Consider the following 57,671-nt stretch of genomic DNA (forward strand, 5'->3'; position numbering starts at 1 on the left):
TTGAAACCCGGATAAAGACGGAATGTTTTCGGTGTCGAAATAAGAAGAAAAGGGACCACATTCTGATTCCAGACCTGTTTGTGCAGGGTGGCGGCATCTTCCTCGGTTGCGGCTTCGCAGACATATACGACAGGAATCACGGCATCATTGTCATTTCCGCCCAGAATGTAAACCCCGCGCAGTGAGCATTTTTTTTCAGCTTTCCTGAAGATATGCGAGTATCCCGGATATCTGCTGAATTCTGATTTCGACAAATACGATGGCGAGTCATTATACCCGAGAAGTTCTGTAAATTCATTTATGTCCATAAGTGGCTCTTTGCCAGTTGGGTTATCTCTGTCTTATGATTCTTCACCATCTGGGCGGGATGAATCTTATGTCTGGTCCAAATTTCATTAAGCCTTTTACTCGATGATCAACTTTTTTTCTGTCATTCCTGCTTTCGCAGGAATGACGGAAGCCTTGTTCCAAGCATCTCAAGAAACTTGATCATCGAGTTTTACGAATCCATATCATCAGGCCATCTGTCGGATGACGGTTCTGATCACACCCTGTATCACAATTTCTTCCACAGGAATCAGGTCAGGATATTTCGGATTCTCTGCTTTTAAAAAAAAGCGATTTTTCGTCCTGGCAAGTGTTTTCAAGGTATTTTTTCCGTCAATCAGGGCCACCACCGCGTCGCCTTCACCGGGGGACTGATCTGAATCCGCAATAACCCAGTCTCCTTCATATATGCCTCGGCCGATCATGGATTCCCCTCTCACTTGCAAGGCAAACACGCGATGTTCTGCGGATCTGCCCAGTATTTTCCTGTCAACCATAAGCTCACCGGAATATTGTGCGTTTCTCAGCTCCGGCCAACCTGCCGGAACATTTCCCAAGATCGGTACGGAAATGGCTTCTCTCTTTGCTTTTTTCTTCGGGAAAAGGATCTGAATGCCGCGGGAACGACCATTGTGTCTGCGTACATATCCTTTCTTCTCCAGGGCCGCCACATGATCGGCTGCTGCCTTGGTACTTTTGAATCCGAAATAATCAGCAATCTCCCGGTATGTCGGGGAGATTCCCTTTTTGTCTTGAAATTCTGTAAGGAAATTCAGAATCTCTGATTGCCTGGGAGTAAGATGTGCTTGGCTAAACATATGTGTAGTATATGGCATGAAAATCAGGAACTGTCAATGGTTTTAACTCGATAGTGAAAAAGGCCGGGGCTTCTTTTGCTCACAAAAATGGAACCAATACCCTGTCACTCGATAATCAGGTTTTCTGACCCATTTCGGACAAAAATCCTGTCAGATCGGGTACTTATTCACATTATTTCTCATCGGACTGACACCTCATGTTTATAATCTTTGCCCAGTTATCCCTGAGTCCGTCACCCAGCAGATTAAATGCCAGCACAGAAACCATGACAGCGATTCCCGGATATAGCGAAAGATGGAACGCACTGAGGATATAATCCTTTCCTTCCATGAGCAGCGTTCCCCATTCCGGGTAAGGCGGCTGCACACCGAATCCCAGAAATCCCAGGGCGGATACCGCAAGTATGCCTTTTGCCACTCCGATAGTGCCGAGTCATCTTTTTCTCAGCAAAAAACAAGAAACAAATGATACAGTGTTATCGGCCTCCCGACCGTGATGGAATTCGGGGGACACAGTACTTATTTCCTATAATTCCCTGTCCCCCGAATTCCTGCTTAAACAAACTGTTGCCCGAGTACTTATCTGTCACAGAAGCTGTTCACCAGAATCCCACGGCCTTAAACGCTGGTAAATTTTGAGAAAATCCTGAATTGAGAATTATCTTGACACGATAGTTGTTGTGTAATAATTAAAATTATAACACGATAAAGGAAAATCGGATATCCTGGCGCACGGTCCCGAGTGCTTTCCGGGAACGGTGATCGCCAGAATATTTTTTCTCAGGAAGGAGGTCAGATGAAAATCAGCCGGATCGAAATAAAAGAAACGTATTATCAGTTCAAAGACTTCACACTTAATCTGACCTATCCCAAAGGTCACGAAAAAGAGGGAAAGCCTTTGGACAAAGTCTGTTTCATCGGGCAGAGCGGGACGGGAAAAACGAATTTGCTGAATGTCTGCAAATCGCTTGCAACCTGGGATTCAAGGCATAGAAATTCTGATATGAAGCATATCAGTGCAGTCTCCTATCTGGAAGAGGGGGTGAAATTAATTTCAGGCATTGAAAACGGGAGACTTACTGATGAATATCCTGATAACAGGAAACTTGAACGTACAGAGAACAAAAGGGAATACTGGGAGAAATGTTACGCAGATACGAATATTCTGATTTCATTTCCTGCTGAGATCAGTATGAATCTGAATCAGATTCTGCAAGAGAAAAGAAACGCTGACCCCATGGATTTTCTGAAGACTGAGGTTGAATCTGCAACGCATTTGGCTGATGTAAATTTTGAAGATAAGATTTTCGATTTTGAAAAACAGAATGCCTTGGCAGTATGGGAATTTATTTTAAAGGATATAAAGCATTACAAAGAAGAAGAACTGAGACACAGTCAGAAGCTGGCAAAAGCTTTCACTGTAAATATTGAAGAGGGTGAACGTCTTCTTGAAAAATTTAAGAAATGGAAAAAAGAACAACCGAATCCCATAGAATCGCTTGCCCAAAAATTGAATCCGCTTTTGAACAGATTTAACTTGGAGATAAACAGAGATTTTGACTTTGAATCCGCAGAAGACCTGAAGTTTATCAAAATAAAAACCTTAAACGGAATCCAAGTCCCCTATAAAGGCTGGAGTACCGGCACAAAACAGGTGATCCTGACTGCCACGCCGCTTTTCAAGCTGAATACCGAAAAAACAGTCATTCTCATAGATGAGCCGGAGCGGTCATTATATCCTGATATTCAGACTGAAATTGTAAACTACTATACTGCCCTGGCCCCCCAGGCCCAGTTTTTCTTTGCCACTCATTCGCCGATGATCGCTTCGTCCTTTGAACCCTGGGAGATCGTGGAACTGAAATTCGGAAAAGACGGGTATGTTTGTCAGGAGAAATATTACGAGGGAGAGAATCATACAGATAATTATTTCATTGATCCCCGCTTTCTGAGGTGGGACAGTATTTTAATGAATCTTTTTGACTTAGGTGTTGAGGGGAATGAGACTTTCAGAAACAAAGCATTGACAAAAGCTTTATATCTCAAAGCAAGGCTTCGGAAGCTTAAAGCTCAGGATAAGACAGACACGGAAGAGGGAAAAAAGATGTTGGAAGAATTTGAAAAATTGGCTAAAAAACTGGGTTGGAGACTGGATGAGAAAAATTGACAAAAGCGAGATTCTTGCTGCTGAGTATAAATCATGGACAGACAGATACGATAAAACGAATCAAAATCATCCCAAATATTATTCGTCTCATAAATATCATAAAGATGTGCTGGTCAGCCTGCTTTATTGTCAGAAAGGCTTATGTGCATATACGGAAATTCTGATTGCAAGAAAAGAAAGATATGCCCCTGACAACTTTGACGAAAACGGAAGATATATAAAAAGAGAAAAAGAAATATCCGGATTTGCCGCTCAACTTGATCATTTTGACAGCACGCTGAAATCTGAAAAAGGCTGGCTTTGGAATAATTTTTTCGCTGTTTCGGATAAGATCAATGTTCAGAAAACAAATAAGCCTGTGGATGAGATTCTGAAGCCGGATGCCCCGGAATATGATCCTCATAAATTTTTAGCTTATGATAAAGATCGTCATGTGTTTTATCCGAACCCGGATATTGAAGATGATTGCCTTGTGGAAAGAATTGGCGAGATGATTGATTTGCTGGGACTTAACTACGGAACCATCAAAGACCATCGGATTTCTTATCTTTCTCCTGTTCTGAACAGGCTTTTCTTTCTTGGAATACGGGAACATGTTTATCAGTTTGTCACAGCATATCAGATGTGTGAGCAGCAGATTTTTGCTATGCAAGAGGAAAGTGGGGGCAAATATTAAATAGCGGAATGATCCTGACACTGAGCATGTTATTTGATCTGACTTAATTCGGATTTCCTGGCGCACTCTGTTTGCCTCACTCGACGCAGAAGGTTTTGACATTGTGTTCCCCACACAAAACGTGGGAACGAAAAAAAAGAATCTCTGATATCAAGGAGGATTGGTGAATGAGCATTGATCAGAAAACGATAGGTGAAATTTTCGGACAAGCAAGTAATGCCTCAGACTTTTTTTATGAACTGGGCGGGATTGTCCTTGATGAGTTCTCATATATCAGGATTATTGGGCAGATTGAACGGGCAGAGGGACCTGATACTTATAAGATGTTGAAAGCTTGCCTGCAAAGGGTTTTAAGACCTTACTGTCATATCAACTCCATTCCGAATGATGCTAGTCAGAAAAGGCTAAGAGCTGTTTTAAGTCTGTATTTTGTCTGGGAAGGAGTTTTCTCTTACGGACAAGCCGCAGGGCATGAGCTTTGGCCTCATATCTTTAACGGGCTTTTGCTACCCTGTGATGCAAATGCATCAGCTCAATGTGGGAGACTTTTCCTTCAAACACTTCAGGAAAACGACTTAGAAACATTTGAGCATGTTCAAGGTGGTTTGATCTATGTGACTAAAATTTTGTTGCATGGTCTTATTCCGGAAATTCATTTGAACAGATTCATAAAGGAATTAGTTGTCCCTGAGCAGAGCAATATCAGAGGAAACTATCTGACGGGCAATCATCTTATTGATAAAATACGAAACAGTAATGAACTTGAATGCCAACCTAAGACCATTCAGCGATTTATCAAATATGGCTGGCCTGTCAATGCCCAGATTCTTGATAAATTTTGGGATATGGTTAAAAATTGGGACAGGAATGGTCAGGAACAATGGTGGCGCTGGGGGCTGCCCAAATACATGGTGGATGCTTTCAGTGAGTCAGTAAACAGACCCCAGCTTGTTGCAATAAAAAAGCGAAATAAAAAAGAGGGATTTGGCGGAAGACCGCATTTGTCGTTTGATTTTGAAAGCGAGTTTCCCATGCTTATCATCCCCCCTCAGGAAACGTGCCGAGACTCTCACCTTGAGATTTGCCATTGCCCTCTGGATGCCCCTCAACAAGAATTATCCGAAACAACGAAAATCAGTTCTGTATATATAGATGGGAAATATTACTCTGATAACCGAAATGACTCAGTATATCCCTCAAATTTCTGGCGTGTTCAAGTCCTTGGCAATGACTTTATGTCTGTTCGTTACGATTTCCCTGTCGGGGATGATGGAAACGCTGTGCCATTTTATCTGTTCAATTCTGAAACCTCCAAACTGATTGGCAATTTTCCTGAAAATTGCCCAAAAGAGATCATCATTGTTTACCCGAAACAGTCTGACTTTGATTTGGATGGCGGAACAAGGCTGACAGAAGCTATTCCGCTTTATCATAAATGGAAAGCGTGGCAATATGTCATCTGTGAATTGGAAGAGGAAGAGAGTGTTAGTTTTTTTTATGAGGGGCTGAATGCCTGTTTAACCGGACAGATATACGAAACAATTTCCTTCCGCTGGCAAACTTCAAAACAGAATCGTGTACAGCTTGCAGGTGAGTCTGTGGGTCCGTCCTGGATCCGATGTGCTGATGATCGTCCCATTATTACCGATTATAAAGATGTTCAATTCGTTTTCACACAGCGAGGCTATATGTCCGGTGAATTGATCTGCCTTGATTCTGATGATCAGACTCGGGGACGATTCTTCAAGCTTGAATTTCAAAAAACAGGTCATGGCTTTTCAGCCACTTTTCCTGATATGAACATAAGACCGGGAACCTATAAAGTTCATTTCCGAGGCGCTATCGGTTTGGATGATCTTACTCTTAACTTTGTTTTTTTGCCTATAAATGAACACAGAAGAATTTTTAGTGCTGATCATCCTCTGATTGCTGACAGTTTTCGTATCGGCTTTTCACAGCAGATACTTTTTGAACCCATTGACAACACAGATGTTTCTATGTCTGAGTCAAAAGTGCTTGATATTTCGTTGAAGGAAGATAACGGAGATGCGTTTTGCGCGTTGAAGCTTTTCCCGAATTCTCTGCGACCCATTATTCTCCTGCTTGCCAGGAGCGATATCCGATGGGTGCGCCACAGCGAAGAAGAACACATTGACTGGTGTTTCTGGCGCTCAAGAAATGAGGATATTACGGTTCAACGTATGGATGAATTAGACAGGGAAAATTTGCTGGCACTTGTTGAAATTGATCATATTTCAGAGTTGTTATCAAAAAAGTTGCAGAAAAATAAAAATAAGCTGAGATTGCTGTTTGAAAACACAACAGACAATACGCGAATATCTCTGATGTCTGACGAGGTGCGAAATTACAAGCGTAACAGCAGAATATGGATTGTTCGTTTGGACAAATTCTCTGATCAGTTAAAATCTTCTCTGAGAGGGATTGAATCTGGGAGTCTGAGGTTTGATGATTATGGGGGACAGGAAAGGCCGGTTTTGTTTACCTTGCTGAGAAAACCGGAATTTAAAGATTTCAAAGTCCGATCTGTCAGAACGGATAAAGATTCTGAAACGCTTAACGTCACTTGGACACCCCATCCCAATGAGCCTCGTAAAAATCGGGTATTAAATTTTTACGCTTCAGATGACCCCGCAAAATCTATCCGGAAAAACATAAAAGACGGGGAACAGCCACCCGTTAAAATAAAGCTGAACCCACCGGGTAAGCCAGAAATATGGGTCGCTGAAATTGACGTTCAGAAGTCACGATTTGGCTTCAATCGTTTTGCAGATAAGACATCAAAACCTCAGTCAAAATGGATGCGGATATCTTCGGGGTGGATGGACTGGCTGGAATGGCCTGATATTCAGGCTGATGATATAATGACCCAAACACCTTTTTCTGAAAATCTGGCCCATGAAGATAACATAACTTCCTGGCCATGGTGCTATTTTTTATACCTTTTTTATCACGGTGACAGCCAACATCTGCATCGTGAATTAAGAACGATTTCAGGTGATCATATCATCCGAAAAGCCTTACCATTTTCTTCGGGAAATATCTGGTATGCAAGAGACCCCTCAAGGACCTGCCTTTCCCTTAAAATCAAGCCATCAACAATCGAACATAAAGATTTTTCGTGTTTTCAAAACTGCAAGCCTTTTCAGTGGGGCCAGGTTCCCGAGGGAATTGAAATCGAACTTTGTATGAATACAAGTCATCGTTACTTGGGAGAATCCGGTACGATTTGGTGTTGTTGCCGAGAAAAAGGCAATATGGCTCCGGTTATGAAGTCGGATTCAGAGAAATTCTCTTTGTCAGCGTGGCTTATGAGTGCTGTATCTCCCTCTGAAAAAGGGTCTGTCGTTGCACAATTACCCATTGAAAGGCTATGGGATAATCCTCCCTTGTTGCCAATATTAGGAAAGCTGCCTCGCAAGGATTCTTTTTTTATCCAAGAGGAGAAAAAAGACCAAGTTGTAAAACATAACAAAGACCTTAATACTGATTCGCCTTTAAAAATTGCGCTTGCGGAATCTCTGTCTAAAAAGAAGGATTCATTGTCCGTAAGTCCAGAAGATAATAAACGCGCCTTTTCCTTAGTTGAACGCTGGAAAAGATGGTCTGAAGGCAGTGAGGTCAATTCCCTTTTACGCAGAATGATAAGCGGACGTTCAGAATACAGCCCTGTCCAGATAATTACAGGAGCAGCAGCGTTTATTATCAGGTTAAAGGCTAACGGGTATGAGCATTCGATCTTTAAGAATAAGAGCGATGACCAGCACTTCGGAAAATTGAAAAAACTTCTTGATGATACACTTGATTTTATACATGACTTTCTCCCCCAGGCATTTTTAAGAGACCTTATTTTAAGCGAGCTGATCATAAGCTGGTATTGGAACAAAAGGCTTTACCAGTCTTCCAAAGATAAAAGTTCTGCCAGAGAACTTGAAAGACTGCAAGACAGACAGAAGAGAAAAATCCCTGAACCGATATCCTCGCCAAAATCAGCACAATCAACAGAGAAAATAGAGCATCCTGGAAAAATCGTCGGTTCTCTTCCAGTGAAAACAGGGAAAAACAGAATACACTCTACCCATCTTTATGAACAGAATTTAAAAAATATTTGGAGCGGACCTTTCACTAATAATGATTTCATTGATAACGGATATAATACCGTGACAGATCGCGTTACAGGACTGATGTGGCAAAAGCGCGGATCGCCCAAACCAATAAAATTGGCCCAAGTAAAAACTTACATTGAGAAACTTAATGATGAATGTTTTGCCGGATATTCTGACTGGCGGGTTCCAAGTCTGGAAGAACTCGGAACTCTGCTGACTCATAATAAAGAATCCAGAAACAAGGGGCTGTTTGCGTATTTTATTGATCCGATATTCTGTCAAAAGAAGACATCGTTCTGGGCTTCGGATGTTTTATTTCAGTATATCAGCTTTTATAGTGGCAGTGTTAAATATGGTAATGACAGACTAAAGAATTATGTCAGAGCGGTTCGTTCAGAACCGTCAACCACTTAACTCCTTATCGTAAGGCTTTGTAATAAAATATTAAATGGAAATCATCCAATGACTGACAAACGAATTGATCCGATCAGGGCCAGTGAAAACATCAGAGAGACGTATTTGCGCTATCTGATCACCACATTTGGGTTAAAAAATAAGAAATTAGCCAGACAGTTCCAGAATCTTGCAAAGACTTCCCAAGGGCTGTTCCGGGGGCCTGTTCTGGAAGCAACCCCCAAGTATAAAAAGGGCAAATCGCTTCTGGATATGATTACGGAAAAGAATTCCGTTTTAAGCCAGGAATTTATAAATTATGCTCCTGATCTGAATGCAGATGCGCTTGAGAACTGTCTTCACCTGAAAAGAGAACTCTATTTTCATCAGGAAAACGCGTTAAGAAAAACCATCGGAGAGAACCGCAACATTGTTGTTGCCACGGGAACAGGATCAGGCAAGACCGAATGCTTTTTATTGCCGATCATAGATTATCTTTTAAAGGAACGCGCCGCGAATCGCCTCGGCCCCGGGGTCAGGGCCCTTCTCCTTTATCCCATGAATGCCTTGGCAAACGATCAGGTGGCCCGACTGAGGAAATTGCTTCCGGCGCAAACCGGAATCACTTTCGGACGATATACAGGACAGACAGAACAGACCTATTATCAGGGCATTGAATCTTTTAAGCAGGAAAATGGCGAGATTCCTCAGCCAAATGAACTTTTCTGCCGGGATCAGATTCTCGGAAGAGAGCCGTTGGCAAGACACTGGCCCCACAAAGGTTCACCTGTTATTACAGGCCCGCCTCATATTTTGCTCACCAATTTTGCCATGCTGGAATATTTGCTGATGCGGCCCCAGGATTCTCTTTTATTTGACGGAGAGGCTGGCCATACCTGGCGGTTTCTGGTGCTGGACGAAGCCCATGTTTATACCGGCGCGATGGGGTCTGAAATCGGATACCTGATGAGAAGGCTGAAAGATCGTATCTGCCAGTCTCAGAAAGGAAAGCTGCTTTGCATTGCTACCAGTGCGACCATTGGCGGAAAAAACAAAAAAACAAAACAAACCATTGCAAATTCTTTTAAAAATCTTTTCGGAGAGCCATTTGAAGCCGGAGATGTGATTACCGGAGATATTGTTCCTCCTAAAAAAATTCTGGAAAATTTTCCTGAGTGGGGGCACGGATGTTCCGATTTTTACAACTGTCTGGATGATATCATGCAGGAGCAGTATCATTCGATATCCGCTCTGACCGAATCGGTTCAAAAAAAGCTGGCCGCTGGAAATTCAGGAGAATGGCCGGATAAAAAAACAATCGCCCGATCTGTTGATTCAGTCCGAAATCTGAAAAACATGGAACATGCCAAAGATTTTTTGATTTTTGCTCTGATGGCGGGTGACAAAAGAATGCGTTCTCTGATAAAAACGCTTGAAAATCAGCCGATATCCATTGAAAAGGCAGTGGAGATATTGTGGGGAGTCTCAGGAGCAGAGAGAGATACAGAGGCATTGAAAAAGAATCTCATCCAACTGGTTCATCTGGGATCACGAGCGAGACTGAAACAGGACAGCGCACCGTTATTAGCTGCCCGGTATCATTATTTTGTCCGGAGCCTTGAAGGCTTGTCTGTTTGTCTGCTCAAATCCGAGCAAAAAGACGAACAAAGCCAATGGCCCAGATTATTTATTGGTCGTCATCGGGAAATTCCGGACGCACCTGGTGGAAAAGCCATTGCTTTTGAACTTCAGGCGTGCAGTCGGTGCGGACACCCTTTTCTTCACGGATATTTTCAGAACGTGGATGAGGGACATCGTTTTGTTTCATATGTTCAGAGAACACGGCTGGAAGACATGCAGGAAAGCGTCTGGCTGTCCATTGATTTGAAGCAGGCCGTTGAATCTGCCGAAGATGAAGAACCTTTAAGAGATGAAAAACCTCCGGTTTCAGGAGTTACAAGGCCAGGCCCCACACAGATGGGAGATGAGCAGTATCTTTGTCCGCGTTGCGGATTCATCAGCGATAACAACACGCTTTCCTGTCCGTATTGCAGAAGACATGATTCCAAAAATTCTGAAGAGTGGTTTCCTGTGAGGCAGGTATATGCTAAAAACGGATCCGTTGTAAAAACTTGTCCCGCCTGCGGGGGGCGCAGAAATTTTGCAGGGTCAATTATCCGGGCCTTTTCTCCGGGAGACGACGCAGCCAGTTCTGTTTTGACAGATGCCCTGATGGGCGATATCCCGCGGGTATCGGAGAAGCCTGAATCTGAAAAAGCTGAAAAAACAGAAAACCAGAAAAGCGGCGGAAGATTTGCGAGGTTGGCCACAGTCAAAAAAACAGTGTCCGAAGCATCAGGAAAACGCCGTCTTCTGGCGTTTAGCGATTCAAGACAGGATGCAGCTTATTTTGCCGCATATCTCGACAGAACTGCAAACTATATTCTTCACCGCCAGTTGATTTTGAAGGCAGTAAAGAAACTTCTTAAACAAAATCCGGGCATTGAAGCTTTTGATCCGAATGATCTGATTACGCCTTTAATTGAGGAAGCTCAGGGGGTCGGCTTATTCGGTCTGAAGGATACGGAGCTTACCAAAAAGTCGGAAGTCAGCAAATGGATCAACGCTGAATTAATCGGTGTTCAACGCCGTTACGGTCTGGAAGGTGTGGGCCTGATTACCTGGGAATTAAAACACCGTGATGATTTGCTGCAAATTGTCAAGGAGGAGGAAGAGGGACTTATACAGGATTATCAGCTCAATGCTGAGGAATTTGTATTACTTCTTGAAATTTTTCTTACAGAGTTGCGCCGACGGAATGTTTTACAAAACCTCATAAATGTACTCCCTAAAGACACATATTTTTGGCCTCGAAATCGTCCTTATAGCATTCGCCCCAATTCTGTTCATTCCAAATTGTCCATTGCCTCATGGTATCCCCAGGCAGCCAGAAATATCCGCTCCGATTTTTTGGAGAGGCTTTTTGAGCGGATGGAATTGAATCCGGACAAGCGGAGCATCCATCAGATTTTGGAAGACTTGTGGGAACTTTCCATACAAGAAGAATTTGGAATTTGGGAGGAAGTCTCTTCTGTCAATAGATTGTGGGATGGCAGAGGAAACGACGGGGCTGTTCGGAGAGTCCGTTATGATGCTTGGATCGGACATTTGAGTTCAGGAGAGAATCTTTTCAAATGCGATACCTGCGGCAATCTGAGCCATATCAGCCTGAAAGGGGTTTGTCCTGTTTACAGATGTCCGGGGACACTGGAGCCTGTTGACCCGGATATCGAATTTGCGGAAAACCATTATCGCTATCTGTATGAGGGCAAGCCGGTTCCCATTTCCGTTCTTGAGCATACCGCCCAGATTACGAGCCAGGAAGGCGCGGAGCGGCAGCGAAATTTTTCTGATGATGAACATTCTCTGAACATTCTGTCCTGTTCGACCACCTTTGAACTTGGTGTTGATGTGGGACAACTGCTTGCAGTGTTTCTGCGTAACGTCCCCCCTACAATCGCAAATTATGTTCAGCGTTCAGGAAGAGCCGGAAGACGTCTGAGCGCGGCTGCATTTGTTCTCACCTATTGCAGAAGCCGCCCCCATGATTTGGGATATTTTGACGATGTAAACAAACTCATCTCCGGAAAAGTTCAACCGCCAAAAATAAACATTGATAACAACAGAATTGCCAGACGGCATCTGCATTCAGCAGTTCTGTCGCATTTCTGGCGGATGATTCATCCTGAGCGGTTTGACGGGCCAGAGGGAAAATGGCGGGGAACCGTGCAATGGCTCTTTTTCGGACAGGAGAGCGCAGCCCAGATCGTTTATCGCTGGCTTCAGGAAGAACCCCGGGGACTTTTTGATGAGATTTCAAGAATTTTTCCTTCTGAAATCAGGAAATCTCTTGGATTTGACTCATGGAATTGGAGAGAGAAACTGGTTGAAAAAACCGAAGATGATGATGGAAAAAGCGCATGGGGCGGTCGTCTGGGACTGGCGCAGACTGAATTGCTTTCAGAATACAGCGAATATGAAAACCTGCAAAAGAAAATTCCGAAACTTTATTCCTATGTTGAGGCACAGAAAAATCGTCTTCAAAAGCGGCAAATCCTTGATTTTCTGGCTTCAAGAAATGTTCTCCCAAAATATGGTTTTCCTGTGGATGTTGTTCCGTTGAAATTGCAAAGCAAAGACGAATGGGCACAGAGAGTGGAACTGGATCGTGATCTCAAACTGGCATTAAGTGAATATGCTCCCGGATGTACCCTTGTTGCAAATGGAAAAATCATCAAAAGCTACGCACTGGAAAGGATCTCAGGCAGGGCATGGCCTGAGTATCGTTTTGCCATTTGTGAGCAATGCGGAAAATTATACAGAACAGAAACATCTCACGGAGAATTGGAAACTGTTTGCGAATGCGGTCAGACACTTGAACCCCAGGGCAGCTTCGTGGAGCCGGTCTATGGTTTTAAAACTCAAATCAATGCAGATGGTCAGGAACCCGTGGAAATAAGACCCCAGAGAACTTTCTCCACCCGTGTCTATTTTTCTCATTACAGAGTCGCTCCGAAAGAGGATGAGTTTATCCGGGAAGGAAATCCCGATGAATTATCAGGGATTCAAATTCAAAAAAGGTATTCGCGTTACGGGGTGCTTTCCGTATTCAATTTCGGACGTGCGAATCAGAAATTCTGGCTGTGTTCTTTCTGCGGATACGGTGATGCAGGGGCAGAGAGACCCAAAAAGCACAAAACCCCCTGGGGGATGGATTGTAACGGACGGCTGAGAAAAGTCTGTCTCGGACATGAATTTCAAAGCGATGTTCTTGAACTCAGATTCCGCGGCGCAAGTTCGGCGCAGTATGACCAGGGATTCTGGCTTTCGCTTACTGCCGCGTTGCTGGCAGGCGCATCAAAGGCACTGGATATTGAAAGAAATGATATTGACGGAACCGTGCTTCAGTTTGGCGGCGCGGGCTATCGTTCCCTCGTGCTTTTTGACAATGTTCCGGGTGGCGCGGGGCATGTTCGCAGGGTATATGAAAATCTGCAAGATGTCATGGAAGCGGCCTTTGGCATTGCAGACAGTTGTGTGGGATGTTCCAGAGATCAGTCCTGTCATGCGTGTCTGAGAAATTTTTATAATCAGTATGCCCATGATCTTCTGAAACGCGGACCCGTGGCAGATTTCTTAGCAAAGGCCATCAGCAGCACATACCGGAAAAATGAGAACGGATATTTCCCGTTAGGTATCGCAGACAGCAGCCGATGGATTGAACAGCAGATCAGAAGGGCTGATGAAGTCCGGATGATCATGGATGGCATTCCAGAATACCATCATGAAAAATCTGTGGGAAGAGATTGGTACAAAATTTTTTATGAGCTGGCAATGAAACACGCATTGGTCCATGTGTTTATCCGAGATGACCTGTACCGAATTGCATCATCAGGCACGCTGCAAAAAATCTCCATTCACGCACTGACTTTGCTTGCGGAGTTTCCAAATGTGGATATATGGGTGATTCCCGATGCAGAAGAATGTCGTTCACAGTTGCACCTGAAAACCGACACAGGGGAATACGCTGTCCGATGGCCCGAAAACACCAATCCCTTTGCAGAAGCGGGACATGTTGAATTATCTGTACTTACCTCTTTTGTTGAATGCGTTAAAAAGGATTTTGATTTGCTTGCGGAGAAACATGGTGATCCCTCTCAGACAGCAACTCAGATGGCGGGACTTCTTCAGAAGACCAAAGTGATCCGGGTAAAAAGCGGTCTGAGACAATCGTGGAAAGACCTTTTGTCCGAGCATATTCCGGAATTAATCGAACATGTCGAAATCTATGACCGTTTTCTGAGAAATCGCTATCAGTTCAAAAGTTTGGAAATGTTGATACATACCATTGCGCTTAAAGCTTCTCATACCGGAGTGAAAATAAAAGTGACGACATGTGATGAGGGAAGTGACAATATCCGTGAACAGTTCAGAAAAATTCAAAAAAAGTATGAGGATAAGAACGTAAAGATAAAATACGATCTTCTGGATCCGTCCAGAGAAATCCCTCATTTCAGGAGAGTTCAAATTCAGGGGAAAGAGAATTGTTCTCTCTGGCTGGACAAAGGCGTTGACATTTTCAGATTTGAAGACTTTGACAAACCTTTATTTCATACTCTTGAAACCTATATTGTTGCAGAATATGATCAATAAAGGGAAAAAAAATACAGATGCTTAAAACTTAACATGATATCCCTCTCACAATCTTTGCCCAGTTATCCCTGAGTCCGTCACCCAGCAGATTAAACGCCAGCACAGAAATCATGACAGCCATTCCCGGATATAGCGAAAGATGGAACGCACTGAGGATATAATCCTTTCCTTCCATGAGCAGCGTTCCCCATTCCGGATAAGGCGGCTGCACACCGAATCCCAGAAATCCCAGGGCAGATACCGCAAGTATGCCTTTTGCCACTCCGATAGTGCCGAGTCATCTTTTTCTCAGCAAAAAACAAGAAACAAATGATACAGTGTTATCGGCCTCCCGACCGTGATGGAATTCGGGGGACACAGTACTTATTTCCTATAATTCCCTGTCCCCCGAATTCCTGCTTAAACAAACTGTTGCCCGAGTACTTATCTGTCACAGAAGCTGTTCACCAGAATCCCACGGCCTTAAACGCTGGTAAATTTTGAGAAAATCCTGAATTGAGAATTATCTTGACACGATAGTTGTTGTGTAATAATTAAAATTATAACACGATAAAGGAAAATCGGATATCCTGGCGCACTGTCCCGAGTGCTTTCCGGGAACGGTGATCGCCAGAATATTTTTTCTCAGGAAGGCGCGACGAATATGGGCATACTCCGCTTTCCCGCCGGACAAAGGGAGGAGAAAAAATCAGATGCCGAAATCTGATTCTTTTTACAATAACAAATTGATTTTTTAGCTATTTATTTCTAACACGAATTACCAAAGAGCCCAAAAAATGTTAAAATTTACAAGAAACAGATGCATAAAAAAATCTTCCAGGCTCATATACAATTGCAGGATTAGCACCTGAGCCGGAAACAACATCCCACTCATATGAATTTGCCACTGCATAACGCCTGTCAAAAATATTTTCAACACCGACATTTAGTGTCAGCATTTTGTAATTCCAACCTCCTCTGAAATTAACCACGTCCCAGCCTGACAATGCCTTTTCGCCGGCATCAGTATCAATATTGTCAGCGTTTGCAGAGTGAATCCATTCTAATGTTCCAAAAAGCATCTGAGTGTCATAATGCAATGCAAGTTTTGTTTTAAGCGGCGGAACCTCGGCAAGATCATCATCATTATTATACTCAGGCTCGGAGTCTTTTTTGCCCCGTTGCCAGGCAGCAGCGGTTTCCACGGAAAAATCAGATATAATATCTGCAATCATTTTTACGTCAGCACCGCAGATATGGGCATCAATATTTGTCCAAGTTTGATGGGAATCAGCAGTCTGCTTCCCCTGCTGGTAAATATAGTCCTTAAGATCGCTGTAAAATCCCTTTGCACTGAAACTGAATCTTTGGCCTGTTAACCGGAACCCGAGATCAAATTCTCTGTTCTTTGTGGAATCCAAATCCGGATTTCCATGAAAATAGGGGCTGGGAGATTGAAGATAACGTTCAACAGCCGTCGGGGTGCGGATACTTTGACCAATCCCTCCGAAAAGAAACGAATTATCCGTCAGATAGTATTCAGCAGACAGATATCCGCTGAACAGATCATCATTATTTTTGTTGGTGGATGTTACTGCAATGCTTTGTTTGAGAGCCTCATCAGCTTCTGATTCAAACCGGTCATAACGAAAACCGGCGTTCAGCGACAACTTGTTATAATTCTTATACGCATTCAGGTATAAGCCGAAATCATAGCTGTTCACATCCGGAATAAGCTCGTCATCCATATTTACACCGGTGTCGTCCCTGTACATATCCCCCTTCCAGTTGTGTTTGTAGGCATCTGCCCCATAAGTAAACCGGGCAGATCCGGCAGACTTTTTATTCTCTATTTTTCCTCCGGTGATAGTTGATTTTACTTCATTATGACGATGAAAAGAAGGGGCACCTACAAGTTCCCGATACTTGTCAGAAGGTTCATGTTCGATCCTGTTTTGGTACAGAGAAAAGTTCAGCTCGTCTGAAAAATTTCCAAGACCGGTTATGGAATAACGGACCCGGCTCATATAAGTTTTTTCGGAATCAATATCCACTCCGGCTCTTGGTGTCATGATATCATCGGCTTCTCCATAAGCATATGAAAAAAGAATGGTCTGATTTTCTGTGGGAGTAAATTGCAATTTTCCCCACACATCATGTTTTTCAAATGCCTTCATGTTTTCCCCTTCGGCATTATAAGGGCGGCCAGCAGGAGCAGATTTATAAAGTCTGTTTCCATCTCCGTCTTCGTACTGATCGGATTCCGAATAATTATAGCCGATTAACCCCTGAACTTTTTCGGTGCCGCCGGTAGTGTGAAAAACGCTGCTTAAGAAATCATAGGTGCCCGCTTTTATAAGAATTTCACCCAAAAATTCTTTTTGCGGTTTTCTGGTCATAACATTAATGCTTCCCCCGAGAGCGCCTGCCTTTGTGACATCAAAGGGTCCCTGCCTGACTTCTATTTTATCAACAGTCAGCATATTGATATGCGAAAGGGACGGGTCTTTTCTGCTGCCGCAAGCGCCCTCAAGAACCCCGCCATCCACCAGCACTCTTAAATCGGATTTCCCAAATCCTCTCAGGGAGACCTCATTTCCGTATCCGCCTTTACGAATCATTGTTGCTTCTGTCATTTCGTTTGAAAGAATTTCAGCAAGATCAACCACCTTGTGGGTTCTAAGCGTTTTTGCTTTTATATTTTTTTCATCTGCCTCATTCTCAGCCGCAGCAGTTACCACGATAGTATCAAGGGTTATTGAGTCTGCACAGATCAATGCAGGGCTGGTGAAGATGAAGGAAAAAGTCCAAATAAGCACAAATAATAATCTTATTGCATAAGAAAATTTCATAATTCTATACTCCCCTTATTTATTCCGCGTATAATATATGGATCAATGGCTAAAAAATAAAGCTATTTTAAATAGTATCAAATAGTTAGCATAGGCATAGATAGAACGCGGTCCTTTTGTGTTAATTACCGGACGATAAGTTGGAACAGTCCGTAAAATGTTCTTAATCAGTTTTCCATTTTTGGAATAAACAAGGAGGCGCACGGGGCGGGATAAGTAAGTACCCGATCTGTTTTAAGAGAATAGATTCAAACAGGAGTTTGAATATCAGCAGCAATGCCAATGAAGGCAGGAACACACATAACTTTATTTTGCAAATGTGAACATGCTTTAAAAAAGAACATACAGGGCAGTTCCGGTCTGCCTTGTATTTGACATGCTTATTATGAGCAAAAGCCGGAGAGTGTTTGAAACCGGCAAGCGTTTTGCAGTGTAAGGACTGTTCGTCGTGACGGTGGAAAAAAGGATGAACAAAATGTATCCCTGTCGTGGAAAAAAGAAGCATTGACAAGGCAATGATACTAACTGCTCTGATAAAATATGTCGCTTTTGGGTGACTCATTGATTTTGTCTTATTTGTAAATTCTTAAAAGCGTTCCACCTTTGGGCAGTGTTTTGAAAATGGAGCCAAATTTCATAACTCTTTGAATCAATTTGGCAAATATCGGAACAAGTTCAGTTTCGGAACACCGCCATATTTTTTTTTAATGAGGACCTGATTGGCTGAAGTTGTTCAATTAGCCGGTATCAATTATAATTTCTGATTAAATAATAACAACAGGCTGCCAATTCCCTGAAAACTGCAAATATGTCCCGTAATTCATAATAATCGGCATGAGCGCATGTGACATTTTTTATGCCGAACCTGTGAAATGCCAATCTTGTCCGGGAGATATGATGATATTGGGTAATTATTACGACGGACTTCCAATTATTGGCATTCATATATTTTTTTACGTTTTTTTGAGGTGTTATAAATATTGACTCCGTTGCTGTCGGCAATGATGCGGTTTTCCGGCACTCCTCGTTTGCTCAGATATTTTTTCATTGTCAGAGCTTCGTCAATGCCTTCGACACCGGTTCCGCGGCTGACAATTATATTCCCGACCATCCGGTTTTTGTAAAGTTCATATGCTTTTGTCAGCCTGCCTTCCAGTCTCGGAGACAATGTGCCGTCAGAATTTACTTTGTTTTATTTCTATTGGAATGCTCATTTAAAGAGACCGAACCAGTTATTATACGGTTTTTTCGGCTGTCATACAGAATCGCATGTCAGCCGGAAAGCAGGCTTTATGCCAGTTTTCCGATATTCTTCTGATTTTAGTAAGATACAGGCAATGACGGTTGGCAGTTTTGCCTGACAGCAACGTGACACATATACCAGTCCGGGTCTGAGACCGCAAGAAAAAAGTTTGTCCGGGATTACAGACACCGGGCTGTGTCTCAGAGATATGGCAGATATAAAATTCGCAGGCAGGCCTGATCATGGGGAAACAGGATCAGTCTGCGGAGAGACAGAATTAACAGATTGAATTATGATCAAAAGCAATCAGAAGAAGGGCTTTTTCCTGCAACGATCAGGAGCAGTCACAGGATTGCTCTTAATCGTTACAGGCATAATATGACAGAAATGGAATCAGAAAGAAACAGACAGCGTGCCAAGCCAGTAACGACCTGCCCCCCGGTAATACTCGTAATATTCCTCATCAAAAAGATTATCCACGCCAACAGAAACTGAGACATGATCCGCAGGCTTAAAAGTGACTTTGGCATCAACAAGGTGGTAATCATCATCCGCACCGTATGTTTCCTCAGCCTTGTTTTTCTCATCATCATATCTGCTGTCGCAGTAGCGGTAATTCACCGCGGCTTCGAGATGTTTTCCGTAATAACCGAGCCACGCGCTCCACATATCTGTGGGGGTTTCATCCACCTCCCATCCCTTTTTGGACGCATTCTGAGTCTTGGTATATTCGGACCAGTTATAAGCATAAAAAAGTCCGGCCTTGAAATTATACGGAAGAAGCGCTTCCACAGCAGTTTCTATGCCTTTTACCTCTGCCTCTTCCGCATTCACATGCATTCTCTCTTTCAGGATTGTTCCGTCTTCCAGGGTTGTCGTCTTGTCCTCATTGACAATCATATCCTCAAAATAATTTTCAAAATACGTTGCCTTAAAACGGATTTTTCGTTCCAAAAATTCCCATTCTGTGCCGATTTCCCAGGACTGGTTGGTGGTAGGCCCGAGATCAGGGTTCGGATTTGAAACAGACAGGGTTCCCCCGCCTTCCCAGTAATAAACCGAAGTGCGATAATATAAAGACGGGGCTGTAAAGGCTTCGCCATAAGAGGCCCTGATACTTCCGTTTTCCGCGGGACGATACACAAGAGAGATTTTGGGGCTGAATTTTCCGTCATCCGTATCTTCGTATTCAATATGTTCGCCATCAATATTTGAATAATTCGCATCACTGCCCCACCAGTGGTCATACCTGCCGCCCAGATAAGCCGTCAGAAAGTCTGTGGGTGAATACTCCGCCTGAATAAAACTTCCGAAGGTATGGTTTACGCCTGATGTCGCTTCTCTGACAGAAACATCACTTTCTTTATCGTAACAATCTGAAAGGTTTTTATCCGTGACCGTGGCTTTTTCCCGGACCCCTGAGAGTCCCAGGGTAATCAGCGTCTTGTTGTCTGAGAAATGAAAGGTGGCCGTGATATCCGCCTGTGCAAGATAGTTGTCTTCCACCTTGTATCTGCTTTTGCTCACATAATGCGTGCCACTCTCCTTGTCATTAAAACCAAAAACAGCGGCAATATCCACCCGGTCAGGAACTGAATGATTAAAATGCAGGGTCTGTGCAATACACTCTTTTGTTTTCGGATCCGACGTAAAATTAAAAGGGGACAAGGTCAGTGCATATGTTTCTCCGGTATCCTGAATATATGCATCGCCTTCATACAGGGTTTTTCCTGAACTATCTCTGAGAAGACTTCTCCCGTCTCTCCAGCCATATTCAAATTCGCTGATATTCAGGCTGTACCAGAGTTTGGTGTCATAAGAAAACTCATAGCCGGTTTTGAAAAATACGCCATAATCCTCATACCAGTTATCTCCCTGATGACCAATTTTGTAACGTTCCTTGCCGTTACTCGGACTGATATCTTTTTCCCAGCCCGTAACCACCGGTATGGAAGGGTCAGCAGAATCCGTAACAGAAGTGAAGTTTTTGTAAGAAGGCGTGGTCTCATATCCGTCCGAAGTGCGGGATTTGAAACTAAAGGAGTAGAAAAAACCGTCCGCAAAAGGCCGGTCCGCGAATCTGAAGCTGTAAAAGCGGCTGTCCCAGTCTCCGTAAGAAGCGGATGCGTCAATCTCCATGCCGATGGGTATTGCTGTTGTATAATTGATGACCGCAGTTTGTGCGAGTGTGCCATAGAGCGCTGAAAACGGTCCCCTGACCACGTCTATGCGTTCCACATCCGGCATGGGAATGGAACCGGTATGGACATAATACCCGTAATCATGCCAGTTGACGCCGTCCACCTGAACCAGTGCCCTGTGTCCCCGCATCACAGGACGGGACCAGTAATCAGCCAGTCCTCTGTACGCACGGGGCCACACGCCTTCTGTGCGGGAAAGCGCCTTGTAAGGGTGTTCGGAAATAAAGGACTGAATCTCTTCATCTGTAATCACTGAAACGCTTCCCGGTGCATCAAGCGCCACTTTGGGGGTTTTGGTGGCAATCGCTGTTATAACAACGGTTTCTGCTCTGAGCCATTTGAATTCAGCGTCTATTTCCGCATCTCTCTCAGATATGAAAGGATTGTTCTGAGAAAATGCTTGTGTCGCATGAACGGCACATAAAATTACAATGAATTTGATGATAATTCTCATAAATACCTCTTTCTATTTATATGATAAAAGTGTTATGGTGGGGTGATGAAAATGTTTCCAAGGCTCTGAAAAAGCTGATCCCGTTTTTGTTCCCCTCATTTTTTAACTGCCTGATTTTTAAGTCATAAAAAATTTGCGGAATAAAAATGGGATCGCAATTGTCAGCCCGGTTTGTGACATTTTCATCACCCCAGTGTTATGGTAATCGGATTTTGGTTTTTCATGGCATGAAATTTGCGTAAAGCTTAATGACAAATCTTCATATGATAAGATGATTTGCAAAAAAGATTATACCATATGCGTTATGCAAAAAGCAAACAGAGTTTCTTTTGACATTTTCAGATGATTTGCTAAAATGAAATATTTTAACACATCTGATATCATTATGCAAAGGAATTCTGACTTATGAACATGCCCGCTCCTGAAAGCGACAAACATTCCCCGGACACCTCCCGCATTGAAGACCTGCGGATGGCCGCGTCAAAAATGTCGGGAGCGGAACGGCGGTCATTTCAGGCGGCAATATCCCTGAAATATTGCAATGGTGTCCCCCGTCAGACGGAGAGGATGTTTGGCCGGAGCCGTGATTCCGTTGAACCGGGGCTTCATGAAAAACGCACCGGCATAACCTGTCCGGGTGCGCGGAAAGCCTGTCGCGGCAACAAACTCTGGGAAGAAAAGCATCCGGATGCGGCCGCGGTCCTGTGGAAGCCGGCGGAGTCACAAGGCCGGCAGGACCCGATTTTCCGCACCGCGTTGTCATTCACCGGACTGACGGCGGCGGAAGCTCTGAGGCGGCTGAGAAACCGGGGCCTCACGGAAGACAAGCCGCCGTCACCCGGAACAATGGCGGATGCTCTCAGCCGCAACGGCTGCCGGCTGCGCCCGGTGATCAAAGCCGGACCTCAAAAAAAATTCCGGAGACAGACGCGATTTTCGCCAACATCAGAGAAAAGGACGGACAAGGGGCCGGAGGAGGGATCATGCGTATAAGCATGGACTGCAAGGCGACAGCGAAAATCGGCGAATATTCCCGCGGAGGCAAAACCCGTGGCGACAACAGCGCGGCCGACCACGACATGGGCCGCAGGGAAAAACACACTCCGTTCGGGATGGCGAATGAGGACGACGGACGGTTGCACATGATCCTTGGCAGTTCTGCCAGGACAGGCGACTTCATAACGGACAGTCTGTATGAGTGACGGAGCTGCATTCCGGCAGAGGGACGCCATGCTGTCCCCCTTCTTCAGGTCAGGGCTGACAACGGCCCGGAAAGTAACGGACGGCGAACTCAGCCTCTCAGGCGGATCGTGGAATTCACAGATTATGTCGCAAAGCCTGTCCGACTCCCTTACCATCCGCCATATCACAGCAAACACAACCCTGCGGAGCGGTGCCGGGGAATATTGGAAAAACATTGGAACGGAGCCAGGCTGACGGATGCGGATATCATGCCTGAATGGGGCGGAGAGTATGAAATGGAAAGGCGTCAGTCCTGTTGTGAGACTCAACCACAAAGTTTGTCATAAAGGTGTTTCGGTGTCCAAAAAGGCCATGTGGAAGGTGGAAGCCAGGTCGGAGCGAAACCCCCTGTTAGCCAAATGGGATATCCTGATCAGACCTGTCTGACGGATGGTATTATTTTTTCAGCAAATCGCCTAAATATTATTTAGTCTTTTTGAACCTTGAAATTTGTGTAAAAGTCATACAAAATCTTCGGGCATGAAAGGAGACGGATTATGACGAAAAAAAACAGCCGGAATCCGAACCTCGGAAATCACATTTTTTTGCAGGACGGGGTTTGCAACCCCGTCCTGCAATCTTAGTGCTTAATTCCATAAATAATGTCCGGGTTGCGGCGCAATTTTTCAAACTGTGCCTGAACAGACTGCGAATCTGTTCCGCATGACTCAGCCCGCGACCGCGCAAAATCAGGTGAATTATATCTGCCACCGGGGCGCAAAGGCACGAAGTCTCTTTGTGTTTTCTTCGTGTCTCTGTGTCTTTGCGGCGAAGGCGGCAGGTCGGATCACATAAGATCACTGTTCATTCCGCCCGGACATTATTTATGGGATTCAGCACTTAGCCTGATGCATATGGGTTTGCAACCCCGTCCGAAACCTTCCTACGCTGTGATCACAAAATGTTATGCTTATTATAAAATCTTTTCTGATTATAACGGATTTAGGGGATGGCACAACATCCTGAAATTATTAAATGGCAAAACGGAAAATCTGCCCGTCCCGGGGTTCTGAGAACCGGAAATCCGGGACATCTGTCTCTTCGGAAACCGCCGTTTTCCGGGAATGTCCGCACGAAGCCATATAAAAATAGGAGGTTGCGGACTGCATGCTGAAATCGGGGCCTCCCCTAAATCCGTTATAATCAGAATCTTTTTTTCATCCTGATTCACTCTTACACTGTTTCCGCTCCTTCCTTGTTTCCGCGTCCTGCGGTGAGGACAAGAGGCTTTTGTTTGTCAAAATAAAAATAAACCACTATGCCCGCCGCTATTGTCAATAATCCGTACAAAGAGGTGAGAGGTCTGCACTTGACAGAATAAAAAATAATCCACAGATTTCCCAGTATGAACAATAAGGGAGTCACCGGATAGCCAAAGGTTTTGTATGTCTTTTCCGGCCTGACAGATGATTCTCTTCTCCTGATGATGACCATTCCCACCACAGTCATCATGGTGAATAATGAAAGGGTAAAGCCGATATATAGAAGCAGTTTGTCAAATGATGAGGTGAGGACCAGAAGAATGGCAATACCCGCTTGTAAAAAAATGGAATACGCAGGGGTTTTGTGAATTTTGTTCACCTTGGCGAAAAGCTCAAAAAAAACTCTGTCTTTTGACATGGCATAATAGACCCTCGGACCGGTCATAATCATGGCACTTAAAGCAGACAATATGCCAATGGCAATGGCTCCGCTGAAATATTTGCTGATATCCTTTCCAAACAGGGAAACAGCGGATTTTGCCCCGACCCCGAGGACACCGCTCATCTCCTGGGTCCCGAGTGCGTAAATATACACAAAGTTGAGAATCAGATAAAGACATATGACCAAAAAGGTTCCGGTAAAAAGCGCAAGCGGAATATTTCTGCCCGGATTGATGATCTCACCTCCGAGATAAGCTGCCGCGTTCCATCCGCTGTAGGCAAAAGAGACAAATATCAGGGATATGGCAAACTTGTCTTGAAACACCGAACTTACGATGCCCGATCCTTGGGAGAAATTGTTTAACGAGCCATTCCCCAGGCACAGACCGGCTATGATAAAAACAAGGAGCAGTGCTATTTTAAACAGAGTCAGTCCGTTCTGCACCTTGGTACCGACCAGCAGGCTGTGGTAGTGGACCAGCGAAAGGATAATGATCACACCGGAAGCCAGCAACGTGACTGGCGATATAGTAATAAGGCTGATGCCTGAGACAGATAAGGTCACCGCCAAATCACTCGGAACCGGAAACATGCTGAAGGAATATGTGGCAAAGGCTACGGCAGCCGCTGCAATCGGGGCGGAAAATCCTACGATCAGAGAAATCCAGCCTGAAAGAAATCCCATACATTTGCCGAAACTTTCCCGTAAAAACACATATTCCCCGCCTGCTTTCGGAAACATCGCACCAAGTTCGCCGTAACAAAGCGCACCGCACAGTGCGAAGATGCCTCCGACAAACCAGCACAGAAGCATGGCATGAGGGTTTTCCAATTCCTGCATAATAAAGCCGGAAGTTGTAAATATCCCGGTTCCTATCATGTTGGCAATGACCAGAATAGTTGCAGAGAAAAAACCGATTTCTCTGTTCAGAACATTGTTGTTGAGTTTGTTTTTCATAATTTTTTATAAGCCTTCATTCGTCAGAACAGACATTATCAGAAATAAGCAGCCAGACTCCGAAGTAATATTCTGTTTACGGAGCCTCCTGCCAAACTGCAAGTTTGGCACTGCGGATTTCGGGTCTGACATTCCCTGTTTCCAATTTTGGCAGCAACTTTTTCTTATTTCCAATAGGGCCTGATGTCCAATCGAATTCACGGCAGAAGTGTTTAGCCAAATCCTTTCTGATTACTGAATTCTGACACCTGAGCCGTCAGACTGTTTTTCTTTTCCATAAAAATATCACAAAAAAAATGTTGAAAATCAGGCTCAGTCCTAAAACACTTTTCAGAAGCGTTGACAATGTTCCCTTGTTCCCGAGTTCAGCATGAGAACTGGGGAAATTCTTCTCAGCTTCTGTTTCAGCAGATTTTTCTTCACGGACTTCAACCGCGGCCTGCGCTTTATGCCCCATCCCGTCATTGGCTTCGATGCGCCAGGTTCCGTTCTTATCAGGATAAAAACCAAATCTTCCGCTCCGGTCGGTTCTGCCGTTCTGATATTCTGTTTTATCATCTCCGGGACCGAAAACAAGAATGCTGGCATAACTCATTGCCTCACCATCAGAATAGTAAAACTCCGCAGTTACGGCTTTGTTATCGCTGAGTATGCGGCAGCCAGTGCCGTGGGCTGCGACAGGCTGGGGACAAAGCCATCGGATAAACGTAAAAAATCCGCAAAACAAAGCATACACAATTAGTTTTTTCATTTTTTTCTCCTTTTAGTTTTTATCGAAAATTTTCCTCCGGTCAAAATCATGCCAATACTTTATGGACAGCTTGCGAATATGGGCAAAGTAGTCAGGATTCAGTCCGCCATATTGCTTTAGAGCGGACTGAATGTCTGATTTTATTTTCGCGACGATTTCGTCTTTTATTTTCAAAGTAATTTTCTGATCTTTATAAACAAAGGTGGCCGCGGGACGAGAATTGTTCTCAGATATTCTGACCGCGCCTCGTCCCGGACCTGCACTGCTAGATACCCGTAACCCGTCATTCATGCAACTGAGCGGCGGCTTATTTCCTATATGACTTGCAATGTATGGTTTCCTCATTCACTGTGATTTCCTTGACACTTATGAATTTTTCCGCATGATACTTTGTCCGTTCCTTGTAACGAAGAACAGCGATTTCTCGGGAAGCCAGCCCGCGCGCCAGATCGCGGAACGGCTTGTTTGGTCCGATGGTTTCGTCACGGTCATGAGGGCCGGAACCATGCATAAGTATGACTGATCTGTAGGGACCTTTGCCTGAAGGAAGCAGCAACGTTCCCGGCAGGCTCCATTCGCCTTTTCCAATTATTTATTACTTCTTTTTTTTTCTTGGAATTGCTGTTCGGAACAGTATCTGATAGCACTCCTGATATATCTGTGAGCAGTATGACAAAACACATTCCGATACAGATGAAAAATCTTCTGTTTATGAACGCCATATGTTTTCCCATAAATTTTTCTAATAAATAATGGATGAAGGTTGAAAATCGTTTTCTGATTATATCTACAATGAAAGACTTTAGCCATTTTTTCAAGTGAAATAGGGCTGCGATTTTAATTAAGAATAATATCAAATAGTTATAAGTATTTTAACTAATTAAAAATCGTTATGTAATAACTTGATTTTATTCTATTTTATGTTAAAAAACTGAAAATAACGCTTATTTTTTTAATATTTTAGTATGTTACAGCTAAATATTGTTACAGGGTTGAATAGAGCCAATAAAATCGATCAGGCTCAAAAAATTTGATTATCGAATATTACTCGACAGCCGTAAGTTCTCATAACCTCCTGAAATTAATAGTCTCGACATTTTCCGAGGCGGCATATGCCCATATGCATCAGGCTAAGATCGTAACTCATTGTTTTTATTAACCCGTGATCTGCCGGACGGGGTTTGCAACCCCGTCCGAAATATTTTCCGACCCCCGAAAACAAACGTTTCGGACGGGGTTGCAAACCCCGTCCGGCAGTCTTAGCCTGATGCATATGGGCATATGCCGCCCTGTGATTTCAAAAGGTTACGAAACAACTTCTGACTTTGAATTTTGAACTTTTCACTGTTGAGGAATATTAGAGCGCAGAATGGGGTCTTTAATGTCGCTCCTTATAACTCCGACAAGTTTTAAAACAATTTCCGGAAAATTAATTTTTATCTGATTGTAATTAATTCTTATTAATTTTTATTACAGTATGTTATTGATCGTTTTTCATATCTTTCCGAATATATAAAAAAGCCATGCAGACAATTTCGGAATTCTTTCCGAAAAACAGCCTGCATGGCTTTGTTTAGACAGACAATCAGGTAGTGAAAAACGCCCCTGATATATACCGCTTCCTCTGGTAAACTAAAAAATTTCTATCTAATCTTAAAGTGAAAAAATGTCAAGTCTTATTTTTTTGTTTCAGATATTCTGAACAGCTTAATAACGAAGTTATATCCGTGACCCACCTCCTTGAACAAGCCCATAAGATAACAACTAACATAAATCAGAATGACATCAGGTTCGAGGCTCCTTATCTTTATTTTTCTTATTTCCAGGATATTTTTCTCATCAGGCAATTGGTCGGTGCATCCATATAAGTACCCGATCAAAAGTTTCTTTATATATCTTTTTTTTTGCGAACAGCGGAGAAACCCGGCTTTTTCCGTAACAGGCCGCGGATCCTTCCGGTAAAAAAAGCCGGGTTTCTTCCCCGGGAAGATATCGGAAACTTATGGTTAGGTACTTATAAGACGCCAAAAAAGAGAATTATCAATATGCCTGTTATCTTTTTTCTTTTACGCACTTTCGTCTCCAAATGATTTAAAACTTCAGACTCAGACTGACACCGTATGTCTGATCTGTCGCGGGATAGCCGCTCAGGTTTTCATAGTCTTCATCAAACAGATTGTTGGTATAAAGTTTTAGGATGCCATTGTTTAAAAAACCCCATTTTTTAAAAAGGGTCTGCTGAACAGCCAGGTCAAAAACATGATAAGCGTCCGTGGAGATTTCAGTAAAGCGCCATTCATCCTGCCCGATCTCTTCTGATTTTTGAATGATCTGCTCATCCTCATATTTATAATCAAGAAGCAGCAGGGTGTTTTCAAATAAATGATAACGCAGTCCCGCGCTGACCCTGTTTTCGGGCTGATTGTCCAGTTCTGTTTCTCCGGCAGGCTCGTCTCCCTGGTTTTCAAATGTCTGGTAAGCATAACCGAGGTAAAAAGAAAGGTCATCGGTGAGATGTCCGCTCAACTGTATTTCCAGCCCATGTCGGATGACCTTGTCCAGATTGATAAGCCAGTCTTTGTATTCCATACCGGGTGGCACTGAATTGCCGCTGCCTGGTGTGTATTTCGCATAGTCCCAGTTATGGGCGATATAGTCCTTTATTTCATAATAGGCATAGTTTGCTTTCAGTTGAATATCATCTGACACTCTTCGTGACAGAACCAGATCGCAGCCTATGCCGTGTTCGGGTTCTGTCCATGCGCCCGCGGGCATTCCCCTGGGATTATAGTCGCCATGCCAGTCAGGCGCCTTCCATATTCTGCTGATACCCAGGGATACGGATGTGTCCCGGAGACCCGCGGCAATATCATCCAGTTCATAAGTGAGAAACGATTTGGGAGACCATTCGCCCCAGCTGCGTTCAATCCATTCGGGCCTTCCGCTGATGTAGATATCTCCGTTTGATTTTGTATTATCAACCCATATGCTCACATCTTCGTACCGTATGCCGGCGGTCAGGGTCAGCCGGGGGATGATGCGCCAGCGGTGCTGGACAAAGCCGGACATGATTTCAATTCGTTTCTGATCTGTTCTGCCATCCCCGTCAAAGTACTGCCCCAGATCCGCTCCGATGGTCATCACATGGTTATCTGAAAATCTGATTTCATCCTGAAGCTTTCCGCCCTGCTGATACCACTCCGTCTCCCAGGAGGCATCATAAATCCCTTGTGAATTTTTTCTGAAATAAATTTTTTCCCAGTTTTCCTCACTGTAATATGCATTCAGATCCCATATACCGATTGGACTCGGCTGATGGTAAGTGAAGCGGTAGGAACTGGCGGATTCATCCCATTCAGGCTTCTGCCATTCCTCATAAGAAGAAGTCTTTACCACAGGATGCCCGTCATCATAATTGGCATCCGGATCATTTCTGATGGGAATCTCACGTTCTGCCCGGGTATGAGATGTTGTCAGCGTGAGATAGCCGTCTGAAGAAAGAATATAGCCGATGCGGCCGAAAACGGTGTCAATGTCCGAGGCGGCATTCCGCAGATAGCCGTCCGTGGCATATTTTTGAAAGCCCGCGTCATAGATAAAATTGCCTGCCCCGCCTTGCAGGCTGATGCTGTGGTTATGCGTGTCGTAGGATTTGAAGCTGGCGGAAAGGGCCATGTCCGGTTTTGATGTGTCATATTTTTGGGGGGCTTTGGTGACCAGATTGACCACTCCGCCGATGCTTTTGCCCGGATAAAGGGCTGAATGCGGTCCGGGCAGAATCTCCACTTTTTCGATCAGAAATGGCGGAAGCAGAGAATAATCCACAATATGATAGGTATTACGACCTCCGCTCTTGCGAAGGGTTGAGCCGTCCATGGCGGTGTCAAAGCGATTGCTGCCGAATCCCCGCATAAAGATGGTATCATCGCCATCCACCAGATCCCCGGGCACCAGGTCGGTGGCTCCCCGAAAGTCAATAACGGGCTGATTCCTGATAATGTCGCAGATGTTCTGCGGCGTTCCGACAGTCTGATAGGTCTCAACATCAATCGTTGTTTTTTCAGGAGTGTGGGTAACATCCTCATCCATTCTGTCCGCGGTGACCACCACTTCGTCAAGTCTTTGCACCTTTTTTTCTTCTGCGCCTGCCATACCTGTCAGAAACAGACACAGTCCTGCAAAAACCTTGATTATTATCCTGTTCTGCTTTTTCCAAACTTCTTTCATTTCAATCCTCTTTCCGCAACTGGTGTTTTTTCAAATAAAAAAAGCCACGAAGGATTCCCTTGTTTTTCAAAAGAGAAAACCTTCGTGGCTTATTGTCAGACCTTACTGCTGATTTTTAAAAAAAAATTATTTAGGCAACTTCAGTCACCTGATTAAAAAAATGAGAATATAATCATTCAAAACATCTTGTCTTTTGCTTAAAGCATTTTTTTTTTATGAGGGCCGCACAAACTCATTGACGGCCGGGCCATGACCCTTTAAAATCTGTAGGTCAATGTCGCACCAAGCGTCCTGGGCGGGCCGTCAAATCCCACATGGCTGTTTTTGTCAAACGGAGCCACATAGGTGAGGTATTCCTCGTCAAAAAGATTCTCCGCCCACAGATAGAAATCAAAAGATTCCTTCTCATATCCCAAACGAAGATTCACGGTCTGATAAGCATCCTGTTCGGACAGATTCCCAATGTCGCCGTAATACCGATCTGTTCCCAACAGATCCGCACGGCATAAAAGACCGTTCGCACTGCGATATTGGATTCCCAAGTTATAGGTGTATTCAGGGGCATATGGAAGATATTTGTCTTCATAGTCATTTTCAATCAGCGCCGTATGCGTATCATTCCATTCTGTGGCCTTGAACTCGTCAAATTTTGCCTGGGTGTAACCAAAGCCCGCAACGATCTCCAATCCCTGAACCGGCATTGTTCTGACCTGAAATTCGACTCCCTGAGAATGTGCATTTGCCGCATTCGTAACCGTGTTTGAAGATGTGTCCGCGTCAAACTCCGTCACTTGTTTGTCTTCAATATCCGTATAAAAAACCGACAGATTGGCGATGAGTTTGCCTTTGAGACATGTTGTTTTTATTCCCAATTCATAATTCCATGTATATTCAGAATCATAGTCAAAGGTCTCTGAGGTGGGATTCATCAGCCAGTTATACCCGCCGACGAGATACCCTTTGGACGCGGATGTGTAAACCATAAAATCTTTGGAAAGATCATAGGCAATGGAAAATTTGGGCAAGTACTCATCATAGGTCAGGTCCTGGCTGCAATGTCTTCCCTTGATGTCATCCCGGAGGTCCCCTTCCAGGTCCTGATGATCAAAACGCAACCCCGCGGTCAGATGTAAGTCTTCAAAGAGTGTGTAAGTCCCCTGTCCGAAAAACGCGTAACCATCGGTGTCCATATTTGCAATGGGATGCTTTCCGGTGATTCCTTTTGAAACAATGTCGTATTTGTAATTAAACTCTGTTTCTTCCATGAATCCGTACACACCCGCGAGCCATTCAAATGCACCTTTCTGAGCAGATGACATACGAAATTCCTGGCTGTATTGCCGCTCCCTGATCTTAAAGGTATTTACTTTCCGATCTCCCGGGTCATCCCACAAATCCGTATCAGCCAGCTTGTCAAGTGTCTGGTAAAGTGCCCCGGAAACAGAGAGCAAATGAAACATGCTGCCTTCATATTTGATGCGTAAGCCCTGACTGTTCCCATCTTCTTTATAGTATTCATCTTCATCCTTGCGGACCTCAAAGGGATTGCTGGCATGAGGACCGCTTATAAGTCTGTATCCGCCAATATGATTATCCGCATTCATAACATCTGCTGTCAAAGATATGTCCCATGCATCTCCGGGTGTCCAGCGCAGGGCGGTCCGTGCGTTTACTTGCTCCGAATCAGCGACCTGGTCATTGCCGTCAGAGAGATTTTCAGCATAACCGTCTGAAATTTTATATTGAAACGCGGCTCCCACAAACAGCGTGTCACTGACCAAAGGGCCGCTGATGTTTGCACCGGATCGGAAGGTGTCATCGCTTCCGTATTCGCCGAAAACCTTGCTTCGGAATTGATTGTCAGGCTGCCGGGTGATAATGTTGATCACACCGGATTCTGTATTTCTTCCATATAATGTCCCCTGGGGACCTTTCAGAACCTCTGCTCGTTCTATGTCAAACAACATGGTATTCTGCATGTAGTGCAGCGGATAGCTTACGTCATCCACATATAGACCCGCGGGAGAATGCGTGGATGCTCTGAAAGACGGAATCCCCCGGATCACAATAACATGTTCCGTATAGTTTTGTTTCATGTGTACATTCGGGGAAAACCTCGTCAGATCAAGGACATCCTCAATTTTTGCATCTTCGATTCGGATATCGGAAAAAACATCCACGCTGACCGGCACTTTCTGAGGATTTTCTTCTTTTTTCTGGGCAGTGACGGTTATAGTTTCCAGTTGATGGATATCCTTTTGCTTATCATCAGACCCGCTGTATGCGCTCCGACAGAATACCGCCGAAATTATAAGCACAATAAAGACCTTAATATGGATTCGCATCATTTTGTTTTTTTGTTCCTTTCCTGATAAGATTGTCAAAAAAATTTTATCAGATGGCAGTTTTACAATAAACTCCCTGTAAATATTCGTATTTACAATATTAACAGATGGCTATCATTGACGTTTGTAAAAAAAATCCCCGAGTCTGATAATCAGATTCGGGGATACCGTGTTTAATCCGCGTTTATTTATCTTATCCTCATACTCCTCAACAATCCGCGAAGGAGCGATGATATTCTTATCATGCAGTCAGGTCTTCTGGCTTCCGGTTCTTCCTAATTGCCGCGCCTTCCCGCCTTTGCAGACAGTGGCATATTTGCAGCTTTCGTCCCCGGTCACAGCGGCGGGCCCGCGACGGATTCTCACCGTCTTCCCTTAAAGCGATGATCGCTTTAACTGCATGTCATATAGTGTCATCAGATCAAAAGCTTCTGAATATCCGATTTTTTTCCGATCTGATGAAAGCTACAGGGATTTGTTTGACAATGACTTCATATCATTACTAAAAATTCTCACATCCTGACAGATCGGGTGAAATTTTTTCGATCTGCTGATCATTTGACGGCAAACTCAATATAATAATTGAAGCCAAGATCAGTCAGTTTTATCTTTTCAAAGCCTTGCGGCATGACAGCCTCCTCAATTTCTTCCGCGGACAAACGCATATATTCCGGGGGTCCGAAAGACAAATCTTTTTTGCTGCATTCGATAACCGCGAAACGGCCCGACGGTCTGAGGATACGCCTGACTTCGGTGATCACCTTGCCCATGTTCCGGGTTACCGGGGGGATGTGAAGCACCGTGGCAATAAGACAGACATCTGCCTGGTTATCTGCAAGTGGCAGTGGTTCTGTGATATCCGCCACCATTGGTCGGATGTTCTTTATGCCCAGATACGCGGCCTCTTTTTTCAAGGCTTCAATCATGCTTTCCGAAGCATCCAGCGCATATACGGTTCCCGACACATCCACCTGCTTTGCGGCCCGGATGCTATAGTCACCGGGTCCGCAGCCCAGATCAAGAAAAGACTCTCCCTCTTTAAGGGCAAGCGCATCAAAGACAATCTCCGGGTCCTGCATCTGGAAGCTGCTCCGCCGCTTTTTCTGACCGTGTCCATGGCAACTTTTATTTTCCTCATTCAATCGCCTCACCTCCATGACAGACTTTTCCTACAAATAATAAATAAAAGATTCGATTTTCATTTTATCATTCTCATTCCTGTTTCCGTCAAAGCTTAAATTCAGAACAGGGGCGGAATGACTGTTTTCAAAGCCCTTATGCAAAATATCCAGTGATATTTGCGTGTTTTCATACATGGAAGCCGCGGTGATGATCCCATGGGTTCCGTTCAGGTCGCTCAGTATTTTGGCGGCTCTGTACCTGCCAAATGCACCAGCATAATATCCGATGGTTTTGTCTGCTGTCATAATGAGATTTTCCAAATCTTTTTCAAAAGGACTCTCATCTGACAATGATTCAGATACGGCAGTGATATGCCTGCCAAACTCATCCAGACCCTCCTCCATGGACTGCGTGGTCTTGCTTTTATTCTGATCCAGAAAATCTCTCCACATGACCCACACATATTCACTGAAGGGACTATAGACAACCCGATGCCCCTTATCTTCAATATCTCTGAAAGAGAAGTTGTTCAGGAAGTCATTATACAGGATAAAAGGCTCGCCTATTGCAAGAATCCTCTTTCCGCCAGCTTTCATCTCCCTGAGTTCATGACGTATTTCCTTTCCCATGTCCGTGAGATCATCAATTTCAAGACCATTGCTCCGGATTCGGTCAGAAAGTTTTTTTAAATACTTGTCCCGATGCGTTGCAGTCGCCAATCTGACAAGGTCTCCCCCCAGCAGTCCCAGAAAGATTCGCTTCAGATCCTCCCGGGATTTACCCAGAGCATCTTCTATGAACGGGGCGAGAATGTCCGCATTCCCATATCCCTCCGCATCCAGTTTTGTTCTCACAAAACGATTGGCCTGTCCGTCTGTTTCCGCGCCCTCTGTCTGGGGGATGAAAAAAGCGATCCCATCCTTATGACGCTGTTCCGTGCCAAGTTCCCTGAGGACATCTCCCAGCAGGGCTGTCAGGGACAAATATTCATTGGTCAGCGTATGTTTTCTGCCAATATCAACAGATTCCTGGTTTGTTTCAGGCAGAACCCTGGCGTTTGTTCCCCTGCTGGCAAGCATTTTTTCAAAAACCTGGGAATAGGGATACATATGGGGCAGACAGAGAGGCGTTCCGGTTTTCAACTCAGCCATGTCGGTCTTTATATTGACTTTTTCATGGACAATGCTTTGCAGGTAAGTCTCCATGTCATCTGCTTTTTGCACATCTTCCCGGGGCAGGCTGTTCACAAATGCCTCTATCCGGGTGATGACACCCACATCAGAAGAATGTTCATCCACTTCGATGTTCAGATAGGGCTTGCCATCCATTATTTCCCTGAAATAATGAGTTACCAGCGAATCAGGACCGCAGCCGTGGTGCGTCAGAAGAACCGCGTACAAATTGGGATGCTGCTTAATAAGATATGCCGGGTCCAATATGTGCTGAACAAAGGGCCAGTACATATTCGGGTGTTCCCCGAAGATATCTCCCTCAGGCAAATCATAAAACCCCGCGACCTTATATCCCATGTCCATGAGTTTGCCGGGTATTCCCATATTTAATACGGGATCCGCCACTCCGTATATTTTTGAGATGATAACAAAGGCTTTTTCATCAGGTCTGATTTGGCTGACAACTTCTTTCCCATATTTCTGAATCCGTTCTTCAAACTGGTGAAACGCCATCATCCCTTTTCCAAGTGCGTTGAACGTCTGTTCGGGGGCCGTGCCAAGCTGTTTTCCCAGGGCTGAGAAACTTTTCATCATGAATTCTTTCCCCAGGCTGAAGGCGATGGTCGGTGCCAGCAGTTCTATGCCTTTGCTGCTCAGTTCCATGGCCTGACTGATCACTTTGAAGGCCAGCTGCATATATGCACACCCGTAATTCTGTCTTGACTGTGACCCGGGATGATCCACGGTGTACAGATCAGGGAAGAATATATAGTCAACATTTTTTTGAACCAGCTCCGCGACATGCCCGTTGATCAGCTTCACCGGATAACATGCCTCGCCCAGGGAATATTCCTGCCCCAGTCTGATCGTGTCCTCACTTGTGGGGTCTGACAACAGCACGTTAAAGCCCAGTTCTTTGAAAAACGTGTAAAACATGGGAAACATCCCGAAGGTGAACAAGGCTCTTGGGATTCCCACTGTTTTTTTACTGTTGTCTGTTACGCCATCATATCCTTTGAATATCAGTTCCTCTGTCTGTCTGTTAAAGCGTTGTGCATTATTTATCTTTGGCTCAGATGGCTCCCGGATTTTAAGAGACGCTTCTTTGGGTTCAATCTCGAATCCCCTGAACCGGGTCTTCCCGGAAACCATCTCTTCGCCTGCCAGAATCGCAGCCCCATAAGCACCGGTCACACTGAAAAACGGCGGCACAGATATCTCCCTGCCGGTAATCGCCCTGAAAGCGTTCAGAACGCCCTGATTATATGCAACACCTCCCTGGAAGAATATTTTGTTTCCGATTTTCTTTTGGCCCGCGACCCTGTTGAGATAATTCTTCACAACAGAATAGCAAAGCCCCGAGGCGATATCCTTTACATCTGATCCCCTGGCCAGATGTGCCGCGATGCTGGTTTCAATAAAAACCGTGCATCTTTCTCCCAAATTAATGGGAGTGTCACTGCCGAGGGCAATATTGCCGAAATCATTTATCGGTATATTGAACTTGTTCGCCTGTTCCTCAATAAACGAACCCGTGCCTGCCGCGCAGATTTTGTTCATTTGAAAATCCGTCACAGCGCCCTCTTTAAGACTGATATATTTTGAATCCTGCCCCCCGATTTCAAAGATGGTATCCACACTGCTGTCTATGGTGACGGCCGCTTTTGCCTGACTTGTTATTTCATCTTTGACAACATCCGCCCCCACAAGCCTGCCGATCATATGCCTGCCGGAACCTGTGGTGCCGACCCCTGCAATGCTGATCCTGTGCCCAAACTCGGTCTGAATCTCTTTCAGCCCTTTGGTTACGGCTTCCACGGGGTTTCCCATGGTTCTGAGATATTTGAAGCAAACAATATGATTATTCCTGTCCGTAAGCACCAGATTGGTGCTGGTTGATCCCACATCAATGCCCAGAAAGCATTCCAAACAGTCTGTATCATGATTTGCAGGCTTGTCGTCATGTTTGCCAATGCTGTCGTTTGTTCCGAAAGAGATCAGGGCAGGCAGGTGAACTCTGGTGTCATCTTCTTCAGAAAAATCATCGTCCGTGGCTCCCAGCAACTGTTCCACATTGATTTTGATTTTCTCTCTGCCCGCAATCAGCGCCGCGCCAAAGGCTCCGATAGTGCTGAAATGTTCGGGGATGATGAGTTCCTCTTTCTTCAGATTCAGCACATCTTCCAACGCGCGAATAATTGCCTGATTATAAGCCACTCCCCCTGCAAACACGACAGGCTTTTTCATGGGGAGTTTTTTCATCACCGCCCCCCGGTAGTTCCTGACCATGGCATAAGCCAGCCCCAGCAAGATATCTTCTGTCGGAACCCCTTCCTGCTGGTGATGGGTAATATCTGTCTTGGCAAACACACTGCATCTCCCGGCTATCCTCGGTACGGATTTGCCTCTGCCCGCATAAGGCGCGTAGTCTTCCAACTTCAGATTCAGCCTGGAGACCTGTTCCTCCAAAAATGACCCGGTTCCCGCGGAGCAGTTGGAATTTGCAGAAATTTTTATGCGTGATTTATCTTCCCCGGCAAAGTCGGTGATATATTTCGCGTTTTGCCCGCCAATCTCAATAATTGATCCGATATCTTCATGGGTGCTGATACAGCCTTCCACGATTGCCGCGACTTCATTTGCAGATCCGATTTTTCCTGTTTTTATTAAGAATCTGCTCCCGCTGCCGATTGCCGCACCAAATGCGATGTCTTTCGGATCATATTTCAGCAGCAGTGCCTCAAGGGATTTTCTCAGGGTACTGTTGATGCTTCCCTTATGCAAGGCATACATATCATATGCAATCTCATTATCGCTGTTTATCAGCGATAATTTGAGTGATGAATATCCGATGTCAATTCCCAAGCTATACATTGAATTGCCTCCTGTTACATCATTTTCCCGGTCAGATTGCCGGTCCCGGGGTCCGGCTGACTATGAACAAAGTTGTTTTCAGCCTTTTTCCGATATCCCCTGTCCCTCGACCTGGCGATATTTCTTGCCCGCGCACATCAGACAGAGACCTGTTTCCTCCCCTTTGGAGACAACTTTCGTCGCCATAACCTGCTCTCCGCACTGGGAACAGAAAACGCTCTCAGTGATCGGGGCATAGGCCGGCAAATCAGGCTCTGCGGTTTCAGTCATCAGCAAGTCCTCAAAAGGGAGTTGTATGAGCGAGAATGCCGCTTCCCGCCCTTTTTCCTTGAACGCGGCTTCTTCTTCCGGGCTTCCGTTTCTGTTTTTAATGACTTTCTCCATAAGGGGATAAAACTCAGGTGCTGCCCGGTCTATGCAGGATCGGAAATCAGGACGAACCCGGACGCGCACCCCGGTTTCTTCTCCGCGTATGGCAAAAGTTACGGCATGTCGTCCCAGATCACGATATACCAGGGAATTGTTCCCGAGAGTACATCCTGACACCGCCTGTATCCCATCGGCAAAGCAGGCGTTTATCTCGACCACGGCCATGAGATTCTCCATTCCCTCGGCAAACAGAGATTCCAAGCCTGCCTGCCTCAGTCCGTACACCGAGGCCATGACACCGAGAGCGCTCCCGGGGCAAAAATGACCATGAATTTCTGCTGTCTTGATCAGGCAGCAGGACAGGTCGTTTTCTTGTATGGCTCGGATAAAGTTGGCTCTCGGGCTGAGTTTCAGTTTTTCCATTTCCATTGATTCCATTATGTGAGGCTTCCTTTCTTCTTTTGAATTCTAATTTAAAATGCTTACAAAGGATCGGACTTTTGTTTTCCCTTTTGTCTGACAAACCCGCGGCCTTCCCCTCGGGAGAATCTTTGACAGATACGGAATCGTTGCCTAAGGGAACTCGATATAAAATACAAAAAATGTGCGGTGGGTTGCGCTTCGCTCCACCCACCCTACATTTCCGGGGGGCACCGTCAATGCTCACAACCGAGTTATGAAACAGGCTGAGAAAAGTAAAATATTGCCGGTCAAAAACATTTTCAGCCCAGAAATATAAATCAGAATGCTCCCGCTCGTAGCCTATGCGAAGATTCATAATGACAGAACAGCGTCAGAAATATAAGCAATATACTGACTTTAATAACATTTCGTATCATATCGCTCTTCCTTGCTCCTTTTTTGTCAGTTGAAAAAATTCCGCCAAACGGCAACGCAATATATAATCGCCTGCGAAAATAACCAGGATGCCGAAGAAACCCAGCCCCATATACAAGTTAAAATAACCCGTAAGATCGCATAAATTCCCGCTTATCGGCATGATTCCCAATCCCACAAGGTGCGTCGCGCTGCACAGCACAGCATAATTGGTGGCAGACTGATTCCCCGCGCTCAGACTCATAATCATACTGTAAATCATGATAAATATGACACCGGCCACCAGCTTGTCATATCCCATGATGATTCCGATCTGCCACAGACCAGGCATCTGGTTTTGGAATACAATCGCAGATAAGAAATTCAAACTCGCACCGCCAAGACACCCTGTTATAAACACCCATCGGGGGCCCATACGATTGAACAAGATTCCTCCTATGACCGAACCCAGTATGGTCATGGGAGAGCCAACCCACATATTCATCTGCCCCAGACTGGCCTGGTCAAATCCCATATCAACAAACATGGGCACGCGCAGCAGACTGCCGCCCCGCTCAAACACCGCGATTAATGTTGAAAATAAGAAAAACCAGAGCGTTCCGGGCCGGGTTATAAATTCCCATGAACTGGGGCCGCTCCAGATTCCTTCGGATAAAGATGCGCCTTTTTTTCCCCGGAATACCGGCGAAATTTCTTTATGTAGCAGGATGGGAATCATAAGCATCATTTGCAGTCCCGAGATGATCAGCAGGGTGTGGCTCCATCCCTCGTTCTTGCAAAGAATGAGAAAAAGACCCGCGCCGAGCATATAACCAATGACATAGCCTGCCATCTGTACAGCATTTCCCCAAGGTCTTTCACTTGGTTCCAGTATGTCCGTGGCATAGCCATCCACCGCAATGTCTGTGGTGGCAAAGATCAGATTCAGAACAAACACTGATATCAGGAGCAGCTCCAAATCTTCCGTTGGCGAAAGCTTCGCCAAAAATGGCAAGATTATTCCTGAAATAATAAGCAAAGGGCTGATCCAGCTTTTGCGCCGTCCCATGCGGATGCTGTAAAAGCGATCAACAACAGACGCGTAGAGAAATTTAAGTGCCCAGGGGCTGTAAACCAGGGTGGTGAAGCCAATGGTTCCCAAGCTGGCCCCCTGATTGCGCAGAATTATAGGCAGCAGGGCCCAGGAAAAACAGAGAAAAATTTTCTGCACAATGTACATGAGGAACAGAAGTCCCATCTTATACATTGTATTTAATAATACAGATGAATCAGGGGCCAGGGCGGTTTTTACATTATCCATAAAATCACTCCGTACTATAAAAAAGGACCTGGGACCCCAATACAAGGGGAGCCAGTGTCCAGGTAAAAAAAATCCCCGGCCCTGATTATCAGAGCCGGGGATACCGTTTTTATCCTCGCTTTTTTATCATCATTCTCCCCAGTCCGCGGAGGAGATCTGACGTTTTTAAGTACCTGAGCAAAAGTTTTTTATATACTTTTTCCGCGAGCGGCGGAGAAACCCGGGGTTTTCCTTTATCCGGGACACATCATTCCGGAAAAAAAGCCGGGTTTCTTTCCCAGGCGAATATTAAAAATTTATGGTCAGGTACTTATCATGCAGTCAGGTCTTCTGGCTTCCGGTTCTTCCTAGTTGCTGCGCCTTCCCGCGTTTGCAGGCGGTGGCATATTTGCAGCTTTCGTCCCCGGTCACAGCGGCGGGTCCGCGACGGATTCTCACCGTCTTCCCTTAAAGCGATGATTGCTTTCACTGCATCTTTTTTATGCTGATTAAGTGTTGAACTGTTTGGTATCCATTATCAGCAGATGGAAAGTATCAGAAACGCCTCTTGTTTCAGAAAGCGGTTCTCCGGAGTGCGGAAATGAAGCGAAGCGGAATTTTCGCAACGCTCGCAACATTTGCAAAGTCCCAATTCTCCGGAGTGCGGAAATGGAGCGAAGCGGAATTTTCGCAACGTTCGCAATATTCGCAATGTTCGCAAAGTTCCAATTCTCCGGAGTGCGGAAATGGAGCGAAGCGGAATTTTCGCAACGTTCGCAATATTCGCAATGTTCGCAAAGTTCCAATTCTCCGGAGTGCGGAAATGGAGCGAAGCGGAATTTTCGCAACATTCGCAATGTTCGCAATGTTCGCAAAGTTCCAATTCTCCGGAGTGCGGAAATGAAGCGAAGCGGAATTTTCGCAACGTTCGCAATGTTCGCAATATTCGCAATGTTCGCAAAGTTCCAATTCTCCGGAGTGCGGAAATGGAGCGAAGCGGAATTTTCGCAACGTTCGCAATATTCGCAATGTTCGCAAAGTTCCAATTCTCCGGAGTGCGGAAATGAAGCGAAGCGGAATTTTCGCAACGTTCGCAATGTTCGCAATATTCGCAATGTTCGCAAAGTTCCAATTCTCCGGAGTGCGGAAATGAAGCGAAGCGGAATTTTCGCAACGTTCGCAATGTTCGCAATGTTCCGGGCGAGCAAACTTTTTGCGAAAATTCCGCTTCGCTCCATTTCCGCACTCCTTTTGTTCTGAAAACTTTTCCATCTGCTGATAATAGGTGATCTGATTCTAACGGATTTTGTTGATATTTCTATCTTCCCGGAACTACAGGGAAAAAATATAAAAAAGGGAAAAGGCCCTGTCAGAGACACCGTCCGGCCGGGAACGGCAGATACGGAACATCACCCGCCGCTTCCTTTTCTTATACTTTTTCCTTGTAGTTTCAATGGGATAAAAACATCAATAAAATCCGTTGGAATCAGTAGCTGATCAAAATTCATCAGAGGCAATATATTTGCAAAAAGAGGACATATATAATGGTTAAAAAGAGGATGTCTTTTGAGAAAGGCATTTTTTTTTATGCGAGCCGCACAAACGGATTCATGGGAATATTTTGGGGAGGGGGATAACAGGTCAGCAGAACATGACATTTTGGGGGAGAGGACAGCCCGAACCTTCCTGACGTGCGGTTTTCGGGGTTATCCCGAATTGTCTGCGAAACGCTGTGGTAAAGTTTGACTGATTGTTGTATCCCACTGAAAAAGCAATTTCTGCCAGCGTCAGTTCTGTCTGTTGCAAAAGTGTCCATGCTTTGGCAAGTCTGGCATTACGCAGGACATTAAATACGGTTGCCCCGTACAGCATCCTGAACCCCCGGTTAAGCTTGTTGCGGTTGATTCCAACATTGCGGCTCAGGTCATTCAGGCTCGGAGGATGCTCAATACTGTTCAACAGAATATGGTATGCCTCCCTTACTCGCTCCGAATCTTGGCGGCTCAGTTCCGAGACATTCTGGCAGCTATCCTGTTCCAGTTCTGAAAGCTTTATCGCCACCAATTCCAGTGATTTTGCCTCGAAAAACAATCTGCGAATTTCCCCATGATAAGGACAGTCCAAAATCTGTCTGAGAACCAAAAAAGTATTTCTGTCAAACAATGATTGCTGATAGAATCGCTCACCAGCAGATCCGGAATGGGTCAGACCAAGTTTTTTCAAACATTGGGGAACCTTGTTAAAGAGTTTCCTGAAGGTATGCACGGAAAAGTGAAGGCATACGCTGACAATTTGTTCACCCGGAGGAACTTCTGTCATTCCGAAAGTTTCAGGTAAGTATGCCAGAACACCGCTCCCCGGAGTTCTTACCAGTTCTTTTCTGCTCCTGGTTCCATGCCTTATGATGCTACGAACCGGGTGTGACAGGTTATAACAAAAATTTACCGGAGACCGGGCAATTTCACAATCCACCCGAAGTCCCTGATGCTTCGGCTGTTTGGTTATAATCATTTCAAGACCGGGTATAACGCAGATATTCTTAAAAAACCAGCCTTTCTGAAGGTCACTGAAGTTCACCACAACCTTACCAGCTTCCGACAGTGCGAAGGAATCATCTTTTTTATAAACATCAATGTATTTCTTCATCTGTTATCTCCTCCCTGCTGCCTTCCCCAAATTATTTGCTAAAAGTCTGTATAACTCGTGAGTCGTAAAATATAAAGAGTATAGGCGCACCCATACATTGTCCAGTCATAAATGAATGACATTTGGTGGTTTAAATTAGATCGCAATATCGTAATCATATTCTGAATCTGGAGCTTACTGCAAAAACAAAACGAATCAGAAAACTGGCAGGTCGCCATAAAAAGTACCTCAGCGATTCAAAAATATAATTTAACATTTACGCCTCCCATGATATTTATTATAGGAGACATAGCATTATCCAAAAAATTTTGAAAATATTTTTTTAATTAATTTGACTGTTTCAACATATAACTGCCAAAATTTACGACTCACGAGTGTATAATTATGAATATCAGTAGATCGAAAAGTTTTGGGAACAAAGGAGTGCGGAAATTCCGCTGCGCTCCATTTCCGCACTCCGGAAAATTGTAATCTTAAACAATACGTTAAAAATCTTTTCGATCTACTGAATATCTTTTGCAGCTAAAGATATTCGGAGACGGGTTAGCTATCATGCAGGTTCATTTATGACAGTAATGGCTCGGCGCCATGCCAAAATATTGCCTGAATGCTCTGCCAAAATGGCTGGAACTCGAATACCCCAGAAAATAAGCAATTTCCGTGAGATTCATATCTCCGTCTTCCACAAGTGTCCTGGCTTTCTCAATACGTCTGGTACGAAGATATTCTGATGGGGAAGTGCCGTAGAATCTCTTGAAATCATAGTACAACTTGGTTCTGGAAATTCCCAGTGTCTTTGCCAGTTCAATGATACCTGGCGGTTCCTGAAGATTTTCGCTTAATAATTTTCCTGCATAACGCACCATATTGACATCGCTGGTTTTTAAAGCAGGAATATTTTCAGGTTGACACTGGACCGGCTTCTGCTGATCCAGCTTACAGGCAATCAGTTCCAGCGCTTTTGCCTCAATAAAGAATCTGCGGGCAGTTCCGCTATATGGACAATGAATGATCTGTTCCAGGATCATTCTCATGGCAGGCGTAACGATATCTTCGGAATTGAAGGAATCGCAGTACGCTTCCGAAGCGGAGATTCTGAATTTTACAGGGAGCTGGTGAACTTCATCCGCCATCAGGGAGACAAAGGTTTCCGGATCAATTAAGATTAATACTCTGCAATTATGAAACCCGGACTTTTCTTCATGAAATCCGCTTGTATCCGAAAAATAGAAAAATCCGCTTTGTCCCTCTCTTATGATCAAATCATCTTTAAAACAGCCAACCCTCAGTCTCATCCGGCCAGAAAGGCAAAACCTGAAACCAAATGCTGAAATATGATCTTCATTTTTTGAGACAAAAGTTTCAAGGGTGTGATAATCCGCAATATACAATTGAATTCCGCTCTGAAACCTGATCTCCCTGAGTGTTCCTCTCCCTGTTTCCTCTGGCACTTGCCAGCAGGTCTCGGATTTTGGAACGTGCGGAATCGTCAGCCAGTCCTCGAACTCTCCTGATTTATTTTTTATAAACAGGTTTGAGTGCATCTTTATTTGTCAGATTTTTTATAGCGTTTGGTGAGAAAATCCCCCACATAGATCAGATGTTCAAAGGGAAGTTTTTCTCCTTTTGTCTTTTCCAAAATCGTGTCCAGCGTACCTTGGACAATCTCCTCTTTGTCCTTGTACCCGGCAAAAAGCACAATGGCTATGGGGGTATCTGGGGGATAATGCGTTTTCAGCTTTTCCACCACCTTTTCCATATCCAGGAACATGGTGAAAAAAACCATGCTTGCCTGATGCTGGGAAAGGTTTTCAATGCTGTCCGGCCCGGTATATTCCTCACGCCCGAAGGAAGCTGTGAGGATGACCGAATGCGCTTTTTCTCCTGAGGTAACTCCTTTACGCAAAGCAGCATTCGCCGCATTAAAGCAACTGAGACCGGGAATGACTTCAGGATTCAGATCCTCAAACGCTTCCATGTACCACATATTCGGACCGTAGATCGTGGTATCTCCGCTGCCAAGGACAGAAACAACTTTGCCTTGTTTCACAGCATCTCGGATGATGGCGCTGATCTGCTCAAACGCTTTCATCTTCTCTTCATAGTTGAACCGTTTGCTTTTTTTTGCCTCTTCAGGCGTTTTTCCGTATATCGCGAAGATGCCAAACCCCGGGTCATGGATTTCCTTGCCCTGCAAAAGAATGGGAAATCTGTCCCGCATTCTTTTGTGACAGAAGATGATATCCGAATCCTTAATGACATTGATCGCCCGCAGGGTTATATTGTCAGGATCGCCGGTTCCCACGCCCACGAGATACAACTGTGTTTTGGGCTGTTTTCGTGCGTCCGCATTCTGAACAAAGCCCGCCGCAAACATAAAAAGTAATGCCAGAAGAATACTCTGTCTTATCCCAAAAATAAAAAATCTGCTCATTCAAATTTCCTTTCTGTTTAAAAAAATATAAAACCCCGCCGGTAATGAATTGCCGGACTATTTTCAGTCGTCCCTCCGGGACTGAAATCGCCTCCCCGGCTTGTAAAGATGACCGTTTGGCAATACATCCGGAAATCATGGGGTTTCTGCCAAACTGCAAGTTTGGCACTCCGGAGTTGTTTCATTGCTAATTCAGAAAATCTCCCACATAAACCAGATGTTCAAAGGGGAATTCCTGTCCTTTGGCCTGTTCCAAAATCGTATCCAATGTTCCCCTGAGAATTTTCTCTTTTTCCTTGTAGCCCGCATAAAACACAACCGCCATAGGGGTTTTTGAAGGATACAGTGTTTTCAGCTTTCCGACCAGCTCCTCGAATTTGGTATGCATGGTAAAAATCACCATTGTCGGGTGATGTGCTGATAACTTCTCCAGTTCACGAATGGTCGTAAGCACAACCGCATGAGTCTCTTTTCCCGAGGCCACATCTTTTCTCAGGGCGGCATTTGCCGCATTAAAGCAACTGACACCAGGAACAACTTGCGGACGGATATCCTTAAATTCCCTGAGATACCAGCGATAAGGACCTCCGTAAAGCAGGAGGTCTCCGCTGCCCAGAACAGCAATGTTTTTTCCTGCATCAATTGCCAAGCGAATTTGCTTAATCAGTTCCGCACGCGTTTGGGTGTCTTTTTCACACGCAGCTCTTTTTTCCTTGTCTTCTATCCCGGAACAGTCTTTTCCGTAATTCCGCCACCCGGCAAGGGATATATCCATAAACTCCTTTCCTTCAAGATATTCCGTGAGTTTCTCCTTTGTCCTTTGGTGACAGATGACAACATCCGACTTTTTTATCATGTTAATGGCCCGCACTGTGATCAGGTCCGCATCGCCCACGCCCACGCTCACCAGCCAGAGCGAGCCTTTGCTTTCCTTTTCAGAGGCATTGCTTATGTTGCAGAATTGAAGAAACACTGTGAAAAAAAGCATGATAAATGCAAATTTCAACCATATCCGGAGGTTGAATTTGTACATAAAATTTCCTTTCTTATTGCTATACGCCCTGGTAGTTTTTTTTATCACTCGATGATCAAGTTTTTTTGATCCGACTTGAACAAAAAGCCTGTCATTTCTGCGAAAGCAGGAATCCGTTTTCCGCAGAGTTTACGAATCCGGAAGCAGTGGATTGCTGCTTTCGCAGGAATGACGGAAAAAACTTGATCATCGAGTATCAGAAACTTCGGAACGGCTCTCCTCTGGTTTCTGTTTACTTTACATTGAAAGTAAATGTGTAGTTATATTTATAATCATCACATTCCGCTTTGTCAGGATAGGGAAGCTTGTGTCCTGCGCTCACCAGCCAATTTCCTTTTTGGGTGATTTTCACACTGGCTTCACCGTTATTGTCCGTTACTGCCTCATATGGATAAGTATGCGGTTTGCCGGAAAATCCTTCATAAGTTGCCTTAATTTCAGCATTGGAAAGCGGTTTGCCGTCATAGATGACTTTCAGAGAAAAAGTCTCCCCTTCTTTTAAAACAGTCGGATCTTTCAGCGGAATAATCTCCAACTTATCTCCTGCGGGAACTCCGAATTTTTCTCCTTTTGCTCCGGCACTGATCACCGCTTTGGTTCTCATGTCATAACGAAAGCAGAAAACCACATTCTCCAATCCTTTTTTGGTTTGCAGTTTATATCCGTCTGTTGTCTTGCTGACAAATCCGGGATTGATATTTGCCGCGATTCTGTAAGTTCCCTGGTTTTCGGGAACAAAACTATACTGCACAGGGGTAATCTGCTTCAAAGGAATTTCATTGCCGGATTCATCAAGCACATATACCTTGTTCAGCATACCTTCCTTCATTTCTTCACCTGCGGGGAATTGGTGTCCCCAGCCGATTTCAAACTGAACCGCTTTTCCCGGTGCGGGGCCATAGTCGTCCACATTGAGCCAGAGCATGTGTGCCTGGGCTGAAGCTGTTGCAAAAATGATGAGAAAGCTCATCGCTATCATGTACCTTACTGCTTTCATTTTTTCTCCTTTTTGTTTTGTGTTGTGATTTCCAGTCCCGCAGGGACTTCTGAGCCGGGAGTGGAATCCGGAGAATTGCTCAGTCTCCTGGAGACGCTTGAAAAAAGCATCTTCTCAATCGTCCCTATGGGACGGAAAAAGAGACGGAACTTTTCCCGGCAATAAACAGCCAGCCTATTCTCAAAAGTTCCTATGGAACTAAAAGCATATAGCCTTACTAATTTTTAAACACGCTCTGATATAAAGTTTGTCATGCAGAGAAATCGGATTTTTGAAAAAAGTCCGATTTCGTTCATGCGTTGTCATATCGGACAAAGTATGTCCCGACAGGAGAAATCGGATTTTTTTAAAATATCCGATTTCTTTCGGAATCACCGCACCTGAAAGGTGAAAGCCATGTTGTACATGTATTCATCGCAGACGGACAGGTCCGGATATGGCGGTTTGTGGGAAAGAAGAATCATCCAGTACCCGGCCCTGTCAAGTTTAAGTTCGGCCCGGCCCTGGTCGTCGGTGACGGTTTCCACCGGATGATGATGCTTATGGCCGTGATTCTTTTTGGGATTGTGGGGAGCGACATCCTCGGTTACAAACCCCGCGTAGGTGGCTTTTATGTCGGCCTTGGGCAGAGCTTTTCCTTCGAACAGGATTTTGACGGGGAAAGTACCGCTATTTTTCAGATTTGAAGGATCAGCCAGCGGAATCACTTCCAGGGGCTGACCGGCCGCGTGCCCCAAATTTTTATCCGCACCGCCCGCGACAATGACGGTTTTGGTCCGGATATGAAAGTTGGTGCATTTGATGGAGTTGGTTACGGTTGTTTTGTCGCCCCATTTCCGGCCGTCGGTAGTTTTGGTGAAGAATCCGGGTTTGATTCTGGCAACGACCACATAGGCACCTGCCTTTTCAATCTTCAACCGGTAAAGTTTGACTGATACTTTTTCAAGGCTCACATCAAGGCCGTCGGGATCCACCGCCCGAATCTCTTCCAGCTGGTCTTTCTTTATTTCCTGATCAACCCGATTGGCGGGAAATTTGTGTCCCCAGCCGATTCCGATATTGACGGTTGAACCGACCGACGGATAAAAATTGTCCGGATTGAGCCACAGGTTGTGGGCCTGAGCCGGAATGCAACAGATTGCTGTTGCGGAAAAGATGAGAAAAAAGATTGCCACACCAAATTTTGTTTTCATGTTTACGTCTCCTTTTTATTGAATTTTGACTCGGAACTTCGCGCACGGATTCGTAGAAGGTGTTTGAAAAGTCCCGGAGGGACTTGTGAAAATAGCCCGGCAATTCATTGCCGGGAAAATATCCACCCATATTTTCCGTCCCGTAGGGACGGCTGATATCCGACCGTCCCTACGGGACGGAAAAATTGTAACATATTTTCCCGGCAATGAATTGCCGGGCTATTCCCGGATGTCCCTACGGGACAAAAATACTTTTCAAACACTCTCTGGTGAGCGATTTATTGCTCCAACCGCAACCGCTGAAACGGTCACGACAAACCCGGTGTGCAATTTTTCAAGCCGATGTTTCAATTTTTCAAACGATCCGCGCTGTGATTCAGAAAATCACCCACATACAGCAAATATTCAAAGGGCAGCTTGTCTTTGCTCATATCGCTCAGAATCGTGCCCAGGTTTCCGTGCATCACCTTTTCCTCTTTGGCGTAGCCAGCCTTGAAGACAATAGCCACGGGCGTATCCGCGGGATAGTGTTTTGACAGGCCGTCAATGAATTTTTTGAAGTCCGTCCGCATGGTGAACAGGACCATGGTACTCTGGTGAGCAGCCATTTCTTCCACAGACCATCCGGATGCCAGGATGACCGAATGGGAATTTTTACCTTCGGTGACTCCGGCTCGCAATGCCGCATTGGCGGCATTGAAGCAACTTACCCCGGGCACCACCTCGGTGTTCAGATCGTTCAGTTCGGTCAGAGACCATGAACAGGGACCATACACCAGGGGGTCTCCGCTGTCGAGCATGGCAACGGTTTTGCCTTCAGCCACAGCTTTCCGGGCTATGGCCGCGAATTCAGCCTGTTTTTTATGGTATTCTTCGCAGCTCATGCGCTCTCTGGCCTGGTCTTTCGGTGTCACATCCGCGCATTTTTTTCCATAAAACGGGAACAATCGGTGATAGCCGTGGATTACGTTTTTTCCGGCCAAATACTTTTCAAATTTTTTGCCAAGGCGTTTGTGAACGAAAATCAGATCCGCACTTTCAATAATCTTCAGCGCCTTCAGCGTGGCAATATCCGGGTCCCCGGGCCCGAGACCCACCAAATAGAACTTGCCTTTGCCGGCGTTTTCCGGGGACGGTTTTGCTTCGAATTGGGCGTGTTCCAAAGCTTTGCCAACATAGACAATGGACCGTCGGAAATCCATGTCCGGCAGGTTTGCCGCTAATCCGCCCACCGTGCCGCGAACCATTTTTTCCCTGCCAGCCATGCCCGCATTGGAAACAATGGCGGCCGGCATATCCGCGGGATGGACGGCCGAAAGCCGGGTGAAGAGTTCCTTCATGTCCCGGGGCATGAAAATGACCAATGTGGCCCGGTCATGTCCGGTCAGTTTTTCCAGTGTGTCCTTGCTGTCTTTGTGCTTAAAAGGAGCGGTCAGGATCACTTCCCCCAGGCTCACCTTCAGGACGGCATTGGCAGCGTTGAACGCGCTGAGTCCGGGCACCACCACCGGGTCAAGATCATGCAGTTCTTTCACTGCCCAGATATCCGGTCCGTAGATGGTGGGATCTCCGCTGCTCAACATTGCGACATGTTTCCCCTCTTTTACGGCTTGGCGGACGAGTTTGGCGAATTCGGCCTGCTTTTTATGAAACTCCTCGCAAGTCATGCCGTGCCAAGATTTTTTGTCTGCGGGAACTTGGGCGCAGTCCTTGCCGTAATATCGGAAAAGAACATTGTAGCCGTCCAGCACCTGTTTTCCCTTGAAATCCACAAGAGCAGACAGTTTTTCCTGTTTCTTTGCGTTGCAGAATACGATATCCGCCCCGCGAATCACATCCAATGCCCTGGATGTCAGCAGCTCGGCATCCCCCGGACCGACGCCCACAAGATGGAAACTCCCATTGACGGCCGCTTCCGCATTCAGAATATCAGCCCCGCATATGACCGAAACGAGCCAAAGCAAGGCCAACATCCATGTTATTCGTTTTTTTCCCCTTGTCATTTTGTTTTCCATTTCCATTTCCTCCAAATTATTATTTTTCACGGGCTAAGGGGCAAGGGGTTAAGGATTTCCGCCCCTTGCCCCTTGCCCCTTGCTCCTTTCACGGCATCACTGCGCCGATAAAACAAAAGTTGCCGCTTTCTCCGGAGCTGCTGGGCTTTTCGGCCTCGTCTTCTTCCGTAACTTCAGGTTCCTCACAAAAAACAATCTGCGCGGGCCGCATGGACCGGCTGTCATTATCATCGGGTATTGCAATACTTCCGTCTCCTGAATAAAGTCCCTGATTCGGCACGGTGATCAGGATATTCACCTCCTGATTCGTAACATTGCTGATCCACAGCCGATCATGTTTGTCCAGGCCGGTCCCGCCGCCCAGACCGGCAAACTGTTTGTTCTGCATGTAGTTCTGACTGCTGGCATTCAGCACAACCGCATCGGCCGCGCCCGCGGCCGGATCAAAATGATACAGGGTCTGGTCGCTTTCCGACGCTGCCCCGATAAAAAAACCGTCGGTTGCTGATATCAGCGCCATAGCGGTAAAGTATCCATAGGGATGAAGGTCGGCATCGCCGTCATCCAGTACAATAGCGGTGTCATAGGAATCCAGGGCGATCTGTTCAATCCCGCCAGTATAATCAGGCTGCGGAAGAAGAGTACCGCTGCCAAGGACATAAATCGCCCCGGTTTCCGCCAGATACTGAATGGAGACGGGATATTTCACGGAAAGGGGAATGCCATAAAGACCGGCATCGTCCTGCTCCGTATCAACCGGCAGGTCGGTTGCCGTGTCAATAACGGCAAGATATGCAGTCTGGGGGATGCCGTCACTATTCACGCGGCGCAATGCAATAAACGCTTTTCCGTTGACCAGCACCCCGCAACACATCTCCGGTGACCCGTCCCCGTCATCATAAACGCTGAAATCCAGTTCTCCGGTTTTAAATTCAGCTTCGTTTTCCGCCAGGGGATTCACAATCCACGCAACATTGCTGCCATAGCGAAGCAGATATGCTTTGCGTTCGGAAATGGTGATCATGTCCCAGGGCAGAGTGTCTCCGGTCTCATCGGACTCATAAGCCGCATACTGCCACACCTGATTGTCCAGGCTTTGGATATCATAACAGGTGACACGGTTCAGTCCCTGGCCTTCCATGATAAAATAATATTCATAATGTGAGGCCGCCCGGATATCCGAAATGGTGAGTGTCATGTTATGTTCATTGAGCCTGGATCCGCCGGATTTCCGCTCCTGAATCCAGGAATAACTGCCCCCGAGTCCGCCAGTGTCTTTTGTCGTCACAATAGCATGCTGGTATTGCTCGCCATGAACCGGCAAAGTAATTGAAAGAAAAGAACAGATCACCGCGGCTGTCAAGGCGGTGATAAAAAATGTCCGTCTGATAATACGAGATATACGTTCCATCCATACCCCCCTGAGATTCAGGTTGCCGGGGATTGTATCCAATCCCCGGATAGTTTTAAATTCAATAGGTTGTCAGAATGTCATACTGAGGGATACGCCATAAGTCCTTTCCGTAGCCGGATATCCGCTGACATTGACGTACTCCTCATCCACGGCGTTATTGGCGAACACTTTAAGCGTCGGGTTTTCAATGCGATGCCATTTGTCAAAAAAACGATAGGACAGAGATGCATCCATGACACCGTAGGAGTCAATTTTCACTCGCCGCACGTCAAACTCACCCGTGTCCTCATCAATGATCTCAATGACATCCCGCTCCTGCTTGTCCTGATGTTTGTAATCCAGATGAAACTGGAGCCGGTCGGTGATATCGTATGTCACACCCGCGTTGATACGGTATTTGGCCCGGTTGCCGAGATCATTGGCGCTCATTTCTTCGATGCCGCCTTTCGGTCCCTGATAATCCCAATCCACATACGCGAAACTGATATTCATGGAGAGCTTTTTGGTTATATTTCCATTGAGTTCCACCTCAATGCCGTTTTTGATCACATCCTCCAGATCCACCATGCGACGGCCCCAGGGGGCGTTCTGGAAATAATCGGAATTGGAATTGGCCCACATCACATAGTTGTCAAATTCATAATGGGAACAGTCGACCATCAAGGTGATATCTTTCCACACCCGGCGCTCGAAAATCACGTCCATGCCATATCCTTTTGTGGGGTCGACCTCGACCCCTGATCCCCATGTTCAGACCTCGCAGGTGGCACGGGGGGTCCAGACCTTGCTCAGACCCACTGAGACCGAGGTATCTCTCAGGAAACCCGCCAGCCCGTCCAGATCATAGGTGGCAAAAGCCTTGGGCATCAGCTTGTCATAATGCCGGGTCACATATAGTTCCTGAATGTCCGGATTGGCGTATCCGCCGCTGCGAAAATTTTCATTGTTCCATAGAATTCGGATTTTTTCATAGCGCAGGCCCGGGGTAAAAGAGAGATGCGGTGTAATATACCAGCAGTCCTGGATAAATCCCGCGAGCGTGCGGACAATCGCTTTGCTGGTATCATTCCCCAGACCCGCGGCATCCATGCCCACGGTCACCAAATGATTGTCGGTCAGGCGGAACTCATTATGAATCTTCGCACCCAGGCTGGACCATTCGGTTTCGGCCAGCAGGCCGGAATCCGTCTCAAATTCCTGATCCTCATAAGTATAATATGCCCCCACGGTCCATCGGCCGATTCCGGATGGCTGCTGCCAGTTAAATCTTATGGAATAAGGTTTTTTTTCCCGTCTTGCGTTCAAGTCCGGGTCCCGCCAGCGGCCGCTCACATCCCCCCGCTCCACCACCGGATAAGCATCGTCGTAAAAATTGCCGTCGGGATCATTTTCACAAGTAATGCCTTCTGTTTTATCGGTGTACGACCCGAGCAGGCTCATATAGCCATTATTGGGAAGCAGCCATGCCATGCGCGCTGAAACCGTGGACAGGTCATTATCATTATTTTTCAGGTATCCGTCCGTATGGTATTCCCTGAAACCCAGCACATAGTCCATGGACCCGCTTCCGCCGGACATTTTCATGGAAATATCCGAGGTGCCTAATGATGCATAACTGGTTGTGGCGTTGAATTTGGCTTCCGGCGTTTCTCTCCTGACCGGGGCCTTGGTTTTGATGTTGAGTACCCCGCCGAAGCTTTTGCCCTCGTATAGCGCGCTGTGAGGACCGGGCAGAATTTCGATGGATCCGATCTGTTCCATGGGGATAAGGCTGTAATCCACGAAATGGCCGCCCCAGTGTCCTCCCAGTTTCTGAATGGCCAGACCGTCCACCGCGGTGGTGAACTGGCGGGTGTCGAACCCCCGCATCTGGACATCGTCGTTGGTGGGGGACAGATCGCTGGCACCGCGGAAATCGAAAATGGCCCGGTCTTTCAAAATATCCAGAACTGTGTGCGGGGTGCCTGCTTTTTTATAATCCTCAGGATTGATGACAATAGCGCCCGGAGTGATTTTGATATTGTCCTTCAGCCGTTCGCCATGTACGGTGATTTCCTCCAGCGTGGCTGCTTTCGGCTGTTCAGCGATTTTCGGAGCATCAGCGGTTTCAGAGACTGCCTCCGGCTGTTCTCCTGTTTTCGGAGCATCAGCGGCAATTCCCTGAGTGGTTACAATAAACAGCATACATAGACCAACCACGAGCATGTGTAGCGGTCGGTCTGTTCCAAACATCCTCAAATTCATTTCTTCCTCCTAATAGTCTTTTTGTGCATTTCTTCCTCCTATTTCCTATTTCTAAGTACTTCGTTTCATAATTAATATCCGGATTACTCTTACTCCTACTCCTACTCTTAATCTTAATCCTGCTTCCGATGTCCGATTAAGACAGTGGCGGGAGCAGGAGGAGTAAGAGCAGGAGCGGGAGAACCCGGACATTATTTCTGAAATGGAGCGCTAAGTGCTTAATTCCATAAATAATGTCCGGGTTGAGGCGCAATTTTTCAAACTGTGCCTGAACAGACTGCGAATCTGTTCCGCATGACTCAGCCCGCGACCGCGCAAAATCAGGTGAATTATATCTGCCACCGGGGCGCAAAGGCACGAAGTCTCACGAAGTCTCTTTGTGTTTTCTTCGTGTCTCTGTGTCTTTGCGGCGAAGGCGGCAGGTCGGATCACATAAGATCACTGTTCATTCCGCCCGGACATTATTTATGGGATTCAGCACTAAGGGAGCATTTTCTAACGGGGCAGCCGATGATCCTGGCCGGTCCGGCTGCCTGTCTCTGACTGAAATGAAAAATCCAAAATCCGTAAGCCCTTTCTCCATGCGGAGCTGACCGAAAAAGCTTAAATTGCCATCCTTTCTTTTCATTTCTCATTGTTTTGCAATTTCATGCTTGCTTCATAAGGTTTGCCCTCAAGAAAATCGCCGACAAACAGAAGCCCCATAAATTTCTCTTTTTCGTTGGAAAGCTTCTGTGCCATATCCCCGACAGTTCCCCGCAAAATGCGCTCCCGGCCAGGATAGCCGGCCCAGAAAACAACAGCGCACGGCGTATCCGGCTTATACATTTCTCCCAAAGCGGAGAAGGTCTTCTCAGGATTGCCCAAAGCCATATACTGAATCATGTTGACAGGATATTTGCTGAGGTCCTTTAATATCTGGCGATCTTCCAACTTGTGATCCATCAGAAACATGGGCGCGCTCTGCATGACAAAGCGGGCTTTATATGCGGGAATGATACTTTTGCCCAGTGCCGCCATTGCAGCGGCATCGCATCCCATTCCGGGAATAATGACAATATCCTGTTTGTCAAATTCTTCCACATACCAGTGGCTCGGGCCAAACAGGCAGGGATTGCCGGAGTCGAGCAGACCGACATTTTTCCCCTTCTCCAGATGTTTTTTGATCTGCTCCGCCCGCTCATCTCTCAGCCTGAAGCGTTCCACTTTGAACTTGGCGTATTCTTCTTTTGTCAGTTCGCTGTAGCTTTTTCCATTGTAGTCCCAAAAACCCTTCCACGGGTCGAACAGAACTGGTTTATCTCCGATATATTCGGAAAAAAGTTTTACATGCTGTTCCGGTGCTATGATGGTATCCATCTGTTTAATTGTATCCAAAGCCTGCAATGTTGCCATCTGAGGGCCTGATGGGCCGATTCCGATAACATAAAAATGACCTCTGCCCCAGGCACCGGCCTGTGACGGAAAAAAGCCTGCGGCCACTGCCACAGCAATGAACGCCATCACGATAATCTGTTTTACCTGTTTCATTACTTTTCCTTTGTATTTCTATCTGTCTGTTCCTCCGGAGTGCCAAACTTGCAGTTTGGCAACGCCTCCGAGAGTCGCATAAATCCGGCGTGCGAAAATTAAGCGAAGCGTTTTTTCGCCTTTCATTACTTTTTCTTTGTATTTCTATCTGTCTGTTCCTCCGGAGTGCCAAACTTGCACTTTGGCAACGCCTCCGAGAGTCGCATAAATCCGGCGTGCGAAAATTAAGCGAAGCGTTTTTTCGCCTTTCATTACTTTTTCTTTGTATTTCTATCTGTCTGTTCCTCCGGAGTGCCAAACTTGCAGTTTGGCAACGCCTCCGAGAGTCGCATAAATCCGGCGTGCGAAAATTAAGCGAAGCGTTTTTTCGCCCCTGATATTTGAAGAATTCCGGCTGGATGCAAAAAACCGCTTCGCTTAATTTTTGCACGCCGGATAATGATATTTTTTAGTGTTTCCGTGTCTTCAGCTTCTGCCTGATGAAAGTCAAAAGATGCTTCCAATCTTGGATGCACAGTGCAAAAAAAAATCCAACAGTGCCTGTTGATGCCATGCCGACCGGACATCCCTGCCGCCCGCAGAAGGGGCAGACAGCAAACGCTGCATAAAGACCTGAAAATCCGAACCAATAGGCTATAAATCTGAATACCCGTCCAACCGGAGACAGATTTTTGTTGTCATGTTTCTTCCCAATTGGCTGGGCTGCATGTGTCTCATTGTTAATATGTTTCATTTTTAGTCCCGTAGGGACTCTTGAGAATAGCCCGGCAATTCATTGCCGGGAGAGCGGAGTCCTCTGGATATTCCGTCCCGTAGGGACGGTTGAAGAAAAGCATATTCTCAATCGTCCCTACGGGACGAAAAAAAACAAGGGAAACCTTTCCCGGCAATGAATTGCCGGGCTATTTTCAGAAGTCCCTACGGGACTGAAAACAAATAGTCTCAACTAATTTTCAAACACGCTCTAAGAGAGAATCGCTTTTGATTAAAAATTTACTCCGACCTGAAAACCCCATACATGCTTTGGCATATTGTAGCCGGATTGTTCCTCATAACTGGTTCCGGTCAGATTGCTGACAAAGACACTTGCCATATATTCCATTCCGCCAGCTTCGAATTTCTGCTCAAACCCCATGTCAACAGTGGCATATTCCTCCAGTTTTTCGCCTTTCTGGGCATCCCGTTCGCCCACATAGCGTGAACTTAACTGTAGCCATCCGTTCTCCCAGACATTATAACGTGCCAGCAGTTTGATCTTATGTTTGGGCAGCAGTGCAGGCAGATAATAGGTCCAGTCTGTTTCAAACCCGGTCTCTTCCACATCATACTCCTGGTAAACATAAGATGCCGTGGCATGAAAGCGGGATCCCAGTTTGACCGATGCTTCCAATTCTCCGCCATAGAGTTTTACATGATCAATATTGTACAGACAATTACTGCCCAGTCCCATTCCGGGGGAAGTAATGCCATTGTCATTGATAAAATCCTGAATATCATAATACCAGCCTGCGACTCTGATGGTAACTGCCTCAAAATCCCGGATGATTCCTGCTTCATATTCCCATGCGGATTCCGGTTTTAACACAGGATTTTCCAGGGACGCGCACCGCGCCCACCAGTAGTAATCTCACGGGCAGGGGAGCCGGTATGACCGGCTCACAGCAGCATAAAGGGCTGTCTTTTCTGTTGCCTGAAAATCTGCTTTCAGGCTCGGATAGAATCCGTCCTCGGTTTGTTCTTTGCCGCCAGTGGGCAAGTCCTCCCCGAATTGTGAATGATACGTGTCCATGTCAATATGGTAATATCGCACGCCGGGCGTAAGGGTCCATCGTTTTCCCAATTGAATGACATCCTGAATATATGCAGATTTGACCAGATAGATAATGGGATTGCTCCCGG

General features: G+C 45.5%; 35 protein-coding genes, 1 pseudogene and 2 riboswitches (2 of these 38 running past the window's edge). Of the genes and pseudogenes, 7 read left to right on the plus strand and 29 right to left on the minus strand.

All coding sequences use genetic code 11. From position 1 onward, the window contains the following. From dnm_RS26285 to dnm_RS26295, 3 genes are all read right to left on the minus strand, one after another. A protein-coding gene (locus dnm_RS26285) for an HsdM family class I SAM-dependent methyltransferase (protein ID WP_207679853.1) crosses the window boundary here: on the minus strand, positions 1-308 show its beginning. The gene continues 2,785 nt to the left of window position 1, outside the view; 308 of the gene's 3,093 nt are visible here — the first part of the coding sequence; the start codon lies at positions 306-308; its stop codon lies beyond the left edge, outside the window. A 207-nt stretch (positions 309-515) separates the two neighbouring features. Then, positions 516-1,163 carry a transcriptional repressor LexA gene (lexA, locus tag dnm_RS26290; RefSeq protein ID WP_207679854.1) on the minus strand — a complete coding sequence of 216 codons (648 nt, stop codon included), beginning with the start codon at positions 1,161-1,163 and terminating at the stop codon, positions 516-518. A gap of 154 nt (positions 1,164-1,317) precedes the next feature. Next, positions 1,318-1,563 (minus strand): hypothetical protein, encoded by a 246-nt coding sequence (locus dnm_RS26295; RefSeq protein WP_207679855.1) that lies wholly within the window; start codon positions 1,561-1,563, stop codon positions 1,318-1,320. A gap of 378 nt (positions 1,564-1,941) precedes the next feature. On the opposite strand from dnm_RS26295, the gene dnm_RS26300 reads away from it, so the two are divergent. From dnm_RS26300 to dnm_RS26315, 4 genes are all read left to right on the plus strand, one after another. After that, positions 1,942-3,312, plus strand: coding sequence for an AAA family ATPase (locus dnm_RS26300; RefSeq protein WP_207679856.1), 1,371 nt, complete (start codon positions 1,942-1,944; stop codon positions 3,310-3,312). After that, positions 3,299-3,988, plus strand: a complete 690-nt coding sequence (locus dnm_RS26305) for a hypothetical protein (protein ID WP_207679857.1) — start codon at positions 3,299-3,301, stop codon at positions 3,986-3,988. The genes dnm_RS26300 and dnm_RS26305 overlap by 14 nt, the downstream gene beginning before the upstream one ends. Positions 3,989-4,644: 656 nt before the next feature. Beyond that, positions 4,645-8,526 (plus strand): Lcl C-terminal domain-containing protein, encoded by a 3,882-nt coding sequence (locus dnm_RS26310; protein ID WP_207679858.1) that lies wholly within the window; start codon positions 4,645-4,647, stop codon positions 8,524-8,526. Positions 8,527-8,574: 48 nt separating this feature from the next. Further along, on the plus strand, positions 8,575-14,718 hold the full coding sequence (locus dnm_RS26315; RefSeq protein ID WP_207679859.1) for a DEAD/DEAH box helicase family protein: 6,144 nt from the start codon (positions 8,575-8,577) through the stop codon (positions 14,716-14,718). Between the two features lie 28 nt (positions 14,719-14,746). On the opposite strand, the gene dnm_RS26320 is transcribed toward dnm_RS26315, so the two are convergent. The 4 genes from dnm_RS26320 to dnm_RS26335 all read right to left on the minus strand — a co-directional run bounded on the left by dnm_RS26320 (position 14,747) and on the right by dnm_RS26335 (position 21,447). After that, a complete protein-coding gene (locus dnm_RS26320) occupies positions 14,747-14,980 on the minus strand; it encodes a hypothetical protein (RefSeq protein ID WP_207679860.1) in 234 nt (77 codons plus the stop codon). A gap of 517 nt (positions 14,981-15,497) precedes the next feature. Beyond that, a complete protein-coding gene (locus dnm_RS26325) occupies positions 15,498-17,549 on the minus strand; it encodes a TonB-dependent receptor (protein ID WP_207679861.1) in 2,052 nt (683 codons plus the stop codon). A 931-nt stretch (positions 17,550-18,480) separates the two neighbouring features. After that, a complete protein-coding gene (locus dnm_RS26330) occupies positions 18,481-18,717 on the minus strand; it encodes a YdcF family protein (protein ID WP_207679862.1) in 237 nt (78 codons plus the stop codon). A 468-nt stretch (positions 18,718-19,185) separates the two neighbouring features. Continuing rightward, on the minus strand, positions 19,186-21,447 hold the full coding sequence (locus tag dnm_RS26335; protein WP_207679863.1) for a TonB-dependent receptor: 2,262 nt from the start codon (positions 21,445-21,447) through the stop codon (positions 19,186-19,188). Between the two features lie 405 nt (positions 21,448-21,852). On the opposite strand from dnm_RS26335, the gene dnm_RS31040 reads away from it, so the two are divergent. From dnm_RS31040 to dnm_RS26350, 3 genes and pseudogenes are all read left to right on the plus strand, one after another. Further along, positions 21,853-22,440 (plus strand): hypothetical protein, encoded by a 588-nt coding sequence (locus dnm_RS31040; RefSeq protein WP_246556415.1) that lies wholly within the window; start codon positions 21,853-21,855, stop codon positions 22,438-22,440. After that, positions 22,392-22,976, plus strand: a pseudogene (locus dnm_RS31045) (ISAzo13-like element transposase-related protein). Before dnm_RS31040 ends, dnm_RS31045 begins: the two are co-directional and overlap by 49 nt. Next, complete coding sequence (locus dnm_RS26350) at positions 22,921-23,076, plus strand: hypothetical protein (protein WP_207679865.1); 156 nt, start codon at positions 22,921-22,923, stop codon at positions 23,074-23,076. The pseudogene dnm_RS31045 and the gene dnm_RS26350 overlap by 56 nt, the downstream one beginning before the upstream one ends. 786 nt (positions 23,077-23,862) lie before the next feature. Here the strand turns inward: dnm_RS26350 and dnm_RS26355 are convergent. The 22 genes from dnm_RS26355 to dnm_RS26470 form a co-directional block, all read right to left on the minus strand. After that, positions 23,863-25,290, minus strand: a complete 1,428-nt coding sequence (locus dnm_RS26355) for an APC family permease (RefSeq protein WP_207679866.1) — start codon at positions 25,288-25,290, stop codon at positions 23,863-23,865. A gap of 256 nt (positions 25,291-25,546) precedes the next feature. Beyond that, entirely contained in the window at positions 25,547-26,041 is a 495-nt protein-coding gene (locus tag dnm_RS26360; RefSeq protein ID WP_207679867.1) for a hypothetical protein, read from the minus strand. A 12-nt stretch (positions 26,042-26,053) separates the two neighbouring features. Continuing rightward, positions 26,054-26,386 carry a hypothetical protein gene (locus tag dnm_RS26365; RefSeq protein ID WP_207679868.1) on the minus strand — a complete coding sequence of 111 codons (333 nt, stop codon included), beginning with the start codon at positions 26,384-26,386 and terminating at the stop codon, positions 26,054-26,056. Continuing rightward, entirely contained in the window at positions 26,349-26,597 is a 249-nt protein-coding gene (locus dnm_RS26370) for a hypothetical protein (RefSeq protein ID WP_207679869.1), read from the minus strand. Before dnm_RS26370 ends, dnm_RS26365 begins: the two co-directional genes overlap by 38 nt. Positions 26,598-28,132: 1,535 nt before the next feature. After that, positions 28,133-30,268 (minus strand): TonB-dependent receptor, FCYXU motif-type, encoded by a 2,136-nt coding sequence (locus tag dnm_RS26375; RefSeq protein WP_207679870.1) that lies wholly within the window; start codon positions 30,266-30,268, stop codon positions 28,133-28,135. 257 nt (positions 30,269-30,525) lie between these two features. Beyond that, positions 30,526-32,616, minus strand: a complete 2,091-nt coding sequence (locus tag dnm_RS26380) for a TonB-dependent receptor (protein ID WP_207679871.1) — start codon at positions 32,614-32,616, stop codon at positions 30,526-30,528. A 228-nt stretch (positions 32,617-32,844) separates the two neighbouring features. Continuing rightward, positions 32,845-33,028, minus strand: a riboswitch (cobalamin riboswitch). A gap of 139 nt (positions 33,029-33,167) precedes the next feature. Then, entirely contained in the window at positions 33,168-33,755 is a 588-nt protein-coding gene (locus dnm_RS26385) for a class I SAM-dependent methyltransferase (protein ID WP_207679872.1), read from the minus strand. 27 nt (positions 33,756-33,782) lie between these two features. Further along, the gene (locus tag dnm_RS26390; RefSeq protein WP_207679873.1) at positions 33,783-37,781 is read right to left on the minus strand and encodes an acyl-CoA dehydratase activase; all 3,999 of its coding nucleotides are present in this window, start codon (positions 37,779-37,781) and stop codon (positions 33,783-33,785) included. A 78-nt stretch (positions 37,782-37,859) separates the two neighbouring features. Beyond that, entirely contained in the window at positions 37,860-38,588 is a 729-nt protein-coding gene (locus dnm_RS26395; RefSeq protein WP_207679874.1) for an FmdE family protein, read from the minus strand. A 397-nt stretch (positions 38,589-38,985) separates the two neighbouring features. Next, positions 38,986-40,287, minus strand: coding sequence for an MFS transporter (locus dnm_RS26400; RefSeq protein WP_207679875.1), 1,302 nt, complete (start codon positions 40,285-40,287; stop codon positions 38,986-38,988). Between the two features lie 303 nt (positions 40,288-40,590). After that, positions 40,591-40,774: riboswitch (cobalamin riboswitch) on the minus strand. Position 40,775: 1 nt separating this feature from the next. Beyond that, on the minus strand, positions 40,776-41,504 hold the full coding sequence (locus dnm_RS26405; protein ID WP_207679876.1) for a hypothetical protein: 729 nt from the start codon (positions 41,502-41,504) through the stop codon (positions 40,776-40,778). A 403-nt stretch (positions 41,505-41,907) separates the two neighbouring features. After that, positions 41,908-42,912, minus strand: a complete 1,005-nt coding sequence (locus dnm_RS26410; RefSeq protein WP_207679877.1) for a helix-turn-helix domain-containing protein — start codon at positions 42,910-42,912, stop codon at positions 41,908-41,910. 560 nt (positions 42,913-43,472) lie between these two features. Further along, entirely contained in the window at positions 43,473-44,456 is a 984-nt protein-coding gene (locus tag dnm_RS26415; protein WP_207679878.1) for a helix-turn-helix transcriptional regulator, read from the minus strand. A gap of 2 nt (positions 44,457-44,458) precedes the next feature. Continuing rightward, positions 44,459-45,346, minus strand: coding sequence for an SAM-dependent methyltransferase (locus tag dnm_RS26420; RefSeq protein ID WP_207679879.1), 888 nt, complete (start codon positions 45,344-45,346; stop codon positions 44,459-44,461). A gap of 187 nt (positions 45,347-45,533) precedes the next feature. Further along, positions 45,534-46,379: an SAM-dependent methyltransferase gene (locus dnm_RS26425; RefSeq protein ID WP_207679880.1), complete on the minus strand. Its 846-nt coding sequence runs from the start codon at positions 46,377-46,379 to the stop codon at positions 45,534-45,536. A 232-nt stretch (positions 46,380-46,611) separates the two neighbouring features. After that, a complete protein-coding gene (locus dnm_RS26430) occupies positions 46,612-47,376 on the minus strand; it encodes a DUF4198 domain-containing protein (protein WP_207679881.1) in 765 nt (254 codons plus the stop codon). A 371-nt stretch (positions 47,377-47,747) separates the two neighbouring features. Continuing rightward, the gene (locus dnm_RS26435; RefSeq protein ID WP_207679882.1) at positions 47,748-48,569 is read right to left on the minus strand and encodes a DUF4198 domain-containing protein; all 822 of its coding nucleotides are present in this window, start codon (positions 48,567-48,569) and stop codon (positions 47,748-47,750) included. A 347-nt stretch (positions 48,570-48,916) separates the two neighbouring features. Then, the gene (locus dnm_RS26440; protein ID WP_207679883.1) at positions 48,917-50,584 is read right to left on the minus strand and encodes an SAM-dependent methyltransferase; all 1,668 of its coding nucleotides are present in this window, start codon (positions 50,582-50,584) and stop codon (positions 48,917-48,919) included. Positions 50,585-50,672: 88 nt separating this feature from the next. Next, positions 50,673-51,995 carry a hypothetical protein gene (locus dnm_RS26445; protein WP_207679884.1) on the minus strand — a complete coding sequence of 441 codons (1,323 nt, stop codon included), beginning with the start codon at positions 51,993-51,995 and terminating at the stop codon, positions 50,673-50,675. Positions 51,996-52,067: 72 nt separating this feature from the next. Beyond that, on the minus strand, positions 52,068-54,242 hold the full coding sequence (locus tag dnm_RS26455) for a TonB-dependent receptor (RefSeq protein ID WP_435051581.1): 2,175 nt from the start codon (positions 54,240-54,242) through the stop codon (positions 52,068-52,070). 624 nt (positions 54,243-54,866) lie between these two features. Next, on the minus strand, positions 54,867-55,772 hold the full coding sequence (locus dnm_RS26460; protein ID WP_207679887.1) for an SAM-dependent methyltransferase: 906 nt from the start codon (positions 55,770-55,772) through the stop codon (positions 54,867-54,869). A gap of 985 nt (positions 55,773-56,757) precedes the next feature. Next, positions 56,758-57,671, minus strand: the 3' portion of a protein-coding gene (locus dnm_RS26470; protein WP_419836683.1) for a TonB-dependent receptor, PCPU motif-type. 1,147 nt of this gene lie beyond the right edge of the window; the window shows 914 of its 2,061 coding nt (coding positions 1,148-2,061); the start codon falls outside the window, past its right edge; it ends in the stop codon at positions 56,758-56,760.

It is taken from the genome of Desulfonema magnum, from assembly GCF_017377395.1.
In the GTDB taxonomy this organism is placed as follows: domain Bacteria; phylum Desulfobacterota; class Desulfobacteria; order Desulfobacterales; family 4be13; genus Desulfonema_C; species Desulfonema_C magnum.

What these genes read in the sequence shown, in the direction of transcription:
- dnm_RS26440 (WP_207679883.1), bottom strand. Translation starts at nt 50,584, where the DNA reads ATGGAAAACAAAATGACAAGGGGAAAAAAACGAATAACATGGATGTTG.
- dnm_RS26445 (WP_207679884.1), bottom strand. Translation starts at nt 51,995, where the DNA reads ATGGAACGTATATCTCGTATTATCAGACGGACATTTTTTATCACCGCC.
- dnm_RS26355 (WP_207679866.1), bottom strand. Translation starts at nt 25,290, where the DNA reads ATGAAAAACAAACTCAACAACAATGTTCTGAACAGAGAAATCGGTTTT.
- dnm_RS26430 (WP_207679881.1), bottom strand. Translation starts at nt 47,376, where the DNA reads ATGAAAGCAGTAAGGTACATGATAGCGATGAGCTTTCTCATCATTTTT.
- dnm_RS26415 (WP_207679878.1), bottom strand. Translation starts at nt 44,456, where the DNA reads ATGCACTCAAACCTGTTTATAAAAAATAAATCAGGAGAGTTCGAGGAC.
- dnm_RS26335 (WP_207679863.1), bottom strand. Translation starts at nt 21,447, where the DNA reads ATGAGAATTATCATCAAATTCATTGTAATTTTATGTGCCGTTCATGCG.
- dnm_RS26300 (WP_207679856.1), top strand. Translation starts at nt 1,942, where the DNA reads ATGAAAATCAGCCGGATCGAAATAAAAGAAACGTATTATCAGTTCAAA.
- dnm_RS31040 (WP_246556415.1), top strand. Translation starts at nt 21,853, where the DNA reads ATGAACATGCCCGCTCCTGAAAGCGACAAACATTCCCCGGACACCTCC.
- dnm_RS26360 (WP_207679867.1), bottom strand. Translation starts at nt 26,041, where the DNA reads ATGAAAAAACTAATTGTGTATGCTTTGTTTTGCGGATTTTTTACGTTT.
- dnm_RS26400 (WP_207679875.1), bottom strand. Translation starts at nt 40,287, where the DNA reads ATGGATAATGTAAAAACCGCCCTGGCCCCTGATTCATCTGTATTATTA.
- dnm_RS26315 (WP_207679859.1), top strand. Translation starts at nt 8,575, where the DNA reads ATGACTGACAAACGAATTGATCCGATCAGGGCCAGTGAAAACATCAGA.
- dnm_RS26460 (WP_207679887.1), bottom strand. Translation starts at nt 55,772, where the DNA reads ATGAAACAGGTAAAACAGATTATCGTGATGGCGTTCATTGCTGTGGCA.
- dnm_RS26435 (WP_207679882.1), bottom strand. Translation starts at nt 48,569, where the DNA reads ATGAAAACAAAATTTGGTGTGGCAATCTTTTTTCTCATCTTTTCCGCA.
- dnm_RS26380 (WP_207679871.1), bottom strand. Translation starts at nt 32,616, where the DNA reads ATGATGCGAATCCATATTAAGGTCTTTATTGTGCTTATAATTTCGGCG.
- lexA (WP_207679854.1), bottom strand. Translation starts at nt 1,163, where the DNA reads ATGCCATATACTACACATATGTTTAGCCAAGCACATCTTACTCCCAGG.
- dnm_RS26395 (WP_207679874.1), bottom strand. Translation starts at nt 38,588, where the DNA reads ATGGAATCAATGGAAATGGAAAAACTGAAACTCAGCCCGAGAGCCAAC.
- dnm_RS26410 (WP_207679877.1), bottom strand. Translation starts at nt 42,912, where the DNA reads ATGAAGAAATACATTGATGTTTATAAAAAAGATGATTCCTTCGCACTG.
- dnm_RS26365 (WP_207679868.1), bottom strand. Translation starts at nt 26,386, where the DNA reads ATGAGGAAACCATACATTGCAAGTCATATAGGAAATAAGCCGCCGCTC.
- dnm_RS26375 (WP_207679870.1), bottom strand. Translation starts at nt 30,268, where the DNA reads ATGAAAGAAGTTTGGAAAAAGCAGAACAGGATAATAATCAAGGTTTTT.
- dnm_RS26425 (WP_207679880.1), bottom strand. Translation starts at nt 46,379, where the DNA reads ATGTACAAATTCAACCTCCGGATATGGTTGAAATTTGCATTTATCATG.
- dnm_RS26405 (WP_207679876.1), bottom strand. Translation starts at nt 41,504, where the DNA reads ATGGAGCGAAGCGGAATTTTCGCAAAAAGTTTGCTCGCCCGGAACATT.
- dnm_RS26325 (WP_207679861.1), bottom strand. Translation starts at nt 17,549, where the DNA reads ATGAAATTTTCTTATGCAATAAGATTATTATTTGTGCTTATTTGGACT.
- dnm_RS26305 (WP_207679857.1), top strand. Translation starts at nt 3,299, where the DNA reads ATGAGAAAAATTGACAAAAGCGAGATTCTTGCTGCTGAGTATAAATCA.
- dnm_RS26420 (WP_207679879.1), bottom strand. Translation starts at nt 45,346, where the DNA reads ATGAGCAGATTTTTTATTTTTGGGATAAGACAGAGTATTCTTCTGGCA.
- dnm_RS26350 (WP_207679865.1), top strand. Translation starts at nt 22,921, where the DNA reads ATGAAATGGAAAGGCGTCAGTCCTGTTGTGAGACTCAACCACAAAGTT.
- dnm_RS26390 (WP_207679873.1), bottom strand. Translation starts at nt 37,781, where the DNA reads ATGTATAGCTTGGGAATTGACATCGGATATTCATCACTCAAATTATCG.